The sequence below is a fragment of the Corynebacterium sp. 32222D000AT genome (assembly GCF_053546955.1).
This window is the reverse complement of sequence record NZ_JBPPVW010000018.1, coordinates 1-43,060: the sequence shown is the minus strand read 5'-3', so window position 1 is coordinate 43,060 and position 43,060 is coordinate 1. Positions and strand designations below refer to the sequence as shown.

35 protein-coding genes and 1 tRNA gene are annotated in these 43,060 nt (G+C 65.8%); 10 read left to right on the top strand and 26 right to left on the bottom strand.

Annotated features, from left to right (window positions below):
* Nucleotides 1-324: 324 nt before the first annotated feature.
* The 19 genes from tyrS to uvrA form a co-directional block, all read right to left on the bottom strand.
* Nucleotides 325-1,584, bottom strand: a complete 1,260-nt coding sequence (tyrS, locus tag ACEE23_RS09855; protein WP_368519780.1) for a tyrosine--tRNA ligase — start codon at nt 1,582-1,584, stop codon at nt 325-327.
* 66 nt (nt 1,585-1,650) lie between these two features.
* Nucleotides 1,651-1,824, bottom strand: coding sequence for a Trm112 family protein (locus ACEE23_RS09850; RefSeq protein WP_070769337.1), 174 nt, complete (start codon nt 1,822-1,824; stop codon nt 1,651-1,653).
* A gap of 189 nt (nt 1,825-2,013) precedes the next feature.
* A complete protein-coding gene (locus ACEE23_RS09845; RefSeq protein ID WP_368519779.1) occupies nt 2,014-3,042 on the bottom strand; it encodes an ornithine cyclodeaminase in 1,029 nt (342 codons plus the stop codon).
* A 94-nt stretch (nt 3,043-3,136) separates the two neighbouring features.
* Nucleotides 3,137-4,660, bottom strand: coding sequence for an amino acid permease (locus ACEE23_RS09840; RefSeq protein WP_448872245.1), 1,524 nt, complete (start codon nt 4,658-4,660; stop codon nt 3,137-3,139).
* Nucleotides 4,661-4,962: 302 nt separating this feature from the next.
* Entirely contained in the window at nt 4,963-6,408 is a 1,446-nt protein-coding gene (argH, locus tag ACEE23_RS09835) for an argininosuccinate lyase (protein WP_368519778.1), read from the bottom strand.
* A complete protein-coding gene (locus ACEE23_RS09830) occupies nt 6,409-7,626 on the bottom strand; it encodes an argininosuccinate synthase (RefSeq protein ID WP_368519777.1) in 1,218 nt (405 codons plus the stop codon). It abuts the gene before it with no gap.
* 127 nt (nt 7,627-7,753) lie between these two features.
* Complete coding sequence (locus ACEE23_RS09825; RefSeq protein WP_368519776.1) at nt 7,754-8,245, bottom strand: arginine repressor; 492 nt, start codon at nt 8,243-8,245, stop codon at nt 7,754-7,756.
* 4 nt (nt 8,246-8,249) lie between these two features.
* On the bottom strand, nt 8,250-9,200 hold the full coding sequence (argF, locus tag ACEE23_RS09820; protein ID WP_368521101.1) for an ornithine carbamoyltransferase: 951 nt from the start codon (nt 9,198-9,200) through the stop codon (nt 8,250-8,252).
* 89 nt (nt 9,201-9,289) lie between these two features.
* Nucleotides 9,290-10,459, bottom strand: a complete 1,170-nt coding sequence (locus tag ACEE23_RS09815) for an acetylornithine transaminase (RefSeq protein ID WP_368519774.1) — start codon at nt 10,457-10,459, stop codon at nt 9,290-9,292.
* Nucleotides 10,456-11,403, bottom strand: coding sequence for an acetylglutamate kinase (argB, locus tag ACEE23_RS09810; protein ID WP_368519773.1), 948 nt, complete (start codon nt 11,401-11,403; stop codon nt 10,456-10,458). Before argB ends, ACEE23_RS09815 begins: the two co-directional genes overlap by 4 nt.
* Nucleotides 11,404-11,455: 52 nt before the next feature.
* The gene (gene argJ, locus ACEE23_RS09805; RefSeq protein ID WP_368519772.1) at nt 11,456-12,670 is read right to left on the bottom strand and encodes a bifunctional glutamate N-acetyltransferase/amino-acid acetyltransferase ArgJ; all 1,215 of its coding nucleotides are present in this window, start codon (nt 12,668-12,670) and stop codon (nt 11,456-11,458) included.
* 66 nt (nt 12,671-12,736) lie between these two features.
* Nucleotides 12,737-13,795, bottom strand: coding sequence for an N-acetyl-gamma-glutamyl-phosphate reductase (gene argC, locus ACEE23_RS09800; RefSeq protein ID WP_368521100.1), 1,059 nt, complete (start codon nt 13,793-13,795; stop codon nt 12,737-12,739).
* Nucleotides 13,796-13,940: 145 nt separating this feature from the next.
* Complete coding sequence (pheT, locus tag ACEE23_RS09795; RefSeq protein ID WP_448872249.1) at nt 13,941-16,454, bottom strand: phenylalanine--tRNA ligase subunit beta; 2,514 nt, start codon at nt 16,452-16,454, stop codon at nt 13,941-13,943.
* A gap of 38 nt (nt 16,455-16,492) precedes the next feature.
* Nucleotides 16,493-17,539, bottom strand: coding sequence for a phenylalanine--tRNA ligase subunit alpha (gene pheS / locus ACEE23_RS09790; protein WP_368519769.1), 1,047 nt, complete (start codon nt 17,537-17,539; stop codon nt 16,493-16,495).
* A gap of 127 nt (nt 17,540-17,666) precedes the next feature.
* Nucleotides 17,667-18,467 carry a TrmH family RNA methyltransferase gene (locus tag ACEE23_RS09785; protein ID WP_368519768.1) on the bottom strand — a complete coding sequence of 267 codons (801 nt, stop codon included), beginning with the start codon at nt 18,465-18,467 and terminating at the stop codon, nt 17,667-17,669.
* A gap of 150 nt (nt 18,468-18,617) precedes the next feature.
* Nucleotides 18,618-19,001 carry a 50S ribosomal protein L20 gene (gene rplT, locus ACEE23_RS09780; RefSeq protein ID WP_290226108.1) on the bottom strand — a complete coding sequence of 128 codons (384 nt, stop codon included), beginning with the start codon at nt 18,999-19,001 and terminating at the stop codon, nt 18,618-18,620.
* Nucleotides 19,002-19,058: 57 nt separating this feature from the next.
* Nucleotides 19,059-19,253: a 50S ribosomal protein L35 gene (gene rpmI / locus ACEE23_RS09775; RefSeq protein WP_070769319.1), complete on the bottom strand. Its 195-nt coding sequence runs from the start codon at nt 19,251-19,253 to the stop codon at nt 19,059-19,061.
* A gap of 33 nt (nt 19,254-19,286) precedes the next feature.
* Nucleotides 19,287-19,808, bottom strand: a complete 522-nt coding sequence (infC, locus tag ACEE23_RS09770; RefSeq protein ID WP_290226283.1) for a translation initiation factor IF-3 — start codon at nt 19,806-19,808, stop codon at nt 19,287-19,289.
* Between the two features lie 294 nt (nt 19,809-20,102).
* Entirely contained in the window at nt 20,103-22,955 is a 2,853-nt protein-coding gene (gene uvrA / locus ACEE23_RS09765) for an excinuclease ABC subunit UvrA (RefSeq protein WP_368519767.1), read from the bottom strand.
* 84 nt (nt 22,956-23,039) lie between these two features.
* Between uvrA and ACEE23_RS09760 the strand changes: the two genes are divergently transcribed.
* The 4 genes from ACEE23_RS09760 (at nt 23,040) to ACEE23_RS09745 (ending at nt 28,064) form a co-directional block, all read left to right on the top strand.
* The gene (locus tag ACEE23_RS09760; RefSeq protein WP_368519766.1) at nt 23,040-23,642 is read left to right on the top strand and encodes an MBL fold metallo-hydrolase; all 603 of its coding nucleotides are present in this window, start codon (nt 23,040-23,042) and stop codon (nt 23,640-23,642) included.
* Nucleotides 23,643-23,765: 123 nt separating this feature from the next.
* Nucleotides 23,766-24,680: a DoxX family protein gene (locus ACEE23_RS09755; protein WP_368521098.1), complete on the top strand. Its 915-nt coding sequence runs from the start codon at nt 23,766-23,768 to the stop codon at nt 24,678-24,680.
* A 108-nt stretch (nt 24,681-24,788) separates the two neighbouring features.
* Nucleotides 24,789-27,014 carry a HelD family protein gene (locus ACEE23_RS09750; protein ID WP_368519764.1) on the top strand — a complete coding sequence of 742 codons (2,226 nt, stop codon included), beginning with the start codon at nt 24,789-24,791 and terminating at the stop codon, nt 27,012-27,014.
* A gap of 15 nt (nt 27,015-27,029) precedes the next feature.
* Complete coding sequence (locus ACEE23_RS09745; RefSeq protein ID WP_368519763.1) at nt 27,030-28,064, top strand: App1 family protein; 1,035 nt, start codon at nt 27,030-27,032, stop codon at nt 28,062-28,064.
* Nucleotides 28,065-28,170: 106 nt separating this feature from the next.
* On the opposite strand, the gene ACEE23_RS09740 is transcribed toward ACEE23_RS09745, so the two are convergent.
* The 6 genes from ACEE23_RS09740 to rpsA form a co-directional block, all read right to left on the bottom strand.
* Nucleotides 28,171-28,611, bottom strand: a complete 441-nt coding sequence (locus ACEE23_RS09740; protein WP_368519762.1) for a universal stress protein — start codon at nt 28,609-28,611, stop codon at nt 28,171-28,173.
* Between the two features lie 97 nt (nt 28,612-28,708).
* Complete coding sequence (locus ACEE23_RS09735) at nt 28,709-29,155, bottom strand: universal stress protein (RefSeq protein ID WP_368521096.1); 447 nt, start codon at nt 29,153-29,155, stop codon at nt 28,709-28,711.
* Nucleotides 29,156-29,203: 48 nt separating this feature from the next.
* Complete coding sequence (uvrB, locus tag ACEE23_RS09730; protein WP_368519760.1) at nt 29,204-31,309, bottom strand: excinuclease ABC subunit UvrB; 2,106 nt, start codon at nt 31,307-31,309, stop codon at nt 29,204-29,206.
* A 33-nt stretch (nt 31,310-31,342) separates the two neighbouring features.
* Nucleotides 31,343-31,933: a dephospho-CoA kinase gene (gene coaE, locus ACEE23_RS09725; RefSeq protein ID WP_448872255.1), complete on the bottom strand. Its 591-nt coding sequence runs from the start codon at nt 31,931-31,933 to the stop codon at nt 31,343-31,345.
* Nucleotides 31,933-33,948: a glucose PTS transporter subunit IIA gene (locus tag ACEE23_RS09720; RefSeq protein WP_368519758.1), complete on the bottom strand. Its 2,016-nt coding sequence runs from the start codon at nt 33,946-33,948 to the stop codon at nt 31,933-31,935. The genes coaE and ACEE23_RS09720 overlap by 1 nt, the downstream gene beginning before the upstream one ends.
* Before the next feature lie 242 nt (nt 33,949-34,190).
* Nucleotides 34,191-35,651 carry a 30S ribosomal protein S1 gene (gene rpsA, locus ACEE23_RS09715; protein ID WP_070769309.1) on the bottom strand — a complete coding sequence of 487 codons (1,461 nt, stop codon included), beginning with the start codon at nt 35,649-35,651 and terminating at the stop codon, nt 34,191-34,193.
* 266 nt (nt 35,652-35,917) lie between these two features.
* On the opposite strand from rpsA, the gene ACEE23_RS09710 reads away from it, so the two are divergent.
* Nucleotides 35,918-36,358 (top strand): RDD family protein, encoded by a 441-nt coding sequence (locus tag ACEE23_RS09710; protein WP_368521094.1) that lies wholly within the window; start codon nt 35,918-35,920, stop codon nt 36,356-36,358.
* Between the two features lie 19 nt (nt 36,359-36,377).
* Here ACEE23_RS09710 and polA read toward each other — a convergent pair whose 3' ends face one another.
* A complete protein-coding gene (gene polA, locus ACEE23_RS09705) occupies nt 36,378-38,984 on the bottom strand; it encodes a DNA polymerase I (protein WP_448872263.1) in 2,607 nt (868 codons plus the stop codon).
* A gap of 151 nt (nt 38,985-39,135) precedes the next feature.
* On the opposite strand from polA, the gene ACEE23_RS09700 reads away from it, so the two are divergent.
* From ACEE23_RS09700 to ACEE23_RS09680, 5 genes are all read left to right on the top strand, one after another.
* Nucleotides 39,136-39,212 (top strand) — tRNA-Leu (locus tag ACEE23_RS09700).
* A gap of 138 nt (nt 39,213-39,350) precedes the next feature.
* Nucleotides 39,351-40,262, top strand: a complete 912-nt coding sequence (locus ACEE23_RS09695; RefSeq protein ID WP_368519755.1) for an ABC transporter substrate-binding protein — start codon at nt 39,351-39,353, stop codon at nt 40,260-40,262.
* Entirely contained in the window at nt 40,259-41,194 is a 936-nt protein-coding gene (locus ACEE23_RS09690; RefSeq protein ID WP_448872258.1) for an amino acid ABC transporter permease, read from the top strand. The genes ACEE23_RS09695 and ACEE23_RS09690 overlap by 4 nt, the downstream gene beginning before the upstream one ends.
* Complete coding sequence (locus ACEE23_RS09685) at nt 41,184-41,963, top strand: amino acid ABC transporter ATP-binding protein (RefSeq protein ID WP_448872260.1); 780 nt, start codon at nt 41,184-41,186, stop codon at nt 41,961-41,963. Before ACEE23_RS09690 ends, ACEE23_RS09685 begins: the two co-directional genes overlap by 11 nt.
* A 52-nt stretch (nt 41,964-42,015) precedes the next feature.
* Nucleotides 42,016-42,834 carry a DUF368 domain-containing protein gene (locus tag ACEE23_RS09680; RefSeq protein ID WP_368519752.1) on the top strand — a complete coding sequence of 273 codons (819 nt, stop codon included), beginning with the start codon at nt 42,016-42,018 and terminating at the stop codon, nt 42,832-42,834.
* Nucleotides 42,835-43,060 lie beyond the last annotated feature (226 nt).

Below are 43,060 nucleotides of genomic sequence, written 5' to 3'. Positions count from 1 at the left end.
CCGGCACACACCAACACAACCATCCACACAAATGCAAAAAGTACATTGGCACACTATTGAGTTCTCAAACATCACTGTTGCAAAACCGTTCCGCGCTATTGTCTAGCGAAGTTCGTGTTTTGTAACTGGGGTTTAAATCTTAGACCAACTTTTAAACCAAAGTCAACCTGGAGTTTAACTCCCTGTCACCTGCTCTCGCGGCGACTCGGACTAATTTACACACCCCTTTAATTTTCCACAAATCCCCTGCTAGACAATAAAAACCCGCCACCAGGTGGTGACGGGTTAACTTTTGGCGCTGCCGGTTACTGCCTTCGGCGGGTTTTAGACGAACTTGGCGCCGGCGAAGTTCTTCTTGCCGCGGCGCAGAACCAACCATGCCCCGTGCAGCAGGTCGCTGTCGGACGGCTCCCACTCCGAGTCTTCGACTCGCTCGTTGTTGACGTAGGCGCCGCCTTCCTTAATGGTGCGGCGGGCCGCGCCCTTCGAATCAGCCAGGCCGCTGGCGACCAGAAGATCCACGATGGTTCGGGGCTGGCCCGCCTCGATCTCGGCGACCTCGGTCTCGGACAGCGCGCCGCACAGGGTCTCCTCGTCCAGGTCCGTCAGGCTGGCCTTGCCGAACAGCGCCTGGGCAGCGAGCTCGACGGACTTCGTGGCTTCCTTTCCGTGGACCAGGTCGGTCATTTCCTGGGCCAACCGGCGCTGAGCCTCACGCTTGTACGGCTCGGTCTCTACCTTCTCCTGGTACTCGGCGATCTCGTCCTGGGTCAGGAAGGTGAACCAGCGCAGGTAGTCGATAACCACGGAGTCTCCAGCGTTCAGGAAGTACTGGTACCAGGAGTACGGGGAGGTCTTCTCCGCGTCTAGCCAGAGCTTGCCGCCACCGGTGGACTTGCCGAACTTCTGACCGCTGGCATCGGTGACCAGCGGCACGGTCAGGCCGTGCACCTTGGCGCCGTCGACGCGGCGGTTCAGGTCCACACCGGAAACGATGTTGCCCCACTGGTCGCCGCCGCCAATCTGCAGAACGCAGTCGTAGTTGCGGCGCAGCTGCACGTAGTCGTTGGACTGCAGCAGCATGTAGGAGAACTCGGTGTAGGAAATGCCGTCGGCCTCCAGGCGGCGCTTGACGGTGTCGCGATCCAGCATCGTGTTCAGCGAGAAGTTCTTGCCCACGTCGCGGAGGAAGTCGATGACGGACATGTTCATCGTCCAGTCAGCGTTGTTGACCAGGGTTGCGGCGTTCTCGCCGTCGAAGTCGACGAAACGACGCAGCTGGCCCTTAATTGCTTCGAGGTTCTTCTCGATAACGTCCTCGGAGAGCATGGAACGCTCCCCGACGTCGCGCGGATCGCCGATGAAGCCGGTAGCGCCACCAGCCAGAGCTAGCGGGTGGTGGCCGGCTTCCTGGAAGCGGCGCAGCATGATCATCGGGACCAAGTGGCCGGCGTGCAGGGAGTCACCGGTCGGGTCGAAGCCGCAGTACAGGGTGATGGGCTGCTCGCAGGCCTCGCGCAGGGCCTCAAGATCCGTGGACTGGTTGATCAGCCCGCGCCATTGCAACTCATCGATGATATTCATGAAAATCGTCGTCCTTCTAGTAGATCTCTTCTTAGTTTTGGTTTCGGGGCGCCCCTGGAACTGGGCCTAGGCCGGCCATTTCTTGGCCTCGTCGGCCAGCATGACCGGGATGCCGTCTTCGATGGGATAGGCGATCCCCAAGCGCTTGTTTACTAGGACCTGCTGGTCCTCGATATACTCCAGCGGGCCTTTGTCCTGCGGACAAACCAAAATGTCTAGGAGGGCGGGGTCACAACTCATGGCCCTCATCGTACCCGTTGCGCTTCCACCCTGCGGCCTTGGCCCCGCCCTTTCCGGCGGCGAGTCCTCCGCTGCGGTCGCCGGTGGAGGCTTCGGACGCGACAAAGCCCCGCTTCCCCATCGGTACGAGGCCGCGGGGAGGCGGGGCGAAGGCAATTGCGCACGTGGTTTAGCCGCGTGCGCTGTGGGCTAGATCAGGGAGGGAACGTTCGCCACGAGGGAGAACAGATCCTTCGGATCGTCCGGGTTGGCGATGATGTCGATGTCGGTCTCCAGCTCGGTGCCCTTGACCGCGTCGCGGACGTAGCGCAGCGCGGAGAAGTCGTTGATGGCGAATCCCACGTCGTCGAAGAGCGTGATCTGCTCGTCGTCGTCGCGGCCGGTCGCCTGGCCCGTCAGGACCTGGTAGAACTCCGTGACGGGGAAGTCCTCCGGCATCTGCTGGATTTCGCCCTCGATGCGGGTCTGCTCCGGGAACTCGACGAAGACCTTGGACTTGTCCAGGATGGAGGCCTCCAGCTCGGTCTTGCCCGGGCAGTCGCCGCCGACGGCGTTGAGGTGCACGCCTGGGGCGACGTGGCGCTCGGCCAGAATCTGGTTCTGAGCCTTGTCCGCGGTGCAGGTGGTGATAATGTCAGCGCCCAGCACGGCCTCGTCGACGCTGTTGCAGGCGGTGATGTTGAAGCCCAGCGGCTCCAGGTTGCGCTTGAACTTCTCGACGGCATCCGGGTCGATGTCGTAGATGGTGATGTCCTCGATGCCCAGTACGCCGCGGAAGCCCAGCGCCTGGAATTCGGACTGCGAACCGGCGCCCACCATGGCCATGCGCTTGGAATCCTTGCGGGCCAGGTACTTGGCCACCATCGCGGAGGTCGCGGCCGTGCGCAGGGCGGTCAGCAGGGTCATCTCGGCCTCGAAGGTCGGGTAACCGTTGTCCACGTCGGCAAGCACGCCGAAGGCGGTCACGGTCTGGAAGCCGCGGGCCGGGTTGGACGGGTGGCCGTTGACGAACTTGAAGGCGTACTCCTCGCCGTCGGAGGTCGGCATGAGCTCGATGACGCCGAACGGGGTGTGGGAGGCCACGCGCGGGATCTTGTCGAAGCGCTCCCAACGGCGGTAATCGCTCTCCAAGTACTCGACCATGCCGGTAATGATGTTTTCTACGCCGTCGCGCTGGATCCAGCGCGCCATGTTCTCAACGTCGACGAATTTGACCATAGTTTCTTAATCTTCCTTCCTTTTACTAACGATGTCGCTTCCCCAAGCGCCGGGGTGTATCCCAGCGCTCAGCCATAGCCGTTAGAGATCTTACTTACTTTCGATCGCGCGGGTGCAGGTCCGACTGCGGGGCAGCCGGGAAGCTAGAGGTCGGCAGGTGCTTGGCGCGGCGCTCATCGGCAATGGCCCGGATGCGGTCGCGCCAGGCGAACCACATCACCATGAAGACCGGGATGAGCAGGATGGAGGCGCCCAGCGCGTAAGTGCCGATTGGGTAGTCGAAGGCCATCAGGACGATGACCACGGCGATGAAGACCAGGGTGGCCCAGTCCCCGACCGCGCCGAAGGGCGAGCGATACTCCGGCCGCGTGTAGCGCCCGCTCTTAGACAGCCGCACGAACTTCAGGTGCGCCAGGGCGATAGCTGCCCACGATGCCAGCGTGCCCAGCGCCGCCAGGTTCAGCACGATTTCGAAGGCCGCCTCCGGAACAATGAAGTTCAGGAACACGCCCGCCAGGCCCACGAAGGCCGCCATAACGATGCCGCCGTAGGGCACGCCCGACTTAGACATCCGGGCACCGAACTTCGGACCGGAGCCAGCGGTCGACATGTTGTACATGATGCGCCCGGTCGAGTACAGACCGGCGTTCAGCGAGGAGATCGCCGCGGTGATGACCACCAGCTGGAAGATCGGGGCCGCGGCCGCGATACCCAGGGACTCGAAGAAGGTCACGAACGGCGAGACGTTCGCGATGTACTCGGTGTACGGCAGGACCAGGGTCAGCAGCAGCACGGAGCCGAAGTAGAAGACCAGGATGCGGAACAGGACGTTGTTGACCGCCCGCGGGATATGCTTCTCGACGTCCTTAGTCTCACCACTGGTGGTACCGACCAGCTCGATGCCGGCGTAGGCGAAGACCACGCCCTGGATGACGATGACGGCCGAGATGAAGCCGTTCGGCAGCCAGCCGCCGGCGTCAGAAATCAGGCTAAACCCGGTCGGGTCGCCGCTCGGGTGGCCGAAGATGACCACGCCGATGGCCACCAGCATGAAGATGAGCAGGGCGACGACCTTGATCATGGAGAACCAGTACTCCAGCTCGCCGAAAATCTTGACCGACATCATGTTGAACAGCAGGATGCCGCCGATGACCAGCAGGGCCAGCACCCACTGCGGGATGTCTTCGATCCAGTGGGTGTACTGGGAGAACCACTTGATGTAGAGGGCCACGGCCGTGGCGTCGGCCACCAGCGTCATGGCCCAGTTGCCCCAGTAGAGCCAGCCGGTCACGAACGCCGTCTTCTCGCCGTAGAACTCACGGGCATAAGACACGAACGAGCCGGAGCTCGGGCGGTAGACGATGAGCTCGCCGAGCGAGCGCAGGATGACGTAGCCGAACATACCGCAAACGAGGTAGAGCACGGCCAAGGAGGGGCCGGCTTGTTCGAGGCGCGCACCGGTGCCCAGAAGGAGGCCGGTGCCGATAGCGGAGCCAATGGCAATCATCTGGAGCTGGCGGTTGCCCATCCCCTGTTGCAAGCCATGGTCCTCGGAGGCGTAGACGTTGCGTTCTGCCTCGTGGGGGGCTGACTCGGAGCCCGTTGGATTGGTTGTCATAGGTTGGCTTTCTAAATCTGTCCACGATTAAGTAGCACGGATCACATCCGCTTGAGTGAACTGTAGTACACACTTCAAAGATGTGTGACTGGCAGCACCTTCGCTAGTCTCGTTTTTCAGACTGTCCCCGGAGACACCCCCACCACCACAGAAAACAGAACGCCGTACGGTGAGAACCACTAGCCCCGAAAGAGGTAGCCCTGCCCCACCGATGCAAAAACCGGCGCGGCCTTGTCGCCTCACCACAGGAGGCAACGAAACCGCGCCGGTTCGTTAATGGTGGCTATGCCAGCTAGCCGGTGCTATTTCTGGGCGCCGGGAATCACCGGAGTCTCCGCCCAGGTCTTCGCCTGAGAATTGCGCTGGGCGACCAGCTCGCGTTGCTCCGCCACGCGCACACCCGCGGTGCCGCCCTTGGTAGAGCGGGAGGCAACCGCGCCGTCGATGGTCAGCACCTCGCGCACCTCCGGGGTGAGCGCCTCGTGGACCCCCGCCAACTCCGCGTCGGTGAGATCGATGAGATCGACGCCGCGTTCCTCGGCGATCCGCACGCACTCGCCGGAGGCCTCGTGCGCCTGGCGGAAGGGCACGCCCTGGCGCACCATCCACTCGGCCAGGTCGGTGGCGAGCGTAAACCCGCGCGGGGCCAGCTCGCGCATCCGGTCCTCGTGGAAGACCAGGGTGCTGACCAGGCCCGTCATCGCCGGCAGCAGCAGGTTGAGCTGGGCGACCGAGTCCACGATCGGCTCCTTATCCTCCTGCAGGTCCCGGTTGTAGGCCAGCGGCTGCGCCTTGAGCGTGGCCAGCAGGCCCGTCAGGTTACCGATGAGACGGCCGGTCTTGCCGCGGGTCAGCTCCGGAACGTCCGGGTTCTTCTTCTGCGGCATAATCGACGAGCCCGTCGACCAGGCGTCATCCAGGCTGACGTAGCCGTATTCCGGCGTGCACCAGTAGATGATCTCCTCGGCCAGGCGCGACATGTCGATGGCCGTCTGCGTGAGAACGTAGGCGGTCTCCGCGGCAAAGTCGCGCGAGGCGGTAGCGTCCAGGGAGTTCTCCGCCGCGGCGTCGAAACCGAGTTTCTCGGCGATGGCCTCCGGGTCCAGCGCCAGCGAGGAGCCCGCCAGGGCACCGGAGCCGTAAGGCGAGATAGCCAGTCGCTTGTCCAGGTCCTGGAAGCGCTCGATATCGCGCAGCAGCGGCTGAGCGTGGGCCAGCAGCTCGTGCGCCAGCAGGATGGGCTGGGCGGCCTGCGAGTGCGTCTTGCCCGGCATGATGGCCTCCGGGTGCGCGCCCGCCTGCTCGACCAGCGCGTCGATCAGCTCGGTGATCTGCGCCGTGATGTCGCGGATGGCGTCGCGGACCCACATGCGGAACAGGGTCGCAACCTGGTCGTTGCGGGAGCGGCCCGCGCGCAGCCGGCCGCCCACCTCGGGGCCAACGCGCTCGATGAGCCCGCGCTCCATGGCGCCGTGGACGTCCTCGTCGTGGGCGTTCGGCGTGAACTCGCCGGAGGCGACGTCCTTACCTAGCTGCTGGAGACCAGCAATCATGGTCTCGAAGTCGGCATCGCTGAGCAGGCCGGCCTTGTGCAGGACGCGGGCGTGGGCCTGGGAGGCCAGCACGTCGTAGGGCGCCAGGACCCAGTCGAAGTGGGTGGACACGCTGAGGGCAAACATCGCCTCAGAGGGACCGCCGGAGAACCGGCCGCCCCAGAGGGCGCCCTCGTTCGTCTTGTGCGGCTGCATCTACTTCGCCCCCGTGCGGAAGCCGCCGTCCCGGTCGCGCTGGTTGGAGATCTGCGTGGACAGGCCGTGCAGCTGCACGAAGCCCTTAGCCGCGGTCTGGTCGAAGGCGTCGCCGGTGTCGTAGGTGGCCAGGTCGAAGTCGTACAGGGACTGGCCCGAGCGACGGCCGTTGACCACGATGGAACCGGCGTGCATGACCATGCGGATGTCGCCGGTGACGTTCTCCTGGGAGGACTGGATGAACTGGTCCAGCGCCTTCTTCAGCGGGGAGAACCAGAGGCCGTCGTAGACCTCCTCGGACCAGCGGGCATCGGTAAGCCGCTTGTAGCGAGCCAGTTCGCGCTCGACGGCCACGTCCTCCAGCGCCTCGTGCGCCTTGATCAGCGCGATAGCGCCCGGGGCCTCGTAGACCTCGCGGGACTTGATGCCCACCAGGCGGTCCTCGACCATGTCCAGGCGGCCGATGCCCTGGGCGCCGGCGCGCTGGTTCATCTGCTCGATGGCCTGCAGGACGGTCACCGGCTGGCCGTCGATGGCCACCGGCTTGCCCTTCTCGAAGGAGATAACGACCTCGTCGGGGGCGTTGCCCAGGCCCGGATCCTCGGTGTAGGCGTAGAGGTCCTTTGTCGGCGGGTTCCACAGATCCTCGAGGAAGCCGGTCTCGACGGCGCGACCCCAGACGTTCTGGTCGATGGAGAACGGCGAGGAGGCGGACTGCTCAATCGGCAGATCGATTTCCTCGGCGAAGGCGATGGCCTTATCGCGGGTCCAGGCGTAGTCACGAGCCGGGGCGATGATCTCCAGGGACGGATCCAGGGCGCGGAAGGAGACCTCGAAGCGCACCTGGTCGTTGCCCTTGCCGGTGCAACCGTGGGAGACGTGGGTGCCACCGTGCTCCTGGGCGGCCTCGACCAGGTGCTTGACGATGAGCGGGCGAGAGATAGCAGAAACCAGCGGGTACTGCTTCATGTACATGCCGTTGGCCTGGATGGTCGGCAGGCAGTACTCCTCAGCGAACTCGTCCTTGGCGTCGATGACGATGGACTCGACGGCGCCGCAGTCCAGGGCGCGCTGGCGGACCGACTCCATGTCTTCCCCACCCTGGCCGAGATCCAGGGACACCGCGACGACGTCGCCGCCGGTCATCTTGGCCAGGTACGGGATGGCCACCGAGGTGTCCAGGCCGCCGGAATAGGCCAGCACTACGCGTGCACTCATTGCGAATCTTCTCCTTCTTGAGCACGGTTGTCTGCAATTAATTCATCTGGATAAATATTATCCACCGGGAGCGCGGGGAACAAACTCCGCCACCCCGCGCCTCACCCCTGGCCCTAGTCTGCCAGGTCTACTCGCTCGTGGAGCTGCGCCCGGTCAGCCGCTCCCCCAGCTCCTTGCCGGCTAGCGGTTCGCGCGCCAGGACGAAGACCGTGTCGTCGCCAGCGATGCACCCGACGACGTCCGGCAGGCCCACGCGGTCGATGAAGCTGGCCAGGTACTGGGCCGCACCCGCCGGGGTGCGCAGCATGGCGATGTTGCCGGAGTGGTCGTGGGAGACCACCAGCTCGTCGACCATGCGGCGCAGCTTCTCCCGGGGCCCGTTGACCTGGTCATCGAAGTCCTCGTGCTCCCCGCCGACCTTGTAGAAGGAACGCCCGCCGTCGCGCTTGACCTTCTTAGCGCCCAGCTCGTCCAGGTCCCGCGACAGCGTCGCCTGGGTGATATCGATTCCCTCGTCCAGCAACAGATCGGAAAGTTGCACCTGGCTGGTCACCCGGGTCTTGCCCAGGATTTCCAGGATTTTGGCCTGACGCGCGTTCCGGGTACTCGGCACGGTCATGTATCTAGCTGTCCTTTCGTTCCAACAACCACGTCAGCAGCGCCTTCTGGGCGTGCATTCGGTTTTCGGCCTCGCCGATGACGCGGGACGCCGGCCCGTCGATCACCTCGGCGGTGACCTCGTTGCCGCGGTAGGCCGGCAGGCAGTGCAGGAAGATGGCGTCGTCGGCCGCGGCCGCCATGACGTCGTCATTGACCTGATACGGCAGGAACGGGGTGCGGCGGTCCTTGCCGTCGCCCTCCTGCCCCATGGAGACCCACGTATCCGTGATCACCACGTCGGCGCCGGCCCCGGCCGCAACGTCATCGCTGACAACGACGTTAGCACCGGTGGCCTCCGCCCGAGCGCGCGCCCGGTCAACGAAGCGCTGCTCCGGCTGGAACTGTGCCGGCGAGCAGATGGTGATGTCCATGCCGGCCGTGGCAAAGCCCAGCAGGTAGGAGTTGGCCATGTTGTTGGCGCCGTCGCCGTAGTAGACAGCCTTCTTCCCGCGGAGATTTTCTACCCCACCGAAGTTCTCGGCGCAGGTGAGCAAGTCGGCCAGGATCTGGCACGGGTGCAGGTCGTCCGAGAGGGCGTTAATCACCGGGACCGTGGCGGTTTCCACCATGTCCACCAGGTTCTGGTGGGCGAAGGTGCGCCAGACGATGGCGGAGACGAACCGCGACATCACCGCGGCGGTGTCCTGGATGGACTCCCCCTTGCCGATCTGGGTCTCCGAGGTGTCCGAGACCACCGCGTGGCCGCCCAACTGCGGCACGCCGGCGCCGAAGGAAAAGCGCGTGCGCGTCGAGGTCTTATCGAATAGCACCGCGACGGTCTGCGGGCCCTCGAGGGGCCGGTAGCCGTACGGGTCCTTTTTCATCTCCAGCGCCAGGTTCAACACCTCGGCCTGCTCCTGGGGGCTCAGGTCGTCGTCGGCAAGGAAGTGCCGAAGCTTGGGGGCGGAAGTCATATCGTTCGTTGTCCTTTCGATGTATCTACGAATCTTATTTTATAGCGGTTGGTGCATAATCCGCAGGGATGGGCTCGCGGATGTTGCCGCTACTTGCTGAGCTCGCCCAGGATAGCGGCGATGTGCTTGACCGCGAAGTCGATGTCCGCGTCGGTCAGGACCAGCGGCGGGCACAGTCGCAGCACGTACTCGTTGGGGGCGTTGAGCAGCAGGCCGTGGTCGTAACCGGCCTGCACGGCCTTCTTCGCCAGCGGCTGGTTGAGCACGACGCCCAGCAAGAGGCCCTGGCCGCGGACGTAGTCCACCTGCTCCAGGGCGGAAAGGCCCTCGCGCAGGGCGGCTCCGGCGTCCTGGACCCGCTGGCAGAAGGCCTCGTCGACGTGGTCGATGACCACCTGGGCCGCGGCCGCGACCACGGGGTTGCCGCCGAAGGTCGTGCCGTGGGAGCCGGGCGTGAACAGCTCGGCCGCCTTGCCGCGGGCAATCGTCGCGCCCATCGGCAGGCCGCCGCCCAGCCCCTTGGCCAGGGTGATGACGTCGGGTTGGATGCCCGCCTGCTGGTGGCAGAAGAACGAGCCCGTGCGGCCGATGCCGGTCTGCACCTCGTCGATAACCAGCAGGATGCCGTGCTCGTCGCAGAGCGCGCGGGCGGCGCGCAGGAATTCCGGCGTGGCCGGGACCACGCCGACCTCGCCCTGGATGGGCTCCAGGATGATGGCGGCCGTATCGGCCGGGTCCTGCTCAACCAGGGTGCGCAGGTAGTCGATGTCGTTGTAGGTGAAAAACTCCACCCCGCCGGGCAGCGGGCGGAAGGCGCGCTGCTTGTCCGGCTGGCCCGTCAGCGCCAGCGAGCCCATGGTGCGGCCGTGGAAGCCACCGTGGGCGGCCAGGATCCGCCGGCGCCCGGTCAGGCGCGCGAGCTTGAAGGCGGCCTCGTTGGCCTCCGCGCCGGAGTTACAGAAGAAGACCCGGGCGCTGGAATCGCCCACCTTGTCCCGCAGGGCGGCCGCCACCTGGAGCGTCGGCTCGGAGGCGCACAGGTTGGACACGTGGCCTAGGCGGGCAACCTGCTCGCTCACCGCGGCGACGATGTCCGGATGGGCGTGCCCCAGCGCGTTGACGGCGATGCCCGCCACCAGATCCAGGTAGTCCTTCCCGGCGTCGTCGGTCACCCAGGCGCCCGACCCGCTGCGTAGGGTCAGCGGCGGGGTCCCGTAGTTGTTCATCATGACGTCATTCCACTGCGGAGTGGTGCTCATTTCGCGTCGTCCTTCCTAAAGACCGTTCCGGCCGGGTAATTGTTGATTTGGTAATCGTCGGGCAGCACCATCGTTCCGATGCCGCCCATGGTCATCAGCTCCAAGAGCACGGTGTGGGCCTGGCGGCCGTCGATGACGTGCGCGGCCTTCACCCCGCCTTCCACCGCCTTGAGGCAGGCTTCCATCTTGGGGATCATCCCGGAGTCCAGGTGCGGCAGCAGCTCGCGGAGCTGGCTGGCCTCGAGCTTCGAGACCAGCGAGTCCGGGTCCGGGTAGTCCGTGTAGAGGCCCTCGACGTTGGTCAGCATAATAAGGCGCTCCGCGCCCAGCCCGACAGCCAGCTCGCCGGCGGCGATGTCGGCGTTGATGTTGTAGACCTCCCCGCTATCGCCAGGGGCGATGGTCGAGACCACCGGGATGCGGCCGGCATCGATGATGTCGCGCACGGCCGCGGGGTTGACCTCGGTGATTTCGCCGACCAGGCCGACGTCGCAGCCCTTGCCGTCGATGGTGACCTCGCGGCGACGGGCCCGGAACAACCCGGCGTCCTCCCCCGACGTGCCCACCGCGTAGGGCCCGTGGGAGTTAATGAGGTTGACCAGCTCCCGGCCGACTTGGCCGAAGAGCACCATCCGCACTACCTCCATGACCTCCGGGGTGGTAACCCGGAAGCCGCCCCGGAATTCGCCGTGCAGGCCGACGCGTTCTAGCATCGCGTTGATCTGCGGGCCGCCGCCGTGGACGACCACGGGCTTGGCGCCCACAGTGCGCAGGAAGACCATGTCGGCGGCGAAGGCCTCCTTGAGCGCATCGTCGACCATGGCGTTGCCGCCGTATTTGACCACGACGATCTTGTCGCGGAAGTGTTTCAGCCACGGCAGCGCCTCCGCCAGGATCTGGGCCCGCTGCCCGTCGCTGAGCCGGTCCGTAGTGGGATTGTTCATTGCTCTTCTTTCTCCCCTAGTCCTTGTTCCTGCTTATCCGAAGCCGCTGCACCTAGGAGCTGTAGGCGGAGTTGATTTCGACGTAGGCGTGCGACAGGTCCGTCGTCCGCACCGTCGCCTGCCCCGCGCCGCCCGTGCCCAGGTCGACCTCGACGTCGATATCGGTGCCGCTGAGGTCCACTTCGCGGGCGGTCGGCGTGCCGGTGGTGTTCTCACAGACCGCATGGCCGTTGAAGCGCACGGCTATGCCGTCCGGGTCCATCGCCACCGGCGCCATGCCGACGGCGGCCAGCACCCGGCCCCAGTTCGGATCGGAGCCGAACATCGCGCACTTGAAGAGGTTGTCCCGGCCCAGGGTGCGCGCGGCTACCAGAGCGGCGGCATCGTCCTGGGCACCGGTGACCGTGATCTGCACGCGCTTGGTCACGCCCTCGGCATCGGACTGCATCTGCGCGGCGATCGCGGCGCAGACCTCGTGGATGGCGGCGTTGAGCTCTGCCTGGTCGGGGGTAATGCCCGCCCGGCCCGAGGCCAGGGCCACCACCGTGTCGTTGGTGGAGGTCGAACCGTCGATGTCCAGGGTGTTGAAGGTCTTCGGCATCGCCGCTTCCAGCGCGGTCTTAAGCTGCTCGGAGGTGACGTCGGCGTCCGTGGTGATAACGGCGAGCATCGTCGCCAGCGAGGGCGCCAGCATGCCCACGCCCTTGCCTATAGCACCCACGGACCAGCCCTCGCGCCGCGCCGAGGCCTGCTTAGGCACCGTGTCGGTCGTCATAATGGCCTGCGCGGCCTGCCCCGCGGCCTTAGCCGTCGCGCCCGCGCCCTGGGCTGCCTGAGCGCCCAGCTTGTCGATGCCACCGGCAACCACCGGCATATCCATCGGCTCGCCGATGATGCCGGTCGAGCACACCACGACCTCCTGCGGCGCCACCCCCAGGGCCTGCGCCGTGGCCTGGGCCATGGTCTCGGCGTCCTGGTCGCCTTGGGCGCCGTTGCAGGCGTTCGCGTTGCCGGAGTTGATCACCACGGCGCGTACGCTGCCGTCAGCGACGGCCTTCCGGCTGTATTTGACGGGTGCTGCCACGACCTGGTTCTGGGTAAAGACCGCGGCGGCCGCGCTGGACGGGCCCTCGTTGACGACCAGCGCCATATCGGGGTTGCCGGAGGGCTTAAGGCCGGCGGTCGCGGCATAAGCGCTAAACCCGGCCGGGGTCACGACGCCTAGTTCTTCCGGGGCGGCGTCAGGTCCTGGGGTGTGAGTCTGCATGGGGGTTCTCCTAAAAGGTGCTTGAAAGATGGGGCGAGGGTTAGTGGCGGGAATGTTGGTCCCGCTCTAGGGCAGGACGGAGGTGCCGGTCAGTCCGGCGGTTTCCTCCCAGCCCAGGGCGAGGTTGAGGCACTGTACCGCTGCCCCGGCCGTACCCTTGGTCAGGTTGTCGATAGCGCAGGTCATAATCAGGCGGCGCGCCCCCGCGTCGACGTGGACCTGGATCTGGGCGAAATTCGATCCGACGACGTGCTTGACCTGCGGCTGGACGCCCTCGGACAAGAGCTGGCAGAAGGCCTCGTCCGCGTAGGCCGCGACGTAAGCGCGCCGGGCGGCGTCCGCTACGGCGGCCGCGTCCTGGGGAACATCGGCGGCTAGCGGGGCGGAGACCGTGGCCAGGATTCCCCGCGTCATGGGTACGAGCACCGGGGTGAAACTGACGGTGACGCCAGGGACCAGCTCGGAAAGGTTCTGGACCATCTCCGGGGTGTGCCGGTGGGTGCCGCCCGGGCTGTAGGCCTTGACGTTGCCGATGGTCTCGGAGCCGCTGAAGGCTACCGCGGCCTTCTTGCCCGCACCCGAAAGCCCCGTCACGGCGACGACGTCGAAGCTCGGCTCCACGATGCCGCCCTGCAGGGCCGGGAAGGCCGCCAGGGTCACGGCCGTCGGGAAGCAGCCCGGCACGGCCACGAGGCGCGCGGCGGAAATTTCCTCCCGGTGGCCGGGCAGCTCCGGCAAGCCGTAGGGCCAGGAGCCGGCGTGATCGGTGCCGTAGTAGTCCGCCCACGCGTCCGGGCTTTTCAGCCGGAAGTCGGCGGCGCAGTCGATGACCAGGACGTCCTCGGGCAGCTGCTGGGCCAGGGCGGCCGAGTGCCCGTGCGGCAGGGCCAGGAAGACGACGTCGTGGCCGGCCAGTGTCTCGACGGTCGTGTCCTCCAGCGTGCGGTCGGCCAGCTCGGCCAGGTGCGGGAGGGCCTCGGCCACGGGAGCCCCGGCCTGGGAATGCGCGCACAGCGACCCGATGGTCAGGTCGCCACGGCGGTACGCGGGGTGTGACAGCAGGAGGCGGAGGATTTCGCCACCGGCGTACCCGGTGGCGCCAGCTAGTGCGACGTGAATACTCATAGCGAAGAGCATAGATGAATATGCACTCGAATGTAAGTTATTCACGAATCTTTCGCTGTTTTCTCCGTTTTCTAGCGTTTTTACTACCCCCGAAAATGCATAAACCCCCGCCGCTGGGTGCGGCGGGGGTAGGTGCGGGCGGGAACTAGGCGCGGATCTTCGCTCCCAGCTCCTGCTCGGCCAAAGCGGCGGCGGCCTCGCGGTGCGCGTTGACCTCCTCGTCGGTCAGCGTGCGGTCCGGGGCGCGGAAGAGCAGCTTGAACGCGAGCGACTTCTGGTTCTCGCCCAGCTGCTCACCGCGGAAGACGTCGAAGAGCTCCACGGACTCGAGCAGATCGCCCGCGCCCTGCGCGATGACGCGGCGGACCTTTTCGGCCGGCACGTCCTCGGCGACGGTCAGAGCGATGTCCTGGTGCAGGGCCGGGAAGGCCGAGAGCACCGGCGCCGGGAAGCGCTCGTCCAGCGGCAGGGCCGTAACATCCAGCTCCATGGCGCAGGTGCGCTCCGGCGCGCCCAGCTTCTCCAGCACCTGCGGGTGCAGCTCGCCGGCGTAGCCGACGACCTTCTCGCCCACCTTCAGCGCGGCGCAGCGGCCCGGGTGCCACGGCAGCTCGCTAGCGGCTTCCACGTCCAGCTCCACGCCGGCCGCCCGCGCGACGATGCGCGCCGACTCGATGGCGTCCGCGTAGGTGTAGGCGCGGCCCTCGCCCCACGGGCCCGGGTTGTCCGCGAAGCCGGCGGAGACGGTGGCTACGTGCAGCGGCTGCTCCGGCAGGGTACCCAGCAGCTCGGCCAGGGTCTCGTCGTCCGGACGGGACTCGACAGAGGGCATTGGCGTGACGTCCGCGCGGCGGAAGGAGACCTGCTGCAGGCCGTACAGGCGCAGGTTGGCCTGGCCGCGGGAGACGTTGCGGTTGAGCGCTTCCAGGATATTCGGCAGCAGGGTCGTCGACAGCTGGGCCTTGTCAGCCTCCAGCGGGTTTTGTACGGCGACGGTCTGGCGGCGGGCATCGTCGGCAGCCAGGCCCCAGACGTCGAAGGTGTCGTTGGCCACGAACGGCGACGGGATGATTTCCGCGTAGCCGGAGTAGGCCAGGCTGTGGCCGATCGCCCGGCGGCGCTTCTGCGCCGGGGTCAGGCCGCGGCCGCCGCGCGGGGTCGGCAGGACGGACGGGATTTCGGCCAGGCCCTCTAGGCGCAGGACTTCCTCGATGAGGTCGACGTCCATGCCGATGTCCGTGCGCCAGGTAGCCGGGGTAACCGACAAGGTCTCGGAGTCCGCGTTCTCGACCTGACAGCCGACCTCCTGGAGGCGGTTAACGACGGTCTCGAGCGAGTAGTCGACGCCGGCGTAGCGGCCGGGCATATCCACGGGCAGCTCGATGGCGGCCGGCTGCGCGACCTCGCCGATGAGCGTGCGCCCGGCCTCGATGGTGCCGCCGGCCAGCTGCTGCAGCAGTGCGCAGGCGTAGTCCAGGGCGACCTCTACCAAGGCAGGGTCCACGCCGCGCTCGAAGCGGCGGGAGGCCTCCGAGGACAGCTTGTGGCGGCGGGAGGTCCGCGCCACGGTGATCGGATCCCAGATGGCGGCCTCGAAGATGACGTCGGTGGTATCGTCCGAGATCTCCGAGGTGGTTCCGCCCATCACGCCGGCCAGGGACTGGATGCCGTTGTCGTCGCAGATGACGACGTCCTCGGCGTCCAGAGTGCGGTCTACGTGATCCAGGGTCTGGAAGCTCTCCCCTGCCTGGGCGTTGCGGATGACCAGCCCGCCGGAGACCTGGTTGGCGTCGAAGGCGTGCATCGGCGAGCCGAGCAGCAGCATGATGTAGTTGGTGACGTCGGTCGGCAGATTGACGCTGCGCTGGCCGGAGAGCATGAGCTCGCGCTCCAGCCAGAACGGCGTGCGCGCGTGCGGATCGATGCCGGTGACCTTGCGCAGGCCGAAGCGCTGGGCCTTGGTCTCCTCCCGCAAGTCGACCGGCAGGGCGCCGGCGGCATCGTCGGCCGCCGGTACGTGGGCGGTATCGATGCCCGCGGCGGCCGGGTCCTCGGCCAGGTCGCGGTAGTCGGCGTCGAAGGCCGAGGCCACCTCGCGGGCCAGGCCGCGCACCGACAGCGCGTAGCCGCGGTCCGGGGTGATGTTGACGTCGAAGACGGTCTCGTCCAGGCCGATGATCTCGCGGGCGTCGCGGCCGACCGGGCCGGCGTCCTCCCCGAGGGTGATGATGCCGTCGGCCTTCTCGCCGAAGCCCAGCTCGGCGGCCGAGGCCAGCATGCCGTTGGAGATGTGGTCGTAGGTCTCGCGCGCGGCAATCTTGAAGCCGCCGGGCAGCTCGGAGCCGGGCAGCGCGACGACCACGTAGTCGCCCTCGCGGAAGTTGCGGGCGCCGCAGATGATGCCCTGCAGCTCGCCGGTGCCGTTGGCCTCGCCCACGTTGACCTGGCAGTAGCGGATCGGCTTCTTGAAGCCGGTCAGCTCCTCAATCTCCTCGACGCGGCCGATGACCAGCGGGCCGGTCGACTCCGGCAGCGCGGCGTAGCCCTCGGTTTCGAAGCCGACGCGCACAAAGCCGCTGTCGAGCTCCTCAGCGCTGACCGACCAGTCCGGGTTCTGGGTGCCAAGCACGCGGGTTACCCAGCCTTGCGAAATAAGCATGTGGTGAATTCTTCCTTTCTAAGAGTCTGGGTAGCGGCCTAGGCCTGGATTCCGAACGGGAGGGTGAAGCGGACATCGCCCTCGACCATGTCGCGCATGTCGGACAGCCCGTTGCGGAACTGCAGGGTGCGCTCCAGCCCCATGCCGAAGGCGAAGCCGGTGTATTCGGCCGGGTCGACCCCGACGGCGCGCAGCACGTTCGGGTTGACCATGCCGCAGCCGCCCCACTCGATCCAGCCGGCGCCGCCCTTCTTGTTCGGGAACCAAACGTCGACCTCGGCCGACGGCTCGGTGAACGGGAAGTAGTTGGTGCGCATGCGGGTCTTGGTCTCCGGCCCGAAGAGCACCTGGGCCAGGTGGTCAAGGGTGCCGCGCAGGTGGGCCATGGTCAGGCCCTTGTCGACGGCCAGGCCCTCGACCTGGTGGAAGACCGGGGTGTGGGTGGCGTCCAGCTCGTCGGTGCGGAAGACGCGGCCCGGGCAGGCGATGTACAGCGGGACGTCGCGGTCCAGCATGGTGCGTACCTGCACCGGCGAGGTGTGCGTGCGCAGCACCTGCTTGGAGCCTTCCACGGAGACGTGGAAGGTGTCCTGCAGCGTGCGGGCCGGGTGATCCGGCTTAAAGTTCAGCGCGTCGAAGTTGAAGTACTCGGCCTCGACCTCGGGGCCGTCGGCGATCTCCCAGCCCATGCCCACAAAGATGTCGGCGATCCGCTCGGACAGCGCCGTAATCGGGTGCAGCGCACCGGTCTGGGCGCGGGTAGTCGGGATGGTCACGTCCACCGTCTCCGCGACCAGCTGTTCCTGGCGGGCGCGCTCTTCGAGCTCCTTCTTCAGCTGCGCGTAGCGCTTCTCGGCCTTGCCGCGCGCCATGTTGACAGCCTTCCCGGCGTCCTTGCGCTGGTCCTTCGGCAGCGATCCCAAGGACTTGCGGGCCTGCGGGATATATCCCTGCTCGCCCAAGTGCTCCCGATGCGCCTGCGCCAGCCCGGCTAGGTCCTCGGCGCCCTCAAACGCGGCGATGGCCTCGTCTGCGGCCGCGGCCAGGGCCGCCTCTGTCAATTCAATCTCGGGGGTATCTGACACGTAGCTTCAACCTTCTTCTCACGCTTAAACTAACGCAGGCTATGTTACCCGCTGTTACCGTGCACACCGGCGCCGGGGCGGGAATTTTATCCCTGCGTCAACCCCGGCTAGTTCGGGCTAGTTCGGGCTAGCTCTGCGCTTTGGCGGACTCGTAGAGGCAGATACTGGCGGCGGTCGCGAGATTGAGGGACTCGGCGCGGCCCCGAATCGGGATCCGCACCCGCAGGTCCGCCTGGTCCAGTAGGTCCCGGCCCAGCCCGTGGGCCTCGTTGCCGAAGAGCCAGGCCGTCGGTTGCGAGAGATCCACGTCCGCGAGATCCGCTTCCCCATCGGCGGCGGTGGCCAGGATCTGCAGGTCGTGGGAGCGCAGCTGGCCCAGCACGTCCTTGACGTTGGTCTCGCGCGCCACCGGCACGTGGAACAGCGAGCCGGCCGAGGCCCGCGCCACCTTGCAGCCCAGCGGATCGACGGTCTCGCCGGCGAAGATGACCCCGTCGGCGCCCATCGCGTCCGAGGTGCGAATCAGGGTGCCGGCGTTGCCCGGCTCGCTGGTCAGCACCGGCACCGAAACCAGCGAGGGCTTGCCCGCCAGGATCTTGCCGGCCGACCACAGCACTGGGCGGCATACGGCGAACAGGCCGGTGGTCGTCGCGGTGTCGGACAGCGACTTGGCGGCCTTGTCCGTAATGGGGTGGACGTAGACGTCCATATAGCCAGCGGCGGTAAGGATCTCCGAGAAACGCGACGCTGCCTGCTCGGTGGCGAAGACGTCGGTGGCTGCGCCGGTGGACACGGCGGCATCGACGGCGTTCTCGCCCTCGATGAGGAAAGCGCCGGCCTTCCGGCGGGCCGCGGCGCGGTGCAGCTTCGTGGCTTTGGCCACGCGGGGCGTGCGTTCGGTTAGAGGTTGGGAAAAGTCCAGTGTCATACCCGCCAATCTAGCAGTCAGGCCACCACCCACCCGCACGGGGACCGCAGGCCCAGATACCAAAAAGCCCCGCGACCGGCGCACTGTTAAACAGTGGCGGGCGCGGGGTGGAAGGCGAAGTAGTGAAACTACTCCGAGAGCCGTTAAGGCTTAGGCAGCCTTCGGGGCGTTGACGTCCTCCGGCAGGGCGGCCTTGGCGGCGTCGCACAGCGCGGAGAAGGCGTCGAAGTCGTTGACGGCCAGCTCGGCCAGGATCTTGCGGTCGACCTCGATCTCAGCTAGGCGCAGGCCGTGGATGAGACGGTTGTAGGTCAGGTCGTTCATGCGGGCTGCAGCGTTGATGCGCTGGATCCACAGCTTGCGGAACTCGGACTTACGGGCGCGACGATCGCGGTAAGCGTAAGTCATGGAGTGCAGCCACTGTTCCTTCGCAATGCGGTAGCGGCGGGAACGGGCGCCACGGTAGCCCTTAGCGGACTTCAGAATCGCGCGACGCTTCTTCTTGGCGTTCACAGAGCGCTTTACTCGTGCCACGGTAGTACTTCCTTAAATCTTTCTCGACGGTATTGAGGTGGGGTGGGTTCGGCGCTACTAGGAGCGGCCGAGCAGGCGCTTGACGCGCTTGACGTCGGACTGGGCGACAGCCTCGGTGCCCTTCAGACGACGGGTGCGCTTGGAGGGCTTGCCCTCCAGCAGGTGGCGACGGCCAGCCTGCTCACGGCGCAGCTTGCCGGAACCGGTCACCTTAATACGCTTGGCGGTGCCCTTGTGGGTCTTCTGCTTCATGAGAATTAAGTCCTTAAATCCCTAGTGTGTGGTCTACTTCTTACCCTTGCGAACCGGGCCCAAGACCATGGTCATGTTGCGGCCATCCTGCTTGGGGCGGGACTCGACGACGCCGACCTCCGCGACGTCCTCAGCCAGCCGCTCCAGCAGGCGGAAACCGAGTTCCGGACGCGACTGCTCGCGACCGCGGAACATGATGGTCACCTTGACCTTGGAGCCCTTTTCGAGGAAGCGAACAACATTGCCCTTTTTGGTCTCGTAATCGTGGTCATCGATCTTAGGACGGAACTTCTGCTCCTTGACCACAGTCTGTTGCTGGTTCTTGCGAGCCTCACGAGCCTTCTGGGCCTGCTCGTACTTGTACTTGCCGTAGTCCATGATCTTGGCCACCGGCGGCTTCGCCTTCGGGGCAACCTCGACCAAGTCCAAATCGGCTTCGTACGCAACCTTGCGGGCGTCGTCGGTACGGACAACTCCTACCTGTTCACCCTCGGGTCCGATCAGACGAACTTCGGGTACTCGGATTCGCTCATTGATGCGAGCTTCAGCGCTGATTGTGTGTCTCCTAAGTGAGAAGGGTCAATAGTTAATTCGCCTACCAACGCCACAAACAAAGAAACCCGCCTGCCAAAACTGACAGCCGGGAGGTCTCACCTAGATACCGCGCCCCGAGGGGCTCGGTTACCTTTTGACCCGTTGCCTGCTCTAGGCGGCTGGGGGTGGGAGAATCTCCGCTTGTGACCCGGAAACCTTATGGAAGGTACCACGGGCGGTAGTGCCAACAACATTAGCACGCCACCCGCGGCCCACCAAATCGCGGCCCCGCTCCCCTTTCCGCGGCCAACTCGGCTACTTGCCGGCCGGGGTCAAAACGTCGGCGAGGAACTGCCCGGTATAGGAGCCTTCGACGGCCGCGACCTGCTCCGGAGTACCCTCCGCGACGACCGTGCCGCCGCCGTTGCCGCCCTCCGGGCCCATGTCCACTAGCCAGTCGGCGGCCTTGATGACGTCCAGGTTGTGCTCGATGATGATGACCGAGTTGCCCTTGTCCACCAGGCCCTGGATGACCAGCATCAGCTTGCGGATGTCCTCGAAGTGCAGGCCCGTGGTCGGCTCGTCCAGGATGTAGACGGTCCGGCCGTTGGTCCGCTTCTGCAGCTCCGAGGCCAGTTTGACGCGCTGGGCCTCGCCGCCGGACAGGGTCGTCGCCGCCTGGCCCAGCCGCACGTAGCCCAGGCCCACCTCTACCAGCGTGTGCAGGTAGCGGTGGATGGAGGTGATCGGCTCGAAGAACTCGGCGGCCTCCGAGATCGGCATGTTCAGCACCTCGGCGATGTTCTTGCCCTTGTACTGGACCTCGAGCGTCTCGCGGTTGTAGCGCGCGCCGTTGCAAACCTCGCAGGGCACGTAGACGTCCGGCAGGAAGTTCATCTCGATCTTCAGGGTGCCGTCGCCGTGGCAGGCCTCGCAGCGCCCGCCCTTGACGTTGAAGGAGAAGCGCCCGGCTTTGTAGCCGCGCACCTTGGCCTCCTGGGTCTCGGCAAACAGGTTGCGGATCTTGTCGAACACGCCCGTGTAGGTCGCCGGGTTCGAGCGCGGGGTGCGCCCGATGGGGCTCTGGTCAACCTGCACCAGCTTGTCGAGGTGCTCCATGCCCTCCACGCGCTTGGCGCGGCCGGGCACCTGGCGCGCGCGGTTGAGCTCGTTGGCCAGGGTCTTGGCCAGGATCTGGTTGACCACGGTGGACTTGCCCGAACCGGACACGCCGGTCACGCAGACCAGCACGCCCAGCGGGATGGTCACGTTGATGCCCTTGAGGTTGTTCTCCCGGGCGCCGACGATCTTCAGCACGCGCTGCTTGTCGATCTCGCGGCGGTGATCCGGCACCGCCAGGACCTTAGCCCCGGACAGGTACTGCCCGGTCAGGGAGTCCTCGCAGCTTTCGATGCCGTCCGGCTCGCCCTGGTAGACCACGTGGCCGCCGTATTCGCCGGCGCGCGGTCCGATATCCACCAGCCAGTCCGCCTGGCGGATGGTGTCCTCGTCGTGCTCGACGACGATCAGGGTGTTGCCGATATCCCGCAGCCGCTGCAGCGTGGCGATGAGCCGCTGGTTATCGCGCTGGTGCAGGCCGATGGACGGCTCGTCTAGGACGTAGAGCACGCCCGCCAGGCCGGAGCCTATCTGGGTGGCCAGGCGGATGCGCTGGGCCTCGCCGCCGGACAGCGTGGACGCACCGCGGTCCAAGGTCAGGTAGTTCAGGCCGACGTCCAGCAGGAAGCGCAGGCGCGCCTGGATCTCCTTGAGCACCGCGCCGGCGATGATCTCCTCGCGGTGGCCCAGCTGCAGCGTGGACAGGAACTCGGAGGCGTCCTCGATGGACAGGGCCGTCAGCCCCGCGATGGACTGCTCGCCGTGTGCGCCCGAGGCCAGGCGCACGGCCAGGATTTCCGGCTTCAGGCGGGAGCCGTGGCAGGTCGGGCACGGCACCTGGCGCGTGTACTGCAGCAGGCGGTCCTTCTGCGAGTCGGAGTCGGTGGTCTCCAGCTTGCGCTCGATAAAGCCCACCGCGCCCTCGAAGGGGGCGGTCCAGTTGCGCTGGCGGCCGTAACGGTTCTTGTAGCGGACGTGGACTTCCTGCTCGGTGCCGTGGATCAAGGCATCGCGCTGCTCGTCGGTCAGCGAGCTCAGCGGGGCGTGCGGATCGAAGTCCAGCGCTTTGCCCAGGCCCTCGACCAGCTTGACGAAGTAGCGGCTATTGGGGCTGGAGTGCCAGGGCTGGACGGCATCGACAGCCGGGGCGTCCGGGTCCGGGATGAGCAGGTCCTCGTCGACCTTGAGGCGGGTGCCCAGGCCGTCGCAGACCGGGCAGGCGCCGAACGGCGAGTTGAAGGAGAAGGCGCGCGGCTCGTATTCCTCGATGGTCAGCGGGTGCCCGTTCGGGCAGGCGGCCTTCTCCGAATAGGTGTGGTTGAGTTCTGGCTGGTCCACGAAATCGATGCTCACCAGGCCCTCGGCCAGGCGCAGGGCCGTCTCCACCGAATCCGTCAGGCGCTGCTTCTGGGAGGCCTTGACTTGCAGGCGGTCGACGACCACCTCGATGTCGTGTTTGATCTGCTTCTTCAGCTTCGGCGGATTAGACAACTGGTGGACCTCGCCGTCAACGCGCACGCGGGCAAAGCCCTGGGCGGCCAGGTCGGCAAAGAGGTCGACGAACTCGCCCTTGCGCTTGCGCACCACCGGGGCGAGCACCTGGAACTTCAGCTTTTCTTCGTGCTCCAGGACCGTGTCCACAATCTGCTGCGGGGTCTGCCGCTCGATGACGGCGTCGCACTTCGGGCAGTGCGCCGTGCCCGCGCGCGAAAACAGCAGGCGCAGGTAGTCGTAGATCTCCGTGATGGTGCCGACCGTCGAGCGCGGGTTGTGGTTGGTCGACTTCTGGTCGATGGACACGGCCGGGGACAGGCCGTCGATGAAATCGACGTCCGGCTTGTCCATCTGCCCCAGAAACATACGGGCATAGGAAGACAGTGACTCCACGTAGCGGCGCTGGCCCTCTGCGAAAATGGTGTCGAAAGCCAGCGAGGACTTGCCCGAGCCGGACAGGCCGGTGAACACAATCATTTTGTCGCGGGGCAGGTCGATATCTACCCCTTGCAGGTTGTGCTCGCGGGCGCCGCGGACGACAAGGCGATCAGCCACAGTTTGCCTACCTTCCTTAATGGATCTGCTGCAGATTATTCACTGCGGGTCTCTTCGCTTGAATTTACCCGTAGACTGGTCAACATGACTAAAGAGCTCAAGCTACACCATATTTCCGTCTCCGACATGGACAACAATTGCTACCTGCTGGCCTGCGGCGACGAGGGCTTGCTTGTCGATGCCGCCGACGACGCCCCCGCCATCCTCGACATGGCTCGCCAGGCTGGCGTCAGCATCACCGCGGTCTTTACCACCCACCGCCACTGGGACCACGTCCGCGCGCTGCCGGAAATCCTGAAGGAAACCGGCGCCACCCACTACGCGTCCTTCCTGGACTCGCCCGCCCTGCCCGCGCCCGTCGACGTCGAGCTCAACCACGGCGACACCATCGACTTCGCCGGGCACGAGCTGCCCGTCATCATCCTGCGCGGCCACACCCCGGGCGGGGCGGCGCTGGTCACCGAGCTGGACGAGGTGCCCAACCTCTTCGTGGGTGATTCCCTCTTCCCCGGCGGCGTCGGCAAGACCACCTCGGAGGGGGACTTCGTCCGCCTGTACAAGGATCTGACCGAACGCGTATTTGATATCTATCCGGACGAAACGGTCGTCTGGCCGGGCCACGGCAAGCCCACCACCCTCGACGAGGAGCGCCCGCACCTCGGCGAATGGTGGGACCGCCGCTGGTAGTCTCCCCCGGCTGGCCCACAGCCGCGGAAAAAGTGCGTAAACTTGAACCCCTAGGTTAAATTTCTGGCTTAGAACTTCTAGGTTAGACTTACTGGTCTTTTTCACTAAAGGAGCATTTCAGACATGATTCGCAAGATTGCCCGCCCGATGTTGGCTTCGGTCTTCGTTTTCGACGGTGTGGACACTCTCCGTAACACCTCCGATCACGTGGAGGAGACGGAGTCCTTCCTGCAGACCCTGCGCAAGGCGCTGCCGGGTAGCTACGCCGGTTACGTCCCGAACGACCCGGAACTGGTTGCCCGCGGCCTGGGCGGCGCCAAGGTTGGCGCCGGTTCCCTGCTCGCCCTGGGCAAGGCTCCGCGTACCTCGGCCGCTGTGCTGGCCGCTGCTACCCTGCCGACGATGTTGACCCGCAACAACTTCTGGGAGGCCGACAGCGCCGAGGAGAAGACCTCCAAGCGCAACGGCCTGCTGACCAACACCGCCCTGCTGGGTGCGCTGTTTATCACCACCCAGGACACCGCCGGCAAGCCGTCCCTGCGCTGGCGCGCCCAGAAGGCCGGTGAGCGCACCAACAAGAAGATCCAGCAGGCGCTGCCGACCAAGTCGGAGTCCCAGAAGTTCGCCGACGACGTGACCGAGCGCGCCTCCGATTTCTCGGATCGCGCTTCCGACTGGTTCAACGAGACCTCCGACAAGGTCCAGGCCTACATCGATGACAACAAGGACGACTGGCAGGAAAGCGGCAAGGATCTGCTGGAGACCGCTAAGGGCTACGTCAACGACGCCAAGGACTTCGTCACCGACAACAAGGACGACTGGCTGAAGGCCGCCCAGGACAACGCCGAGACCGCCCGCAAGGGTGCCGTCAAGGCCGCGTCCCGCGCCCAGGAGAAAGCCGAGAAGGCCCGCTCCGCCGCCGACAAGAAGAACGGCAAGCGCGCCGCCAAGAAGGCTTCCAAGAACGCTGACAAGCTGCAAAAGCGCGCTGACAAGGCCATCGCCAAGGCCATGAAGAAGCTCGAGGGCAAGCTCTAAGCTTTCTCCTTCCAGCTACTTTTCTCACGCAACGGCCCAGCGAGTATGCTGGGCCGTTGTTCTTTTGCCCACCCCGCAAACCCGTGCACAAGACAGAAAGCCCACCAAATGACCGGTGAACGTGACCCGCGGCAGGCCGCGGCCCACCAGGCCGAGATAGCCGCCGAGCAGGCCTACGTGGATGGCTTGTTCGATCGCCTCGACGACGCCGTCGCCCGCGCCAACGAATCCCTGGCCCGCGTGCAGGCGGATGTCGATCCCCAGACCCCCGACGCGGACGCGCTGGTGCGCCGCGAGACCGAATACCACGGCCTGCAGGCCAAGCTCGACAAGCTCAACCTGGCGCAGCTGGGCTTGGTCTTCGGCCGGATCGACATCGACGCGGACGGGGACAACCCGACCGAGGCGGGCCTCGACCGGCGCTATATCGGGCGCATGGGCATGGACGACCGCGCCGACGATTACCGCACCCTGCTGTTGGACTGGCGCGCCCCGATGGCCCGCCCGTTCTACCTGGCCACCACCGCCCACCCGGAGGGCGTCGAACAGCGCCGCACCATCCGGATGCGGGGGCGGGAGGTCACGGATCTCACCGACGAGTTCCTCTCCGGCGACGGCGCCGGCACGGATACCGCCGGCGTGGCCAGCGAGTCGGCGCTCTTCCAGGCCCTGCAGCAGGCGCGCACGGGACATATGTCCTCCATCGTGGAGACCATCCAACGCGAGCAGGACGAGATCATCCGTGATTCCACCCGCGGCGTCCTCGTCGTCGAGGGCGGCCCGGGCACCGGCAAGACCGCCGTGGCGCTGCACCGCGTGGCCTACCTGCTCTACACCTACCGCGAGCGGCTCGCCTCGACCGGCGTGCTTATCGTGGGCCCCAACCCGACGTTTTTGGACTATATTTCCCAGGTGCTGCCCGAGCTGGGCGAGACCGGCACCGTGCTCTCGACCATCGGCGACCTCTTCCCCGGCGTGACGGGCAACCACCCGGAGGATCTCCTCGCCCGGGAGATCAAGGGCTCCGAGGCCATGGCGGAGATCCTGGCCAACGCCGTCAAGGACTACCAGCAGGTGCCGGGCGAAGCCCAGGAGATCACCGTCGAGCAGCTGCCGCTTGAGGTCACCCCGGCCATGGTCAAGGCCGCCCGCACCCGCGCGCGCCGCTCCCGCAAGCCGCACAACGATGCCCGCCTGGCCTTCGCCGAGCACCTCACCGAGTCCCTGGCCCAGGCGCTTTCGGAGCGCATCGGCGCGGACCCGCTGGGTGGCGAGAACCTGCTCTCGCGCGCCGACGTCGACCAGCTCCACGACGACCTGTCCGAGTCCCCCGCCGTGCGCGAGCTCATCGACGCCTACTGGCCGGAACTCAGCCCCCAGCAGGTACTTTCCGAGCTGCTGTGCTCCCGGGAGTTCATCGCCCGGGCGGCCGCGGCCTACGACGAGGAAACCCAGGGGGCACTCTACCGCGCCGACGGTACGGCCTGGACGGCCAGCGATGCTGCGCTTCTCGACGAGCTCGCCGTCTTAATCGGCATGCCCGACCCGGCCGCCGTCGAGGAGGCCGAACGCGAGGCCTGGAAGCAGCAGGTCGCCGAAGCCGAGGACGCCCTGGACATCCTCAGCAGTTCCGAGTCCACCGACAACGACGACGACATGTTCGACGCGGAGATCCTCTCCGCGCACGACGTCATCGACGCCGAGACCCTGGCGCGGCGCCAGCAGGTCCAGGACCACCGCACCACCGCCGAGCGCGCTCGTGCCGACCACACGTGGGCCTTCGGTCACGTCGTCGTCGACGAGGCCCAGGAGCTTAGCGCCATGGAGTGGCGGATGGTCTTCCGCCGCAGCCCCTCGCGCTGGGTCACCCTGGTCGGCGACACCGCCCAGACCAGCGCCCCGGCCGGCGTCGACGCCTGGGCGGACACGCTCGAGCCCTTCGTCGGCGGCCGCTTCCGCCACCACCGCCTGACCGTCAACTACCGCACGCCGGAGCCCATCGCCGAGGTCGCCAACCGGCTGCTTACACTCATCGACCCGCACGCCGAGCCCGCCACCGCCATCCGCCCCGGCGAGCCGGTGGCCTACCACTGCCTGCCGGAGGAGGAAGCAGACCGGCCGGCAGCCGGCATCGGCAGCACGGCGGACGGACGCCTGCGCGCGGTGATTGATGCCAGCAACGTCGAGGAGATCAAGGGCCTGGAGTTCGACCACGTGGTCATCGTCGACCCGCAGGCTATCGTCGCGGCCTCCCCGCAGGGGCTGCAGAACCTCTACGTGGCGCTGACACGGGCCACCCAGACGCTTACGGTCTACGGCGAGCTGCCCGCTTAGGATAGATTGGTCATTATGGCTTTATCTGATTTTGCCCGCCTTTGCGAGCGCCATATCAACCGCTGGAGCGTGAAGCGATCCGACGCTCGGGGCTGGGTCCCCACGGTGACCGGCTACCTGGGCTACGGCAGCCCGGACCGAGTCCGCGTGCTGGGCCGCGTTCTGATGGAAAACCCCGAGAAACCGGCCCGCAACTGGGCCGAGCGCGGCTACCGCCAATTTTTCACCATCCAGGTCGCGGGCATCGATATCACGGTCACCGCCGGGGATCAGACCGTGCACGCCTCCACCAACGACAACGGCTATATCGACGTGCTCGTCAAGGACCACGGCTTGCCTCCCGGGTGGCACGAGGTAACCATTGCCGCCGAGGGCGCCGAGCCGGTGACCGCGGAAGTCCTCATCGTCGACGAGAAGACCCGCGTCGGCATCATCAGCGACGTCGACGACACGATCATGGTCACCTGGCTGCCGCGCGCCCTACTGGCAACCTGGAATTCCTGGTTCAAGCGCACCAACCGCCGCCAGCCCGTGCCGGGCATGGACGCGTTCTACTCGGAGCTTATCGATGCCCACCCGAACGCACCCGTCTTCTACCTCTCGACCGGGGCGTGGAACACCTTCGACACCCTGATGAATTTCGTCCGCGCGCACCGCCTGCCGCGCGGCCCGATGCTGCTGACCGACTGGGGTCCCACCCCCACCGGGCTCTTCCGCAACGGCGTGGAACACAAGAAGGTCCAGCTCCGAAATTTGATTATCGACTTCCCCCACATCCAGTGGGTCTTGGTCGGCGACGACGGCCAGCACGATCCGCTGACCTACCGTGACATAGTCAACGAGCACCCCGAGCGCATCGCCGGCGTGGCCATCCGCAACCTGTCGCCGCAGGAGCACGTGCTCTCGCACGGAACCGCCGCCCCGCTCGCCGAGGCCGGCGACAGCGCGCGCAGCGACGTCCCGCTCATCCAGGGCGACAACGGCCACAGCCTCCTGGCGGTCTACCGCCGCAACCCCTTCGAGCGCGTCGAAAAGCACCGCACTCACTAGGCCCTCCTCCGGCGCCCGTGGCCCGGGCACGCGAAAGGCCCTCCCCGACCGCATCGCAAGGGACGCAGCGGGGAGGGCCTTTTAATCTCCGGCGGCTAGCCGCAGCTTAGGCGACGGTGTGAACGATCATGACGTCGCAGTCGGACTGACGGGCAACGTCGGCCGGGACGGAGCCCAGCAGGCGGCCGGTCAGGGAGTTGATGCCACGGTTACCGACGATGAGCAGGTCAGCCTTGTTGTCGTTGACAATCGACATCAGGGCCTGGACCGGGGTGCCCGGGCGGACGGCGGTCTTGACGTCCTTGACGCCGAACTTCTCAGCGTGCTCGCGGCCGGCCACGAGGTTAGCCTCGGCCTTGTCATCACCCAGGATGGTCACAGACTCCTGACGCAGAGTCTTGGAGGCCTCTTCCTTGTTCTCGTAGTAGGCGCAACCGATGATGAGGGTTGCGTCGAACGCAGCGGCAATCTTGGCCGCCCGCTCCACTGCCAGCAGGGAGGAGTTGGAGCCGTCGGTGCCGACAACAATGGTGTTGTAATCGCTCATGGTGACCTTTCTGTGGACTCTTAGTCCGCAAAATATTCTTCTGGTATTTACCCTATTCTAGTGTAACAACCAGCCGGCGGGGCTTTGGTGCAGCGAGCTAGTCAGTGGTATCTGCCACAAGCACATCGACGTGTGCCCGGCGGGTCAGATCCTTCGCCACGGAGCCGAAGACGCGGCCGCGCATGGAGTTGAAGCCCTTGTTGCCCACGACGAAGAGATCGACGTCGAAGTCCTCGCCGGCCGCCAGCAGCGCCTTGACCGGATCGCCGGAGCGGCCCACGATCTCGACGTTGTCGGCCTTTTCCTCCTCCGCGACCTTCAGCGCGGTAGCCAGGAAGTCCTTCGCCATGTCCTCGCTGATGACCGGCACGCCGGTGTTGTCCGAGCCGGTGGCCCCCAGCATGGAGCTGGAGTGGTTGAAGAACGCGGAGACGATGATGAGGCGGGCCTCGTAGACGCGCGCCAAGGAGGCGGCGGTGCGCACGGCGCGCAGGGAGGTAGCCGAGCCGTCGGTGCCGACGACGATGTTCGAATAGGTAAGCATGTTCTTTCTTTCTTGCAGATTCAGCTTGCTTCCGCCCTAGTATAGCCTCTAAATGCCCGCCTCTTTGAGGCCTCGCGCTTCCTTTTTCAGGTCCGCAATCTCGTCGCGCAGACGTCCTGCAAGCTCGAACTTGAGCTCGCGGGCGGCCTCCCCCATTTGGGCGGTCAGATCGTCGATGAGCTTCTCGACTTCCTCGACCGCCATCGAGGACACGTCCGGCTTGTCCACCATCGCCGCCGGGTCACTGGCCGCGGCCGATTCCCCGTCGCCGTCGCCGTCGTTGTCGTAGACCTGGTCCAGGATGTCGGCGATCTTCTTGCGCAGCGGCTGCGGATCGATGCCGTGCTCGGTGTTGTAGGCGATCTGCTTCTCGCGGCGGCGCTCGGTCTCCTCGATGGCGTTGTTCATCGACTCGGTCACCTTGTCCGCGTACATGATGACCTCGCCGGAGACGTTACGGGCCGCGCGGCCGATGGTCTGGATGAGCGACGTCGTCGAGCGCAGGAAGCCTTCCTTGTCCGCGTCCAGGATGGCCACCAGGGAAACCTCCGGCAGGTCGAGGCCCTCGCGCAGGAGGTTGATGCCCACCAGCACGTCGAACTCGCCCAGCCGCAGCTGCCGCAGCAGCTCCACGCGCTGCAGGGTGTCGATGTCCGAGTGCAGGTAGCGCACCTTGATCCCGTGCTCGAGCAGGTAGTCCGTGAGATCCTCGGCCATGCGCTTGGTCAGCGTGGTCACGAGCACGCGCTCCTGCTTGTCGACGCGGGTGCGCACCTCATCGATAAGATCGTCGATCTGGCCCTTCGTGGGCTTGACCGTGACCTTCGGGTCCACCAGCCCGGTCGGGCGGATGACCTGCTCGACGAACTCGCCACCCGCGGCGGTCATTTCGTAATCGCCCGGGGTCGCCGACATGTAGACCGTCTGCCCCACGCGCTGCTCGAACTCGTCGAAGGTCAGCGGGCGGTTGTCCACCGCCGAGGGCAGGCGGAAGCCGAACTCGACCAGGTTGCGCTTGCGGGCCATGTCGCCCTCGAACATGCCGCCGATCTGCGGCACGGTCACGTGGGACTCGTCGATGATCGTCAGGAAGTCTTCGGGGAAGTAGTCCAGCAGCGTCGCCGGCGCGGAGCCGGCCTCGCGGCCGTCGATGTGCCGCGAGTAGTTCTCGATGCCCGAGCAGAAACCGACCTGCTCGATCATCTCCAGGTCGTATTCGGTGCGCATGCGCAGGCGCTGGGCCTCCAGCAGCTTGCCGCGGTTTTCCAAGTCCGCCAGGCGCTCGGCCAGCTCCTCTTTGATGTCCGCGACGGCCTTTTCCATGCGCTCCGGGCCGGCCACGTAGTGGGTGGCCGGGAAGATCCGCAGCTCGTCGACCTGCTCGAGCACGTCCCCGGTGACCGGGTGGATGTAGTAGAGCGAGTCCACGTCGTCGCCAAAGAACTCGATACGCACCGCCCGCTCCTCGTAGGCGGGGATGATGTCGACGGTATCGCCGTTGACGCGGAAGGTGCCGCGGGTAAAGCCGACGTCGTTGCGCTCGTACTGGATGTCGACCAGCAGGCGCAGGAAACGGTCGCGCTCGACCTCGTCGTCCACGGCGAGCACCACCGAGCGGTCCAGGTAGGACTGCGGCGTGCCCAGGCCGTAAATGCAGGACACGGAGCTGACCACCACGACGTCGCGCCGCGAGAGCAGCGCCGAGGTCGCCGAGTGGCGCAGGCGTTCGACGTCCTCGTTGATCGAGGAGTCCTTCTCGATGTAGGTATCCGTCTGCGCGATATACGCTTCCGGCTGGTAGTAGTCGTAATAAGAGACGAAGTATTCGACCGCGTTGTGCGGCAGAAGCTGGCGCAGCTCGTTGGCCAGCTGCGCGGCCAGGGTCTTGTTCGGCGCCATCACCAGCGTCGGGCGCTGCTGCTGTTCGATGAGCCACGCCGCCGTGGCCGATTTACCGGTACCGGTCGCGCCCATGAGCACCACGTCGGCTTCGCCGCGATCCAGCCGCTTATCCAGCTCCGCGATGGCCGCGGGCTGGTCGCCGGCGGGCTCGTATTCGGACTCGACCTTGAACTCGCCGGGGGTGCGCTCCACCTCGCCCACGGGGCGGTGTTCGGACTCGGACAGGATGGGGTGTTCCGCTGCAAAGGCCATGCCGGCCAGTCTACCCGCCCGCCCGCGGGGTCCCTAGGCGAAAACGCGCTCCCGGATGGCCTCTACCCGCTCACGCAGGTCCTCGAGGCTGCCGTTGTTGTCGATGACGATATCGGCCGCCGCGCGGCGCTTATCGTCGGGGATTTGGGCCTTGATGCGGGCACGGGCATCGTCAGCCGTCAGGCCGCGGCCGACCAGCCGGTTAACCCGCTCCTCCGGCTCCACGTCCACGACGAGTACCAGGTCCATGTCCTTGTCCAGGCCCTTGTCGACTAACAGCGGCATGTCGTAGACGACGACCTCGTCGCCGCGCTCGCGGGCCTTGCGGAAGGCCTTGCGGGTCTGCTCCCCGATGCGCGGGTGGGTGATCCGGTTGAGCTTATCGGTTGCCTCCCGGCTGGCGAAAGCCCGCTCGGCGAGCTTGCCCCGGTCCAGGCTCCCATCCGGGTTGAGGATATCGCTGCCGAAGGCGTAGGCGGCGTCCTGGAGGGCCGGGCGGCCCGGCTCCATGATGTCGCGGGCGATCTGGTCGGCGTCCACCACCGTAGCGCCGGCTTCCTCCAGCATCTTCGCCACGGTCGACTTACCGCTGCCGATGCCTCCTGTCAGCCCCACCAGCCGCATTAAGCGTCCTCCTTCTTATCGTCTTGCTTGTCTCGCGGCACCACCTCGATGACCGGAGTGGTGGTATCGACTGTACCCAGCGTCGGGTTGACGTGCGCGAATTTCTTCGTGTTGGTCACCACCACCGGCGTAATCAGGTTGTAGCCGCGGGAGCTGATGAACTCCGGGTCGAAGCTGATGAGCTTGTCGCCGGCGGCCACCCGCTGCTTCTTGTCCACGTGGACGGTAAAGCCCTCCCCGCCCAGCTCGACGGTGTCCAGGCCGACGTGGACGAGCAGCTGCACGCCGCTATCCAAGCTCAGCCCCACCGCGTGGCCGGACTTCTGGACGGTGAGCACCTTGCCGTCCGCTGGGGCGTAGACCGTGGTGCCGGTCGGCAGGATGGCCACGCCCTCGCCCAGCTTCGCGCCGGCGAAGATCGGATCGGGGACCTCGCTGAGATCCACGGCCTCGCCGGCCAGGGGCGCATCGATAGCCACGGCGCCCTCCTGGGCCGGGGCGGCGACGGCGACGGCGGCCGGGGCGGCTGCCGCGTTGGACGTAGCCGGCTGCGGGGCGGGAGTCTCCTTGCCCTCGGCGGCGCGGCGCTGGGCGATGCGCTCCAAATCCGCAGCCTTTTCCTCCGGGGTGCGGTAGCCGAAGAAGACCGTCAACAGGAACGAGGTCATGAACGCGACCAAAAGGCCCAGCGCGTAGCCGGCGGCCGGCTCCATCGCGAAGACGGTCAGGGCCGAGGTGAAGACGAAGGCGTTGGCCTTGACGTTGAACAGGCCCATCACCGCGCCGCCGATAGCACAGCCCGGCAGCAGTCGGTAGTAGCTGCGACGGAAGCGCAGCAGGATGCCGTAGAGCGACGGCTCCGAGACGCCGCCGAGCAGGCCGGCGGCCAGACCGCCGATGGAGACCTGGCGCATCTGGTCGTTGTGCTCGCGGAAGGAGATAACCATGACGCCGGCGACGACGCCGAAGCAGGCGAAGTTCCAGGCGCCCATGGGGCCTTGGATGAAGTCGTAGCCATAGGTCGCGATGTTCTGGACCATGATGATGTTCAGCGGCCAGTGCAGGCCCAGCGGTACCAGGAACGGGTACAGCAGCGGCACGACAATAGCCAGGATGAACGGCGAGAACTCGTTGATGCTGTGCAGCAGCCAGGAGATCCCGTTACCCACACCGACGCCGAAGGGACCGAGCAGGAACGCCGTGGCCGGGATCATGATGAGCAGGGAGAAGAACGGCACGAAGACCATGTGCACCGCCGACGGGATGATCTTCTTCAGGCCCTTTTCCAGCCAGTACAGGCCGATGGCCGCCAGGATCGGCGGGAAGACCTGCGAGCCGTAGGAGTTGATGACCAGCGGCAGGCCGAAGACGTCGACGACGTCGCCCTGCTCGCCCATCGCGAGGAACTCCGGGGTCAGCAGGGCCGCCGGGATGGCCGCGGAGACCCACATATTCGCGCCGAGCTTATTCGCCGCGGTGGCCGCGACCATAATCGGCAGGAAGTAGAAGACGCTGCGCCACATGGCGTGGCCCAGCTGGTAGGCCGGCGGCTGCTCCTCCATCGGCGCGCGGAAGTCCTGCCAGCCGATGGTATCGGCCAGGATGAGCAGCATGATGATGAGCGACGCGCCCAAAAGCGCCCACAGGATTGGGCGGAAGGTATCCGAGAGGAACTCGAAGCAGTAGTCGACCCAGGAGTACTTCCCGCGCACGCCGTCGTATTGCTTCTTTTGGCCGCTGGCCTTGTCCCCGGCCGAGGCCGAGACGCCCGGCTGCTTGATAATCGCGTTGTAGTACTCCGCTACCCCGCCGCCCATGACGACCTGGAAACCGTGGTCGCCCTGTGGGACGGTGCCGAGCACCGCCTGGTCTTCGTCCAGCTTGGCGTTGTCGACCAGCGAGGTGTCTGCCAGCTGGAAGCGCAGACGCGTCGCACAGTGGGTCAAGGACGTAATGTTGTCGGCGCCACCGAGGTTGTCCACGATGTGCCGCGCCGTGTCTTGTGTAGACGCCACGACGAAAGCCCCTTCCTAATGAACCGGACCACCGCCGCGGCAGTGGTTATTACCAGGCCAGTATAAAGGGGTAAGCAGTCCGAAACCTAATAGTTCGGACGGCCTATGACATATCCCACTTTTGAGGCACCTGGCCGGCTTCGCGCAGCGTGGTGAGGATAAAACAGGTGGGACTGTCGGGCATGAAAAAGCCCCCGGCCCGCGGCTGCGGACTGGGGGCTCTAGCGGCTAGCTAGCGCGGTTTACTTACCGGCCAGCTTGTCGCGCAGCTTAGCGAGCTGCTCGTCGGAAGCCAGGGAGCCAGCCTCCTCTGCCGGAGCCTCAGATGCCGGAGCTGCATCTGCGGACTCGGAGGAGTAGTTGGAGGACTCGCCGGCCTCGGCTGCCTCGGCGGCAGCGGCACGGTGACGCTCGATCTGAGCGGAGTGCAGCTGGAAGCGGCGCTCGGACTCGGCGTAGCGGGCCTCCCAGGCCTGACGCTGCTCGTCGAAGCCTTCCTTCCACTCGTTGGTCTCCGGGTCGAAGCCCTCGGGGAAGACGTAGTTGCCCTGCTCGTCGTAGGAGTCGGCCATGCCGTACTTGGACGGGTCGAACTCGTCGGTGTAGTCCTCGTCAGCCTGCTTGACCGACAGGGAGATGCGGCGACGCTCGAGGTCGATGTCGATGACCTTGACCATAACCTCTTCGCCGACGGTGACGACCTGGTCCGGGACATCCACGTGGCGCTGAGCCAGCTCGGAGATGTGAACCAGGCCCTCGATGCCCTCCTCGACGCGGACGAAGGCGCCGAACGGAACCAGCTTGGTGACCTTGCCCGGGACGATCTGGCCCACAGCGTGGGTGCGGGCGAAGACGCGCCACGGATCTTCCTGGGTTGCCTTCAGGGACAGGGACACGCGCTCGCGGTCCAGGTCGACGTCGAGCACCTCGACGGTGACCTCGTCGCCCACGGTGACAACCTCGGACGGGTGGTCGATGTGCTTCCAGGACAGCTCAGAGACGTGAACCAGGCCGTCGACACCGCCGAGATCGACGAAGGCGCCGAAGTTGACGATGGAGGACACAACGCCCTTGCGGACCTGGCCCTTCTGCAGCTGGTGCAGGAACTCGGAGCGGACCGCGGACTGGGTCTGCTCGAGGTATGCACGGCGGGACAGGACAACGTTGTTGCGCTGCTTGTCCAGCTCGATGATCTGGGCTTCCAGCTCCTGGCCGATGTACGGCTCCAGGTCGCGGACGCGGCGCATCTCGACCAGGGAAGCCGGCAGGAAGCCGCGCAGCCCGATGTCGAGGATGAGGCCGCCCTTGACGACCTCGATGACGGTACCGGTGACAGGCTCTTCCTTGGCCTGCAGCTCCTCGATGGCGCCCCAAGCACGCTCGTACTGAGCGCGCTTCTTGGACAGGATCAGGCGGCCTTCCTTGTCCTCCTTGGTGAGGACCAGAGCGTCGATCTCGTCGCCGACCTCGACGACCTCATCCGGGTCGACGTCGTGCTTGATGGACAGCTCGCGGGAAGGGATAACGCCCTCGGTCTTGTACCCGATGTCGAGCAGCACCTCGTCGTGGTCAACCTTGACGACGGTACCGGCAACGATGTCACCATCGTTGAAGTACTTGATGGTCGCGTCAACGGCTGCGAGGAAGTCCTCAGCGGTTCCGATGTCGTTGATCGCAACCTGAGGGGTGTTAGAAGATGGCATGCGTAAAAATGCTCCGAAATAACGTAGGAAATCGAATTTGGACAATCGCACGTCTCTTGCGCCACCGCATTAATGCTGCTGAGAGTATTGATGAACGGAGGGACGCAATCCCGCCCCAAGCGCCATTCGACTTTCCTACCAGAGCCGAACGACCGCTTGAGAGCATAGACGCACCTGCTACACACTACATCCGTGCAGCTACTTGCGCAAATACCGGCGGTTTTCTTCTAAGGTGGAAGGCTATGTGGACGGAAAGAATTGCCGTATTGCTCCGCCGGGCCGTCGCCTGGTGGATTGACGCCTTCGCGGTCGCCGCGGTTCTAGTGCTGCTCCGGGGCCTTATCAACCTCATGTTTTCGGAGCCGCTGACCGGGCAGGCCGCCGAGGTCTACAACGTCGTGGGCCTGGCCCTCGGCTTCTTCGCCTACCGCGTGGTGGTCGAGGGACGCTACCGCACCAGCCTCGGCAAATGGTCGTTGGGCCTGCAGGTCTACGAGGGCGCACGCGGATATACCGGCGCCGCGATCCGCAACAGCTGGGTGCTGCTGACCATGCTGGCCGCCGTCGGGCCGGCCATCCTCGACGAGATCGTCATCGGCCTGGTCGCGCTCAGCGTCCTGCTGCTGGGCCGCCACCCGGGCGACTTCGCCGCCCACGCCCGCGTGGACCGGCGCCTCGATCCCTTCGACCCCATGGAAGAGGTCTAGGGAAAGGCCAGGCTCCGCGCTAGTGCGCCGCGGCGTCCCAGTTGGCGCCGGCGCCGGCGGAGACCTCCAGCGGCACGCGCAGCTCAATGGCGGAATCCATCTCCTTTTCCAGGATGGCGCGGACCTCGTCCAGCTCGCCGGGGGCGATTTCGACGACCAATTCGTCGTGGACCTGCAGCAGGACGCGGGACTTCTTTTCCTTGAGCGCGGCATCGACGCGGATCATCGCAACCTTGATGATGTCGGCCGCCGTGCCCTGGATGGGAGCGTTGAGGGCGGCGCGCTCGGCGTTTTCGCGGGCCAGCCGGTTGTCGCTGGCCAGCTCAGGCAGGTAGCGCCGGCGCCCAAAGATGGTCGAGGTGTAGCCGTCCTTGCGGGCGGTGTCGACGACCTCGTCCAGGTAAGTCTTGACCCCGCCGAATCGCTCGAAGTAGCTTTCCATAATCTCCTTCGCCTCCTTCGGGCTAATGCCCAGCTGCTGGGACAGCCCGAAGGCGGATAGGCCGTAGACCAGGCCGTAAGACATGGCCTTGACGCGGCGGCGCAGCTCGGAGGTGACCTGGTTGACGGGGACGTCGAAGACCTTGGAGCCGACGTAGTTGTGCAGGTCCTCGCCCGCCTGGTAGGCCTCGATGAGCCCCGGGTCCTGGGACAGGTGGGCCATCACGCGCATCTCAATCTGGGAGTAGTCCGCGGTCAGCAGGGTCTCGAAGCCCTCGCCCACCACGAAGCCGGAGCGAATCTTACGCCCCGCCGGCGTGCGCACCGGGATGTTCTGGAGGTTGGGATCCGCCGAGGACAACCGGCCCGTCGACGCCACCGTCTGGTTGAAGGTGGTGTGGATGCGCCCGTCCGGCTGGACCGTCTTGATGAGACCTTCCAGCGTGGACTTGAGCTTCTGGTACTCGCGGTGGGCCAGCAGGTGATCCAGGAAGGGGTGCGGGTGGTTAACCGCCAGGGCCTCAATCTCCTTGGCCGCGGTCGAATAGCCGGTCTTGGTCTTCTTCGTCTTCGGCAGGTCGAAGGTATCGAAGAGCACCGCCTGCAGCTGCTTCGGCGAGTTCAGGTTCAGCGAGGGGTCGCCGGCCAGCTCGCGGGCGGCGTCCTCCTGCTCCTTGACCTGGGCGACGAAGGATTCCAGCTGGGAATCCAGCGTGTCGATATCGACGGCGATGCCGGTGGCCTCCATCCGCGCCAGGATGGAAATCAGCGGCAGCTCCAGGTCCGTGTACAGCTGGAAGGAATCGATATCGTGCAGCTGCCGGGTCAGCTCCGCGGCCAGCTCCATAATCGCCGCGGCCGAATCCACCAGGGAGGTCTCGTCCAGCAGGCTCAGCTGGCCGCTGGTCACCCCGAGGGTCTTGTGCAGGTGGCGCTGGTAGACGTCCGGCAGCTCGTAGGTGCGCTGGCCCGGGCGCAGCAGGTAGGCCGCCACCGCGGTGTCGTGGGCGATGCCCGCCAGCTCGATGCCGCGGCCCAACAGCATGTGGTAGGCCGCCTTGGCCTCGTGCAGGTACTTGGCGCAGTCGGCATCGGCCAGCCATTCGGCCAGCGCCTTGTCGTCGTCGGCGTCGAGTTCGGCCAGCTCGACCTGCAGGCCGTGGTAGTCGGTGTCGACGAAGGCCATGGCGGCGGCATCGCCCTGCCCGGGCCGCCCGTCACCCTGCACGAAGACGGCCACGTGCTCGCGGCCGGGCAGCCAGTCCGCCAGCTTCTCGCTCACGATGCTCACTTCCGGCACCTGCACGTCCTCGTCCTGCGCGGTGGCCTCACCGCCGTCGTTCGGGATGGCCTTGAGCACCCGGTCGCGCAGGTTGGTGCCGAATTCGAGGTTGTCGAAGTGATCGGCGACCTCGCTGACCACCGCGCCCTTAAAGTCCAGATCGGCCGGGCTGACCTCCAGGTCCATGTCCGTAATCATCTGGGTCAGCTCGCGGTTGAGCTGGACCTGTTCGACGCGGTCCCTAAAGTTCTGGCCGGCCACGCCCTTAATATCGTCGGCGTGGGCGACCAGCTCGTCAAGGCTGCCGTACTGGGTGATCCACTTGGTCGCCGTCTTCTCCCCGACCTTCGGGATGCCGGGCAAGTTATCGGAGGGATCGCCACGCAGCGCCGCGAAATCCGGGTACTGCCGCGGGGTCAGGCCGTATTTTTCCTCCACGGCCTCCGGGGTGAACCGGTGCAGGTTGCTCACCCCGCGCATGGGATAGAGCACCGTCGTGGACTCGTTGACCAGCTGCAGGTAGTCGCGGTCGCCAGTAACAATATAGGTATCAAAATCCTCCGCGGCCGTGGCTTCGGTGGCCAGGGTGGCCAGGATGTCGTCGGCCTCGAAGTTCTCCCGCGACAGCGTCGCAATACCCAAGGTGTTAAGCACCTCGCGGATGATGTCCACCTGGCCCTTGAATTCCTCCGGCGCGGCCTCGCGCTGGGCCTTATACTCCGGAAATTTTTCCGTCCGGAAAGTCTTGCGCCCCACGTCGAAGGCCACGGCCATCTTGTCGGGGCGTTCCTCGCTCACGATGCTCGACAGCATCGACAAGAACCCATAGACCGCGTTGGTGTGCTGGCCACCCGAGGTGGAGAAATTCTCCGCCGGCAACGCATAGAAAGCGCGGAAGGCCATAGAGTGTCCGTCGATGAGCAGAAGGCGTTGTTTGGAATCAGTCACGGCTCCCCAGTCTAGGCAATAGCCGCACTACTGCGTAGGCCGGAGGGCGATTTCTCTTCGCCGCTTTCCATGCGCTAGTATTTCCCCAGTGCGAAACAACCCGCGCGCCCCTGTAGCCCAATTGGCAGAGGCAACGGATTCAAAACCCGTCCAGTGTGAGTTCGAGTCTCACCAGGGGCACCACTTTTAAATCCCCGTTATCACCCCAGTGGTAGCGGGGTTTCGCGCGTTCCGGCGCGGTAATTTCTTAAATGCGAGCGAATATTATACATTTGAGGGGTAACTATTCATTCGCAAGTTTTCCCAAAGGACCACACGACTATGGTTGTGCCTGCAACAGGCAAAGTCACCGCCGCGCGCCGCGCCCGCCGGGCCACGGTTGCCGCAGTGACGATAGCCACGCTGGGCTTGAGCGGCTGCGTGACCAACGTGGAAAAATCCACGCCCGACGGGTGGCAACCCATCCGCGCGGACAAGGTCGACGAGATCGCCGCAATGTACGACGACGATGACGGCGTGCTCAGCATCGGCGTCAACCCGCCTTTCGCCCCCTTCCAGCTCAAGGACGCCGACGGCCAGATCGTCGGCCTGGAGATGGACCTCGCCCACGCCGTCGCTGACGTGCTCGGGCTCGACTTCCGCATCGAGGAGCAGGACTTCGCGATGATCCTGCCGGCCGTGCAATCCGGCCAGATCGATATGGGCGTTTCCGGCTTCACCGATACCCCGGACCGCCGCGAGAACTTCGACTTCGTCGACACCCTCTACGCGGGTATCCAGTGGACCAAGCGCACGGATTCTTCAAAAGAGATCGACCCGGACAACCCCTGCGGCTTGACCGTGGCCGTCCAGCGCACCACCGTCTCCGACACCGACGACGTCCGCCCCAAGGCCGAGGCCTGCGACGGCGACATGCAGGTCCTGGCGTACGACACCGCCGACAACGCCGCACTGGCCGTGCTCATGGGGCGGGCCGATGCCCTCTCGGCCGACTCCCCCGCCGCCGGCTGGGCGGTCAACCGCTCCGACGGCCGCCTGGAGCTCGTCGGCGATATCTCGCAGGCCGCCCCTTACGGGATGGCCGTTCCCAAGGGCTCAGAACTGGGCCCGGCTGCCGCGGCCGCGCTGCAGCACCTCATCGACAACGGGCAATATGCCGAAATCCTCGCGCAATGGGGCGTCGAAGACGGGCTCGTCGACGAGGCTCTCATCAATGAAAGGCCAGTGAAATGACACAGGACACCCCCTCCACTCCCCCGGAAATCCACGCCAAGCCGCTGCGCCACCCGTGGCGCTGGGCTTTCGCCGTCGTACTGCTCGTGCTGGCCGCCTGGTTCGTCATCGCCGCCGCCAACAACGAGGCCTACGGCTGGTCGACCTACTTCAGCTACCTGCTGGATACGCGGATTGCCATCGCCTCGCTGCACACCATCGCGATTACCATCCTGGCGATGATCATCGGCGTCGTCGGCGGCGCCATCCTGGCCATCCTGCGCATGTCCCCCAACCCGGTGCTGCGCGCGGTCTCCTGGGTCTTCCTCTGGATCTTCCGCGGTACCCCGATCTACGTGCAGTTGGTCTTCTGGGGTCTGCTCAGCGCCATCTACCAGCCCATCAACCTGGGCTTTGCGGAAGTCTCCCTCGAGGAGCTTTTGTCCAACGCCTTCTTCCTGGCCGTCATCGGCCTGGGGCTCAACGAGGCCGCCTACATGGCCGAAATCGTGCGCTCCGGCATCAACTCCGTGGGCGAGGGCCAGCGGGAGGCATCGAAGGCGCTGGGGCTTAGCTGGTGGCAGACCATGTACCGCACGGTCATGCCGCAGGCGATGCGCATCATCATCCCGCCGACCGGCAACGAGTTCATCTCCCTGCTGAAGACCTCCTCCCTGGTCGTGGCCATCCCGTACACCCACGAGATTTTCGGCCGCGCGACGGACATCTCCGCCGCCCTCTTCGAGCCGATCCCGCTGATGATGGTCGCCGCCACCTGGTACCTGGTCATCACCTCGCTGCTGATGGTCGGCCAGCACTACCTCGAGCGCTACTTCGACCGCGGCGCCACCCGCGAGCTGACCGCCCGCCAGCTGGCCGCGCTCGCCGATGCCGAAGGTGTTATCCCCAACAATGTCAACGTCGTCCAGGAGGCCCCGCGCAATGAACGCTAAAGATACCCGCCAACCCATGGTGCAGGCGCAGCAGATCCACAAGAAGTTCAGCTCCCTGCAGGTTCTGCGCGGCATCGACCTGGAGGTCCAGCACAGCGAGGTCGTCTGCCTGCTGGGGCCGTCGGGCTCCGGTAAGTCGACCTTCCTGCGCTGCATCAACCACCTGGAAACTATCGATGCCGGCCGCCTCTACGTCGACGGTGATCTCATCGGCTACAAGGAGCGCAACGGCGTCCTCTACGAGATCTCCGAGAAGGAAGCCGCCGCCCAGCGCGCCGACATCGGCATGGTCTTCCAGAACTTCAACCTGTTCAGCCACCGGACGGTCCTCGAAAACGTCGTCGAGGCCCCCATCCACGTCAAGAAGGTCGATCCGGAGGCCGCCAAGCAGCGCGCTATGGAGCTGCTCGACCAGGTCGGGTTGGCATCGAAAGCCAACGCCTACCCGGTCCAGCTTTCCGGCGGCCAGCAGCAGCGCGTGGCCATTGCCCGCGCGGTGGCCATGGACCCGAAGCTGATGCTCTTCGACGAGCCCACCTCCGCGCTTGACCCCGAGCTCGTCGGCGAGGTCCTGCGCGTGATGAAGGAGCTGGCCGCCGACGGCATGACGATGCTCGTGGTCACCCACGAAATCGGCTTCGCCCGCGAAGTCGCCGACAAGATCGTCTTCATGGCCGACGGCCGCGTCGTCGAGGCCGGCCCGCCTGCCCAAGTCATCGACAACCCGCAGCAGCCGCGTACGCAGGAGTTCCTGTCTTCCCTGCTCTAAGCGCCGGGGTGGCGCGACCACCGCGGGCTGAATTGCCACTAGTCTGGAAAGAATGAATCATCTTGCCAACGCAATCCGCGGTGGGCTCATCGGCTCCGCCGAGCTGGTCCCCGGCATCTCTGGGGGCACAGTCGCCCTCATCGTGGGTATCTACGAGCGAGCCCTGCACAACGCCGACAAGATCCTCAAAGCCCGCTTCAAGGAAGTCGAGTGGGGCTTCATCATCGCCGTGGCCATCGGTATGTTCGCCGCGGTCTTCGGCCTCTCGTCTGTCATGTCCAGCTTCGTCGAGGGCCATGTCTCCCTGTCGAAGGCCCTTTTCTTGGGCATGGTCGCCGTCTCCATCATCGTGCCGGTGTCCATGATGGACAAGGCCGACCGCTTCAAGGCCCCCTCCCTCATCGCTTTCGTGGTGGCAGCCGTGCTCATCTTCTTCATCACCGGCTTTACCTCCGCCCCGCATGAGGACCCGTCGCTGGTGGTTGTTTTCTTCGCCGCCGCCATCGCCGTGTGCGCGCTGGTCCTGCCGGGCGTGTCCGGCTCTCTCATCCTGCTCACGATGGGCCTCTACCAGCCCATCATCGGCGCCGTCAGCGACCGCGAGATGGGCACCATCGCCGTTTTCGCTCTTGGCGCCCTGTGCGGCTTGGCCGCCTTCGTCAAGGTTCTCAACTACCTGCTGGACAATCACCACTCCGTGACCCTGGCCGCGATGGCCGGCTTCATGCTGGGCTCCCTGCGCGCCCTCTGGCCCTGGGGCGAGAGCCAGGACGCCGGGACGCCGGCCATCCTCGGCATGTTCGTCCTCGGCGCGGCGATCGTCTCTGTGTTCATCTACCTCGACCGCCGCAAGGCCAAGTCCTACCAGTAGCTTCGCGCTCCCGATGCCCCTTCCAGTTGCAGGCTGGCAGGGGCTCATTTAGTGTGTGGGGCATGACATCGGGGGATTGTTTTTCTAGGTTCGTGGCTGCCGTAACCCAGCCCGGAATCGACATCGTGGAGGGCGCTTGGCACGCCGATTGGGATGCCGAGCGCGCGGCCGCCGGCTCCGGCCGCGACGAGCTGGAGCGCCTTTTCGACCTGGCCGGCGTGTTTTT

Excerpts from the sequence above, each read along its gene's own strand:
- ACEE23_RS09850 (WP_070769337.1), bottom strand. The coding sequence starts at position 1,824 with ATGAGTTGTGACCCCGCCCTCCTAGACATTTTGGTTTGTCCGCAGGAC.
- ACEE23_RS09740 (WP_368519762.1), bottom strand. The coding sequence starts at position 28,611 with ATGAGCGATTACAACACCATTGTTGTCGGCACCGACGGCTCCAACTCC.
- ACEE23_RS09685 (WP_448872260.1), top strand. The coding sequence starts at position 41,184 with ATGAACGCTAAAGATACCCGCCAACCCATGGTGCAGGCGCAGCAGATC.
- argH (WP_368519778.1), bottom strand. The coding sequence starts at position 6,408 with ATGCAGCCGCACAAGACGAACGAGGGCGCCCTCTGGGGCGGCCGGTTC.
- tyrS (WP_368519780.1), bottom strand. The coding sequence starts at position 1,584 with ATGAATATCATCGATGAGTTGCAATGGCGCGGGCTGATCAACCAGTCC.
- ACEE23_RS09760 (WP_368519766.1), top strand. The coding sequence starts at position 23,040 with ATGACTAAAGAGCTCAAGCTACACCATATTTCCGTCTCCGACATGGAC.
- ACEE23_RS09845 (WP_368519779.1), bottom strand. The coding sequence starts at position 3,042 with ATGGTCAAATTCGTCGACGTTGAGAACATGGCGCGCTGGATCCAGCGC.
- rpmI (WP_070769319.1), bottom strand. The coding sequence starts at position 19,253 with ATGAAGCAGAAGACCCACAAGGGCACCGCCAAGCGTATTAAGGTGACC.
- ACEE23_RS09745 (WP_368519763.1), top strand. The coding sequence starts at position 27,030 with ATGGCTTTATCTGATTTTGCCCGCCTTTGCGAGCGCCATATCAACCGC.
- ACEE23_RS09735 (WP_368521096.1), bottom strand. The coding sequence starts at position 29,155 with ATGCTTACCTATTCGAACATCGTCGTCGGCACCGACGGCTCGGCTACC.
- ACEE23_RS09825 (WP_368519776.1), bottom strand. The coding sequence starts at position 8,245 with ATGACCGTGCCGAGTACCCGGAACGCGCGTCAGGCCAAAATCCTGGAA.
- pheT (WP_448872249.1), bottom strand. The coding sequence starts at position 16,454 with ATGCTTATTTCGCAAGGCTGGGTAACCCGCGTGCTTGGCACCCAGAAC.
- uvrB (WP_368519760.1), bottom strand. The coding sequence starts at position 31,309 with ATGGCCTTTGCAGCGGAACACCCCATCCTGTCCGAGTCCGAACACCGC.
- argC (WP_368521100.1), bottom strand. The coding sequence starts at position 13,795 with ATGAGTATTCACGTCGCACTAGCTGGCGCCACCGGGTACGCCGGTGGC.
- ACEE23_RS09785 (WP_368519768.1), bottom strand. The coding sequence starts at position 18,467 with ATGACACTGGACTTTTCCCAACCTCTAACCGAACGCACGCCCCGCGTG.
- ACEE23_RS09830 (WP_368519777.1), bottom strand. The coding sequence starts at position 7,626 with ATGAGTGCACGCGTAGTGCTGGCCTATTCCGGCGGCCTGGACACCTCG.
- ACEE23_RS09680 (WP_368519752.1), top strand. The coding sequence starts at position 42,016 with ATGAATCATCTTGCCAACGCAATCCGCGGTGGGCTCATCGGCTCCGCC.
- polA (WP_448872263.1), bottom strand. The coding sequence starts at position 38,984 with ATGGCCTTCCGCGCTTTCTATGCGTTGCCGGCGGAGAATTTCTCCACC.
- ACEE23_RS09815 (WP_368519774.1), bottom strand. The coding sequence starts at position 10,459 with ATGAGCACCACTCCGCAGTGGAATGACGTCATGATGAACAACTACGGG.
- ACEE23_RS09690 (WP_448872258.1), top strand. The coding sequence starts at position 40,259 with ATGACACAGGACACCCCCTCCACTCCCCCGGAAATCCACGCCAAGCCG.
- ACEE23_RS09750 (WP_368519764.1), top strand. The coding sequence starts at position 24,789 with ATGACCGGTGAACGTGACCCGCGGCAGGCCGCGGCCCACCAGGCCGAG.
- coaE (WP_448872255.1), bottom strand. The coding sequence starts at position 31,933 with ATGCGGCTGGTGGGGCTGACAGGAGGCATCGGCAGCGGTAAGTCGACC.
- ACEE23_RS09840 (WP_448872245.1), bottom strand. The coding sequence starts at position 4,660 with ATGACAACCAATCCAACGGGCTCCGAGTCAGCCCCCCACGAGGCAGAA.
- argF (WP_368521101.1), bottom strand. The coding sequence starts at position 9,200 with ATGACTTCCGCCCCCAAGCTTCGGCACTTCCTTGCCGACGACGACCTG.
- argB (WP_368519773.1), bottom strand. The coding sequence starts at position 11,403 with ATGAACAATCCCACTACGGACCGGCTCAGCGACGGGCAGCGGGCCCAG.
- argJ (WP_368519772.1), bottom strand. The coding sequence starts at position 12,670 with ATGCAGACTCACACCCCAGGACCTGACGCCGCCCCGGAAGAACTAGGC.
- ACEE23_RS09695 (WP_368519755.1), top strand. The coding sequence starts at position 39,351 with ATGGTTGTGCCTGCAACAGGCAAAGTCACCGCCGCGCGCCGCGCCCGC.
- ACEE23_RS09755 (WP_368521098.1), top strand. The coding sequence starts at position 23,766 with ATGATTCGCAAGATTGCCCGCCCGATGTTGGCTTCGGTCTTCGTTTTC.
- rpsA (WP_070769309.1), bottom strand. The coding sequence starts at position 35,651 with ATGCCATCTTCTAACACCCCTCAGGTTGCGATCAACGACATCGGAACC.